We start from the raw sequence: 57,362 nt of genomic DNA, 5'->3' as shown, positions 1-57,362 counted from the left end.
GATCTTTTCCAATTTTGTTTTTGTCCACGTCGAAAGCGGCGACAAACTTTATGTCTCGTACATGATACCCGCCAAAGTTAACATGCATAAGTCCAGGAACTGTTTCATCCTCTTTGGAATTCTTGTAGTATTCTACTCCTTGAACTAGGGCAGATGCTGAGTTGCCGACACCAACTATTGCCACGCGAATTTCGGTCACACCGTTTCCCTCGCCGAGGATTAGTTAAAAGGGTTTGGCTCTTGTGCTCTATAACCTTTTCTGGTTTATGGCAAGGTTAAAAAGGAAAACTTAGCAAATTATAGGCGGGAACGTTCATGGACGAGAGCGCAGTGAATGTAAAATTCGAGCCCTTCAAGGAAATAGTCGTAATGGAACGCAATTTCTTTGCCACTCCCGAAGACATTGCGAGATTCGCGTCAATAATTGCTGGCGGCAAAACAGCTGGCTTGTATTGGGCTGAGGGCGTGGTCTTCCTTTACTTTCCCCTTCCAGCTACAACAGAGACAGCAGCTAAAGCGCTTGTGGAAAACGGTCGAGTGTACTGGACTTTTGTAGGGTACTCACTTATGCCAAAGTACCAACCGCTAATTGAAACGAGGGAGAAAATAATAGTGCCGGTGATAGACATGTCTTCGAACCCTATGTTTCGGAAAGTGGCAGACTGGCTGAAAGAAAATAAACCCTAAACCAACAAATAGGGCTGGGCGTTTTAACAAAATGAGGAAAACGCGGAAAATAGTATGTGTAAAAGGCAAAGTTGTTTCTGGAATAGGGAAAGGAGCAAAATTTATCGAGCTTCCATGGGTGAGACGCCAGATCAACGAAAAACTTGGATTCACTCCTTATGCCGGAACCCTAAACATTATGCTTAATGAAGAATACATAAATGCCAGAAAAATAATCGAAAAGGCAACGCCCATAATAATTGTGCCCGAGCCAGAGTATTGCCGTGGAAAATGTTTCAGAGCCTTCATCATGAATTCAGCAGAGGGTGCAGTTATCATTCCAGAAGTTAAGGATTATCCTGAAAACATTTTGGAGGTGATCGCATCAGTAAATCTAAGGAACAAATTTAAACTTGAGGATGGAGACCTCGTAAAGGTCAGCGTGATTCTTGAATAGATTGTTTTCGCCTATCCTTTAAGAAATTATACAAATACTCTTCGAAAAAGCCTTTCTTCTTTAAGTACATTCCATATCGGATGAGAGCGCTCATAGCTCTGGCAGCGTCTTCAGGAGAGCCGTATGCTGGAATCCCAAGCTTGTCAAAGCGTGTCCGAGTGTGTAGCGCCATTTCAGTCTCACCGATGTCACATGCAACTATAGGTTTATTGTACTCGCCAGCAACCGCCGCCACTTTGTCAATGTAGTCCTCCTGTAGTGCTGGTGTGTGATGTAGTCCGAGTACAATGATTCCATGAATCTCCGGATCTTGAAAAACAAGTTCAGCTGCAAGTTTATACATTTCTGATGTAACAGAGCCTGTTAGGTCCACCGGGTTAAGTGTTGCCGCAAATTTTGGAATTTTGCCTTCCTCTTTCAGTCTCTCAAATTTTTGAAGAGTCTCCTCAGAGAGTTTTTTAACAATAATTCCCCGCAACTCACATTCATCCGCTGCCATTATCCCAGGGCCTCCAGCGTCAGTAATTATTGCCACGTTTCTACCAGCAGCTGGAGGTTGCATTACCAACGCTTTTGCAGCGTCGAAAAATTCCTCCATGTCATGTACTCTTAAAATTCCGGTTTGTGCAAAAGCTGCATCATACACTTGATCAGAACCGGCAATGGCGCCGGTATGCGATGCTGCTGCCCTCGCTCCCGCTTCTGTTTTACCAGCTTTTAGAGCTATTATTGGCTTTCTCCGCGTTACTCTTGAGGCTACTTCCATGAATAATTTGCCATTTTTCACATCCTCAACATACAACAGTATAGCTTTTGTCTCGGCGTCGTACAGTAGATAATCAAGCATTTCCGCTTCATCTACGTCGCTTTTGTTGCCGAAACTCACGAATTTGCTTACACCCATCTGTCTGCCAGTTAAATAATCTAAGGCGGCAGCACCAAATGCTCCGCTTTGGGTAACTATAGCTATGTTCCCCTTCATCGGCCTCGGTGTAGCAACAACTTCTTCACCGGTCGTCAAGATTTTAGTTTCTGGCAAGAATAACATATCCACGCCAGTTCTTGAGTCGTAAACTCCGAGACAGTTAGGTCCAAGAACCCTTATCCCAGCTTTTTTGGCTATGCTTACAACTTCTCTTTCAAGCTCGTGGTTTCCAATTTCTCCAAAACCTGAACTGATGATAACGATGGCTTTAACTTTTTTAGCTGCAGCATCCTTCATTATTTCTGGAACAATATTCGCTGGAACGACGATAACCACTAGATCGAGTTTTCCAGCAATTTTCGTCAACTTCGGGTAACATCTAAAACCTAAAATATAATCTTCGCGGGGATTCACGGGGTAAACTTCGCCTTTGAATACACCCCTCTTTTTGTTTTCCGCAAAATTCTTGAATATAACATGCCCAGCCTTATTCACGTTTTTAGTTGCACCGACAACAGCAACAGACTCCGGATTGAAAAAAGCGCCAAGTTGCCTTATGGATGCATCCAAATGCGTTTCACCTATGCATTGTTATCTCTTTTGCTGGTTTGTAGCTTACTCTTTATTTCCTTTTCCGTCGAAAAAGTAAAATTAATGGCTATTTTTCAAACGTTCACTGAGAGATGACTGGGATACGGTAAATGGTAAGTATTAAATTTGATTTAACTACAAATTTTACGTTGGGTGTGTCAAATGGCAGGAGGATTTATGGGAAAAGTTTTAAAGGTAAACTTGTCCAGCAAAAGCTTAAAGGTTGAGTCAACCTCAGAAGAAGTCTCTAAAAAATACCTTGGTGGGAAAGGATATGCCACATACATGCTCTATAAGTATCTGAAGGAGTATGAAAAGGCGGGGTTTTCTCCAAAAGACATAAACGCTTTAGGTCCGGAAAATGTTCTAGTATTTGCAACGGGCCCAGGCACGGGTGTGCCTGGCTTTCCATCTTCGGGCAGATATCATGTAATGGCGTTGAAATCACCGTTAACTGGTTCTGTTGGAAGCGCAAACTCAGGAGGCGAGTTCGGTCCTTTCCTTAAGTTTTCTGGATTTGATATTGTTGTGATTGAGGGAGCTTCCGATGTTCCGATTTACTTGGCGATTGTTGACGGAGAAGCTGAGTTAAGGGATGCAAGCAATCTATGGGGCAAAAATGTATTTGATACTTGTAGAATATTGAGGGATAAAATTGGCGGTAAAAACACAAGTGTTGCTTGCATCGGGCCAGCTGGTGAAAACCTGGCTTATATGGCGTGCATAGTCAATGATGAGCATAGAGCCGCGGGGAGAACGGGTTTGGGCGCTGTTATGGGCTCGAAGGAGCTTAAGGCTATTGTTGTTTCCGGAGAAGAAAAAGTTCCGGTTGCTGAACCTAAAAGATTCGCTGAAGTTTCAAGAAGATGTTTAGATGCAATGAAAAATAACCCGGTTACAGGCGTTGGGCTGCCAACGTACGGCACAGCCATACTCATAAATATAGTTAACACTGCCGGCGGGTTGCCTTACAAAAACTGGCAGACAGGCGTTAATCCAGATGCAGAGAAAATAAGCGGGGAGACCCTTGCAGAAATCTATTTAACAAGCCGAAGGGCATGTTGGGGTTGTTCAATTGGATGCGGAAGAGTTACAAGCGTCAAGTCCGGACCTTTCCAAGTTTTGGCCTCAGAAGGTCCTGAGTATGAGTCTGTTTGGGCATTAGGAAGCAGTACCGCAGTCAAGGATTTGGATGCTGTTGTTAAAGCCAATCACTACTGCGATGAGTTTGGAATGGATCCAATAAGTCTAGGCTCTACAATAGCAGCAGCTATGGAGCTTAACGAGAGAGGATACATTCCACAAGAGGATTTACAGGGCTTAGACCTACGCTTTGGAAATTCAGCAGCTCTTGTAGAGGCAGTTTGGCGAACAGCTTACAAGGCGGGGTTTGGGAAATATTTGGCGCTAGGTTCAAAGAAGCTCTGTGAGATTTATGGGCATCCTGAGTTCTCCATGAGTGTTAAGGGCCTTGAAATGCCAGCCTATGACCCAAGAGCCGTCAAGGGCATAGGCCTAAACTATGCTACGGCAAATAGAGGAGGCTGCCACGTAACTGGATACACAATCTCACCAGAAGTCTTAGGAATACCGGAAAAAATTGACCCCTTGAAAGTTGAAGGTAAGGCGAAATGGGTTAAAATATTCCAAGACTTCACATGCGTGGTCAACTCGACTGTGAACTGCCTGTTTACAACATTCGCTCTAGGAACCAAGGACTATGCAGAGCTTTTATCGGCTGTAACTGGCTGGGAACTAACAGAAGATGGAATCCTAAAAATTGGTGAACGCATTTACAACCTAGAAAGAGTTATAATCAACAAGTACGGATTCGAAGGGAAGGACGACACGCTGCCAAAACGCTTACTTGAAGAACCGATGCCGGAAGGCCCAGCGAAAGGCCAAGTAGCAGAACTTGAAAAAATGAAAGAGGAATACTATCAGCTGCGCGGCTGGATTAACGGAGTTCCAACGAAAGAAAAGCTAACTGAGCTTGACATAGAGCTTTAGAAAAACAAAAATTTCTCAACCTCTCTTTTATTTGCTGGAAGCCAGACTGTGGTGACCGTAAAAATACTGCTTTTTGCAACTTTGCGCAATAAATACAAAACCAGAGAGTTGACCATCAACTGTAACGGATCAATTTTAGACATGATTAAGAATGCATCTAAAATATTGGGGCCGGAATTTGTTGAAGACATTTACAACAAGAAAAGGGGAAAACTTCGAGATGACATGATTATTATGGTCAATGGAAGAAATATCAAAGACTTAGAAGGAAAAGTAACCTTGAAAGATAATGACGTGATAGCTATATTTCCGCCTTTAGCTGGCGGCTAAACCTATATGGAAAACAACAATCATGAATGATGAGTTTCCAGAAGCATTACAGATAGAAATCACGAACAAGTGTAACTTCAACTGTCAAATGTGCATCAGACGTGTCTGGAACGCGAAACCTATAGAAATTAACATGACCTTGTACAGAAAATCGCCAGAACATGTTTTTCAAGGATAAAAAGACTCATACTCTACGGTTTCGGGGAGCCCTTCATACACCCGAAAATTTTGGAAATGCTCCGCATAGCCAGAAAAACCCTACCCGACTATGGAGAAATTATCATCAGCGCAAATGGTTCACTAATAAACTCAGAAACTGCAAGAAAAATTGTGAAGGAAATAGACTCAATATCGTTTTCCGTTGACGCTGTCAGTCGAACCAATCTGAGCTATATAAGGGAAGGATCTGACCTCAATTTAACAACCAAAAACATTGAAATGCTAGTAAAAACCAAGAATGAGGCTGGAAGAGATTTTAAGCTAGGATTAGAGGTGGTCATTCTAACCGATAACTTTTTAGACATTCCAAGGATGGTCAAGTTTGCAATTGATTATGACTTTGATTTCATGATGTTATCTCATGTTGTACCATATGCGAAGGAAGTTTTCGCCAAAAGCGTGTACGTAACTTTAAGCGAGCCCACCATCGAAATATTAAAGCCCTCACTAAAGTATGGGTGGGATCTCGTACATAAATCCACTTTAGAACTTTTCGGCAAAACCTACGGCGTGGAGATGGATGCCATCTCAACCCAACTCGTCAGAAGCTTTTGGACAGAAGGGAAAAAGAAAGATTACTGGATTAATCTCCCTCTATTTTTAAGCTCCACGGAAAAACTTGACGCATTAAGCCTTCTCAAAGAAGTTTTTCACAAAAGCCAGAAAATTGCACACCAATATCAGTTGGATCTGAAGTTGCCCAATCTATATCCCGACGCCAAAGTACGAAAGTGCCCATATACTGAAAAGAAGACCACAGTGATAAGAGTAGATGGATCCCTTTCCCCATGTCAAGAATTTATGTATACTCCTCCATTATACGTCAACACCCGCAAAAAGGATATTCATGAAATAATTTTTAGGAACATAACACAAAGAAGCATTGAAGAGATTTGGAGCATGGAAGCTTACGTAAATTTCAGAGAGATTAGACGGGACATAGCTAAAAACATACCCTGGTGTGGAGACTGCCCTTACTCTACTTTGGGATGCTTCTTCACTAAAAGCAACGATGTTGACTGCTATGCAAACAAGCCGACGTGTAATGAATGTTTATACAGCGTGAACTTAGCTCAGTGCAATATTTGAGGCAGTCCAACTCAAAAATAGATGAAATCCAAACTACTTGTTATGCCAAAAAGAAATGGGATATTGCAATTTATTGTAGGTGAAAACGCTATGGCACTTCTATCTTTGAAAGTTTCTCCGATTCCGAGTGCAGTTCTCCACCCGACGCCCAGTTCGTTTTAGGCGCTTCGTATATGATTATCTCTACACCTTCTTTAGGGATCCCTATTTCTTCGAAGACTCTCGTAATTCCTTTAACAATCTTCCGTTTACTTTCGATGCTCATTCCAGCCCAGACAGAAATCTGAACAACAGGCAAGTCTCACCACCCAGACTATAAAAAAAGGAAAGTTCATAAAAGCTTAATCCTTAACAAGTCTCTTAAGGTCGGTTTCCGATAAAGGAGTGCTCCGGGCGGGATTTGAACCCGCGTCTCCGGCTCGAAAGGCCGGAATACTTGACCGGGCTATACTACCGGAGCACTAGATTTAGTGTGTCTTTGCATCATGCAAATACTTGCGGGTTTCGTTTAAACCTTATTCTTTTAGAGCTGTTTTTAAGCATTCTTCAAGGGTTGCCAGTTTAACTTCTGCCATGTTTAAGGTTGGTGCGTAATGTGCTGTCTTTGCCGAGTTTGTCATTATCGTTTTTATTCCAAGTTTGTCTGTCCATGTGACCACGGCGCATGTATCGGTTATGATTTTTGCTCCGCTTGCCTTTATCCTCTGAACGTGGTTTTTTGCTTTTTCCTTTATGTGTCGAGAAGTGCACACCCAAAATTCTATGTCGTTTTTAACTTTTCTGCTGCCTATTTTTTCTGCAATTTCACGTATTTCACGTACTGAGCAGTGTGGGCAGCCGACGAAAACTAGATCTGGTTTCGACGTTGATGTTGTGGTTAACTCTTCGATTGTTTCTTGAATGTTTCTGGGTTCCACTATTATTTTTTCCAGTGGCTCCGGTTCGGTTTTGGCTTTTGCATTGTTGTAGTGGAACATGTTGGCCATTCCGGCGGAGGCCAACGCGGCGCCGAGTTGTTTAAGGCTTTCAGGAGTTGGCTTCCCTAAGCCGGTTAGCAGCGGGATTTCGTCCTCTAAAATATTGCCTAGGAATATTCCTAATGCGCCATAGTCCACCTCTTTTTTCAGCGGTGCCTTGATTTCGACTATGGTTTTGGGTTTACGGTTCTCAACTCTATGGATGCCGCAGTTTGGTGTTTTGCCAATTACCGCCGCTGCCAAAGCACTTGGTCCACCTTCGCGGTTTGTCCAAGCTCCTAAAACCGAGTTGGCGTAAACAACAGCTGATGACTCAGCCCAGGCTAGATGGGCGCCCTTAGTTGGCGCTTTAATGTAGTATGGCGTGCATGTATAGGAAGGTTTAAAGCCCATTTTCTCGAATATTTGGCAGAGCTTCAACTGGGGTTTAACAAAGCTTTCTGGAAACCTATTGGCCAAATATTCGGGGTCAAGGCTCTGAGGATTCAATGTGGCTTCAACTGCTGTTTTTTCGCCAGCGCTTGCCAAAGCCTCTAAAAAGTCTGTGGGTGCATCGCCCAAAGTTTTGTAGGAAACTCCAGAAATATGAGCTGACTCTACTGGAATAAGCCTTGAAGCACCGAAAAGTTCGCCAAGCTTGACAAGGATTTTCATGCATACCTGTTTTGCCCAACCATATTCGCCGTCGTAGATACGTTCTTCTTCCCGCGTCAAATACACTTCGCTTGGCCCTCCGCCTTTGCGGATTTTGAAACTTTAACTATGCCATTGCAAGCGTCTACTTCAGCGAGGTCGCCAGTTCTTATTTGGCTTAAGTCCACCTGGTCTATCATAGGGATGTTGGCTATAACCGCGCCGACAACTATCACAGGGTCTGCTTTGCGGTTTATTATGGCTTTTGGCGCTAGCCCATTTTTCGCCAAAGAATACAGCACGTAGCTGCCCACCGTTGAACCGTGTCCATGTGGAAAACATAAAACCTTGTCTTTTATACATTTACCATAAAGGTCGTGATGCCTTTTAATCACTTTTCCGGTGGCGGGATCCACGTCGCCGAGAAAGCTTATTGGTTCGTTAGAAACTAAGGCTTCTGCTTTGCATTTTCCCTCAACTATTACTCGTCCATGCAGAACAATATACTCTGCCATCTGGTATTTCACCTTTTAATAAGATATTTTTGCCGATGAGGGAATATCTCCGAGAACTTTTGAGGCTGCCTCTGCTACTTTTTCACGGTTTTTCTCGTCTGTGTAAACTCTTAAAATGTTTATGAAACATTTTAGAACCTCGAATATTCCGGAGATCTCGCTGAGCTTTTTAACCTCTTTTTTACCGTCTCTTGTTTTGTTGAAAACGGGGATTTCCATGGGTTCCATAAACATGGAATGATGGTAGGGCACGCTTGGCACCGTCGGCACGTCGATGATTATGGCTTCCGGCTCCACTTTCGCGTCTTTCGCGATTTTGTTTCTTATTTGATTGCGGAACTCTTCTGTGCTGAAAATGTTTGAAACGGTTTTATCCTTTACATAGAAGGTTTGCTCGTAAGCGCATTTAAGCATTCTACGTCTTTCAAGGTTTTTAATTATCTGGCTTGATTTCTTGCAATTTTTAAGCATGGTCCAAACTGTGTAGTCATCCATAGCCAAATACTCCTCTGGCGTCTTGAAGGTGGACAAGCCTAGCTCTTCGTCTGCCTTTTCAAGGGCCATTGCCAACATTATCTGGGCTGCTCTTCCAACTCTGTGAAAGTATATGCTTTTGAAAGATTCAATTCTGGCTATTATGAAGGATTCTAGAGTTGAAAGCGCCCCTATATCCACGGCTAAGTTGCCATACAAAACGTCGAAGCTATGGATTAAGCGGAAAATATCTACAAACCCATACTCGGCGCCTGTGTGATATGTGTCTCTGACAACGAAGTCCAGTTTGTCAACGTCTATTGAGCTTCTTATTATCTGGTTTAGGAAAGCTTTGGGATCCTCTAGGAGGGAACCAGCAGCTAACTCAGCGATGTATTCTGGCTTATACCCAAGTTTGCTGATTACGTCTTTTAACTCGCTGTTTTTGATAATCCACATGGTTATATCTTCATGGGTTTTGTTAAGCTTTCCTGTCAGCAAATGTTCGAACACATGTGAAAATGGACCGTGTCCAACATCGTGAAGCAAACCGGCGATCCGTACGGCCTCAATGTCTTCTTCGTGCACTATTTGGTGAATATTTGGGTTTTCAACAACTTTGCCAGCTAGGTACATGACACCTACAGAATGTTCAAATCGTGTGTGGTTTGCTCCGGGATAAACGTATTCAGCACCAGCCAACTGTCTTAGTCTGCGAAGCCTCTGCACGGGGTAAGAGTCTATTATCTCCTTTTCTTGTTCCGTTATGTAGACGTATCCATGTACTGGATCCTTTATTTCACCCCAATAGGTTTTTGGCATGGCTTTTCTCCACAGGCTTGAATTTAGACAATTATTAATGTGAGTTCCCTTTTATAATGTGTAATGTTCCAGAAGGGAGGGCTTAGACATGGATAAGCAGGGGTTCTTCATATGTATTGAGGGTTTAGACGGTTGTGGAAAAACAACTCAGACAAAAATCTTAGTTAAGCGTTTGAGGAGAATTGGATACGACGCAGTTTATACGGCTGAACCAAGCCGCGGAAAAATTGGAAATTTTATAAAAAGGTATTGTTTGCATGGAGAAAAGCGTATGTCCAGCATTGTTGAGGCGCTGCTTTTTGCAGCTGATCGGTATGAGCATGTGGAAAACGAGATAGTTCCAGCTCTAAAAAACGGGAAAATTGTGGTTTCAGACCGTTACGTTTATTCAAGCCTAGCTTACCAAGGGGCCGCTGGCTTAAGCCTTGACTGGATTAGGAAAATAAATCAGCATGTAGTGGTGCCTAACTTAGCGATTTACATAGATGTTGAGCCTGAAACTGTTGTCCGGAGGCTTAAGCCCAAAAAGTCTGTCATGGAAAACCTTGAAACTCAACGTAAAGTGCGGGAAGTTTACATGCGTTTTGTAAATAACGGAGAACTTGTTAGGGTTGATGGAAACAAATCCAAAAGTGAAGTTGCAAAGTCAATTTTGTCCTTGGTTATGGACCATCTAGAAGGAATTCCCGTGCATAGAACTTAAAGGATTTTTAACACTTTCCTTGGAAAGAGCGCATTTATTCTTGAAATAATTAGATTAACAATTTCTTCTGGAGAAATATGTCGAGGTCCTCTTTCGTGAAAAACCAGCATCTCTACAATTTTTTCATTAAATATTAGACGGAGCATATAGTAATCAAATTTTAAAGGCTTATCCTCGTCTCCTCGCGACTTATAATATCTTATAGCACAAAAGAAGTCCATCACTTGCAGAGGGGTTTTGCTAATTGTTTCCAGCGCTTTCCTTGTTTCTTCATGGTCTAGATAATTGAAAATTTCGCTTTCAGCTATGCCAAATTCGAAGATTACCTTACCGTTTGGAAGTGATAACCCAGTGGCCGTTTCTAAACTTAAGTTTTCGCAGTTAAGTCCATGCAAGGCTTGAATTATCGCTTCTTGTAGCCTCTTCCTCGAAACCGAGGTGGTTAACCGGGTAATATTATGCACAACCACTGGAAAATTTTCGTAAAAGCCCAGCATACTCATTTCGCCTTTTAAGTTTTTCTGGCCTTTCTAACCCTCTCTAAGTTTTCAAGCAACCCCGAGAGGGCTGAACCAAGTTTCTGGAGCTCTTCAACGTTTGTTTCATGTAGCATTTTTTCTTGGATTTCTTGAATTTTGGCAAGTAATGTTGCTTCTAGAGTTTCGAGGCTCAGTGTGCTTGTTATTTTTGCTAGTTCAGCGTCTTCTCTAACAACAATAACCCTTTTTTCACATTTGGCGCACCATAACCTGCCGTTCTTGAGCTTGAAGATTGGTGAGGCACATGCCGGACAAGCAAGCTCCGTAAGAGTTGCACCTTGGCGGAGTAAGTCAGCCATGCGTTTGATATGCTGTTCATCGTTGAGCCTACTATTCTGTGGCATGCTTCAAACCTCGGAAATAGATATGTATAAAAGCCTATATAACTTGATTATTGAATATCTCGGATTCGGTGTGTGGTTGCCATGGTGCGAAAGAAGAAGATTGAAGAGTATGAAGAACGAATTAAGCAGGCTTTGGCGGTGTTGGCTGAAGTTTCCGAGGATACTACAACGCCGCGAAACATTAGGAGAGCAGCTAAAGACTCAATGGATGCATTGCAGACCACGGAGTTCACACCAGCTGTTAGAGCTTCGAATGCCATATCCATATTGGATGAAATTCTTCAGGACCCGAATATGCCGCCATACACGCGTGTGAAACTCTGGAATGTCATGAGCATCCTTGAAGCCATAAAAGACTAGAACTTTAAAGCTAAAGGTGTTAGGCCTAAAAATGTTCCCATGAGGCTTTTTCATTACAGTGAAGTTAAAGCGAGGAAGCATGGGAAGAAGGCACTTAAAACTGAAAGTCAGATGGTTAATAACAAAAGAAACTAGAGCTCCAAACTTCGCCATCAGACTTTTTGAAATGGAGTCTGGCGAATATATGGGAGCATGAAGTTTTCATACTAGAAGAGAAGGCACTACGGTAGGTGCCGAAATGGAAAAGTTCAGACCGGGCGACGTGATATTTGTTCCTCCAAACGAAAAGCATCAATTGAAAAGGTGGAAAACAAACCGTAAGGTTTCTTTGCATAGTAGCACTTCACTAAACTTCTGAAAATCCAGATTTCTTTGCATTTTTGGATTCGCTAAAAATATATGCTTGTTATCACATCTACTTTTGGGCTTCAAAGAGGTTAAACGCCTTGAAGTATGACGTAGTGATCGTCGGAGCTGGTCCTGCTGGAATATTTTCAGCCCTTGAACTGGTCGGCAAGTCAGACCTCAACATTCTGATGCTTGACAAAGGTCCGGATCTTGAACAGCGGAGGTGTCCGGCAAGCAGAGGCTTCGGGTGCGTAAACTGTGACCCATGTGGGCTCCTTTGCGGCTGGGGTGGAGCTGGTGCCTTCAGCGACGGTAAACTAACTATATCCACAGAGGTAGGAGGCTGGTTAAACCAGTACCTCTCAGAAAAAGAACTCTCAGAGCTAATTAACTATGTGGACGACATATACATTCGTTTCGGGGCGCCGGGGCACGTTTATGGTGATGATGTTGAAAAAGTTGAGGAAATTGAAAGAAAGGCCTCTCTTGCAGGATTAAAACTTGTACACCAGAAAATTAGGCATATGGGAACAGAACGCTGTGCCCAAACATTGCGAAAAATGCGGCAAGAGCTTGAGGGAAAAATCGACATAAAAATGAAGAAGGACGTTAAAGGACTTATTGTTAAAAAAGGAGTCATCGAAGGCGTTGAAACAGTTGACGGAGAAAAATTCTTTGGAAGATATGTTATTGTGGCGCCTGGGAGAGTGGGCGCCGAGTGGCTTCAAACAGAAGCTCAAACATTAGGATTGAAAACTCTTAACAACCCTGTGGATGTCGGCGTAAGGGTTGAAGTTCTAGCCGCAGTTATGGAAGAGTTAACAAATGTTCTTTACGAGCCGAAATTCATTTACTACTCGAAGTTTTTCGACGACCAAGTTAGAACATTCTGTGTTGCACCATATGGCGAGGTCATAACAGAATCTTATAACGGTGTCTTAACCGTTAACGGGCAAAGTTACGCCGAACGGAAAACGGAAAACACAAACTTCGCTATCCTCGTTAGTACATCATTCACGGAGCCTTTCAAAGAGCCCATAGCCTATGGTAAATATTTGGCTAGGCTCTCAAACCTTCTGAGCGGGGGGATCCTGGTACAACGCTTGGGCGATTTAGAGGCTGGCAGGCGTTCAACATCGGACAGAATAGCCAGAAGTGTTGTAAACCCAACCCTGAAAAATGCAACACCTGGAGACTTGAGCTTCGTCTTGCCCTACCGTTATTTAGCTGACATAAGAGAAATGCTTGAGGCCTTGGACAAAATAGCACCCGGGGTTCATTCAAGGGATACGCTGCTTTATGGTGTTGAAGTTAAATTTTACTCTTCAAAGCTTGAGTTAAACAATTCGCTGGAAACAAAGATACGGAACCTTTTCACAATAGGTGACGGTGCCGGAGTCACTAGAGGGCTTATTCAAGCTTCCGCCTCTGGAGTGATTGTGGCAAGAGAAATTCTAAGGCGTGAAAAGCAGAAGGTACATGGAAATGTCAATAGTTAAGGAGCTTAGTTGCTCCTATTGTGGTGCACCTATCCAGTTTAAGCCTGGCGAAATAGTTGCCACTTGTAGGTACTGCGGTTATACCGTGGTTATTGAAACTGGAAAAGCGTTTGTCTTCGAGCATTCTATGCTCCTTAACAAGTATGATCCGACAAGCGTTGAGGAACCGATAAAAAGCTGGATGCGCTCCGGTTTTCTTAAGCCTTCGGATCTAGCGAAAAATGCAAAATTCATCGAGAAAACATTGACATATCTGCCGTTCTGGGTTGTGTCGGTTGAGGCGGAAAGCACCTATAAAGGCATCTTTGAGCGTCTAAACCCGCCAATAGTGAAGGAAGGCAGAATAACCAAAAAATACAATTGGCTTGTTCTTGCGAGGAAAGCCTCAGAATTTCCAACAAGAGAATATGATGTGCCCTTGGAAGGCAAAGTTCCATATGACTACCGGAGAATTGAAGAATTTGCAAAGGTTCTAAACAGCGAAATTGACCGAGATGAAGCTGTAGAGATTGCAAAACAACAGATAACCGAGCATCACCGCTATTTGGCTCAGCAGGATGTGGACAGAATCATAGAAATGAAAAACGAAATAAAAGCAGACCAGACTGTTTACCTTCACGCCCCAGTTTGGTTTGTGAAATACGAATATAAAGGTAAAACCTATGCGCTATGGTTGGACGGGGTTACTGGCACAGTTATAAAGGGCGAAATCCCACAGACAAGGATTGGTCTTTTCTAAGCGTGGATTGTGATGGTGTATGAGTGAGAAAATAATCGGCCGTGGGACATGGTATGACAAAATGGCGGCAAAAATCATCGAAAGAGAACGTAGGCTAGGCAGAAGCTTAGACTTAATCCGAACTGAAATGGGACTTGGCGCCTCCGGGTTTCCTCATATTGGAAGCTTAGGCGACGCTGCGCGTTCTTATGCTGTGACTTTGGCTTTGAGGGAGCAGGGCTATCGTTCCGAACTTATAGCCTTCTGTGATGACAAGGATGGACTTCGCAAAGTACCCGTTGGATTGCCAAAAACTCTAGAAAAATATATCGGTTTCCCAGTTACGGATATCCCGGATCCCTTCAAATGCCACGACAGTTATGGTCGGCACATGAGTTCACTTTTACTTGAAGCCCTGGACAAATGTGGTGTAGAATACCGATACATTTCCGCCAAAGATGCATATGAAAAAGGCTTACTTAACAACGAGATTCACACAATCCTTTTAAACGCTAAGAGGGTTGGCGAAATCGTCAAACAAGAGGTTGGGCAAGAACGATACACTGAAGTACTGCCATATTTTCCGGTATGTGAAAACTGCGGGCGAATATACACAACCAAATCCATAGAATACTTGCCTAAAGAAAACAAGGTGCTATACATCTGCGAGGGAATGGAGATTAAAGGCCGATGGATCGAAGGATGCGGGTACAAAGGCGAGGTTGACGTAACAAAGGGCATGGGAAAGCTAAGCTGGAAAGGCGAATTCGCAGCCCGATGGAAAGCCCTAGATATAAGATTTGAAGCTTACGGCAAAGATATAGCCGACTCTGTCCGCGTCAACGATAGAATAAGCCGTGAGGTATTAGGTTACGAACCTCCAGCTCACGCCAGATACGAAATGTTTCTAGACAAAAGTGGAAGAAAAATCTCAAAATCCACCGGTAATGTTTTCACACCGCAAGTCTGGTTTAAATATGGTTCGCCCCAGTCGCTTATGCTTTTAATGCTGAAAAGGTTTGTGGGAACACGCACCCTGGACGTGACGGACATACCGGCCTACATGAATGAACTAGACTACCTAGAAGACGTATACTTTGGAAAGAAAACAATTCCAGACAAGAAGGAACTGGCGAAACTAAAAGGATTATACGAGTACTGCTGGCTCCTAAAACCGCCAAAACAGCAAAGCATACATGTCCCATACAATATGCTAATTTACCTAGCTAAAATCGCTCCAAAAGACAAAAAAATAGAGTTCATAACAGAAAAACTCCGAACCTATGGCTATCTACAGAAAGGGCAACAGCCAGACGAAAACCTCAAAAAACGAATGGAATACGCCCTAAACTGGGCAAGAGACTTCGAAGAAATCCGAGAAACAACAATAACACTAAAACCGGAAGAAAAAAACGCCATAAAAGAACTCATAGAAACCCTGAAAACCGAAACAGAACCTGAAAAAATCCAAAACGCCATATTCAACACCGCCAAAAAACACGACATCCCGCCACCAGAATTCTTCAAAACCTTATACACTATACTGCTGGGAACACCCCAAGGTCCAAGACTAGGTCCTTACATAGCCGCTATGGGCAAACAAAACGTAATAAACGCCCTACAACGAACCATAAACCAAACCTAAAAACCTTTTATGCGATTATAATTTCTATCATAAATGGGCCCGTAGTCTAGCACGGATTAGGACGCTGGCCTGCGGAGCCGGAGATCCTGGGTTCAAATCCCAGCGGGCCCGCTTCTTTTTGTTTCTGAACTTTTGGGTTAGATTTCAGCATCCCATAGTTATAGACAATTTGAGGCTAGGTTTTTAGAATTAGTTTTCAGTTTTTCGGCTATGTCCTTTGATGTTGGAGGTAGGGCATTTGGCGGGAGAGTAGGCCTTCTCCCTTCTCCCTTTCTGGCTGAAATCTGTATTTTGGTGTCTTGTTATAAATGGCTTGCTGTTTGTGTTAGCATATTTCTGTGACCAAAATATGTTTGTTGAGTGCTTATTCCGTGTGTGGAAATTTTGTTTTTAATCTTTTGATGTGGTGTCTAGCTTTGGGTGTCAGGAGAGGTTTCGGGTGTTTGAAGAAATTGTTTTGGATGCTGTTAGAATGGTGGTATTTTTCTTTTGGTTCACCTTGGGTTTTACTTTTGTGATGGGTGCTTTGTGGCTTAGAGCTGCCAAAAAAGTCAGTTAAGGGCTTTAAACCGTTAGAACGGCTGATGGCTTTTGTTTTCGCGGCTTTTGCCATGCTTATTAGTGTGGCGTAAATTATAAATACTGATGGTTCTAGTTTAGAATCTGATCTTGAATAGTGGTGGTCTGTTTAAGGGTTGGGAATGCTTGAGGGTAAGAGCGCGATTGACGGATTTTCTGTGGTGTCTGCTGGTGGAGCCTCCCTTAAATCAGGTAGGCTTGTGAAGGTGGCTAAGCTTCTAAGGTCTGCTAAGACTTTGTGGAGACGCGGTTGTAGTGGCGGCTTTAGCCCTAGGAAGTCGGATCTTAACTTTGCCCCGTCTGCTGGGCCTGCATTTGATTCTGTTTTGGCGAAGATTAAGCGGGAGGCTATGAGACGGAAGGTTTGGTTTAGGCTTTCAAAGGTTGAGCGAGCCCTCGTGGACCTGACTTTGAAGTGTGTCAAGCAGCCGAGAAGCCCACGACTCATCGACGTGTTAGCTAGCATAATTGTAAAAGTTAAGGCTTTTTTGGCAGGTCAACTGCAATGGCTTATGGGTCAGGTTGGAAAGCCATTAGCTATGAAACTAAGCAAGATCGCGGAAAGCTGGGGAAACAAGGAAGCGCGGAAATGGGCGGAAGACGTGAGTTTCATAAGGTTTCTCACAGTCATGGATAAGACATTTCAGAGCCTAGCATGGAGGCATTAGCGAACCGCTAATTAACTATAAGCCTCTTAAAAAGAAGGTTTCATGCCTATAAGGTGTGTAGGTTGAATCCCGTTTATATCGTAGTCGTGGTTGTTCTAATAATCGTCTACGTTTGGGTTTTTTACCAGATACCAGTCATAGCTGTTGGTGTAAAGCATCTGCGCCTTTCAAGCAAGAGAAAGCAGGAGAAGACGTTGCTCGCTGAGGAGCAATTGCCAAAGGTTTCGATAGTTGTTCCTGTGAAGGATGAGGAGAAGGTCGTGGGCAGGCTTCTTAAGGCCTTATTGAAGCTAGATTATCCGACTGATAAAATAGAAATCTTAGTTGTTGAGGATGGCTCTACCGACAAAACCGTTGAAATATGTGAAGAATACGCGAGGCGACATCCTGAACGGGTGAAACTCCTCCATAAGCCTATGTCGAACGGAAAGCCGTCCGCTTTAAATTTTGCCTTTAAGTATGTAAAAGGGGAAATTGTGGCAGTTTTTGATGCGGATAATGTCCCTGAACGTGATGTGCTGAAAAAGGCTGTTGCGTATTTTAATGATCCTTCAGTGGCAGCTGTGCAAGGTAAGCTTTGCAGTTTAAATGCTGATGAGAACATGTTGACAAAGCTTGTTTCCATTGAGGAGGTTGTATGGTGTGAAGCTTATTTAAGGGGAAAGGACGTTTTAGGCTTGTTTGTCCACCTGAAGGGAACCTGCCAGTTTATAAGACGGGAGGTTTTAGCGAAGCTGGGCGGTTTTAACGAGGAAACTTTGTCCGAGGATATGGAGTTATCGGCAAGGCTTGTTGAAAATAGTTACCAGATCAGGTATGCCTCTGACGTGTGTTCTTGGCAGGAAACACCATCCCAAGTGGGGCAACTTTTCAAACAGAGAACAAGATGGTTCAGGGGGACAATGCAAGTAGCCTTCAAATATGGAAGGCTGATAGCCAAGCCTACTAAAAAAAGCCTCGATGCCGAACTCACCCTTCTCGGTCCATTTGTACTTATAGCTTCTTTGATTTGTTACCTTTTAGCATTCTATATATCTTTTGCCGCCATCAACCTTGATGCCTTACTTCAGTTGCTGATGTATATTTCCGCCGTTGGAACAAGTCTTACGCTTATGATTTGCGGTTTGGCGTTAGCCTACATTTCAAAGCCTAGAAAATTGACTAATCTTCTTTGGCTACCATTCATATACTTTTACTGGAGTCTACAATCATTCATCGCATTATATGCGCTTATACTTATGCTTTTGCGTAAACCTCAGGTTTGGGTCAAGACGGAGAAAAAAGGGATAGTTACAGGTGCGTTTGCCGGTTAAATTTCAATTCACAGAAGTCAGCGGCATGTTAACGTGCTTTTCGGTTGGGTTTGCTGTTAGAATGGTTCCTGAGCTTTTAGCCTTTCCTTATCCCATAGGTTTTGACACAGTTTATTATGCGGCTTTTATGAAAAGCGGCGTGATTTGGCCCCATTGGACAGCTTTCTTCACGACTTCATGGCTTTTTCCAGCTATTTCAGTTTCACTTTACAAGGTCGTAGGCGGAGATCCCTTTATGCTTTTGAAGGTTTTGGCCCCATTGCTTTTTGGATTAAATGTTGCTGGAATATTTTGGCTTGCAAGAAAGATGCTAGACTGGGATGTCAGAACCAGTTTACTAACTGGACTATTTTTCACTGTTCAACTTGCATCATTGAGAATTAGCTGGGATTTGCTTAGAAACCTGCTTGGCTTGGGCTTTTTATTATTCACTCTATCTTTTATTAAAAGCCTTGATAAGAGAAGGAGCTTTCTATGTTTTGTGCTGTTTTCTCTGTTTTCAGTTTTTGCCCATGAGTATGCAGCTGTAACTTTGACTTTTTTAGTTTCAGGATCGATTTTATGGTCCCTATTTAAAGGTGAGGATTTGGCCAAAAGTAGAAGGTTGTTTTTTGCTTTTCTACCCACACTTGTAGTTTTTCTCGCCGGCCTTTATTTGAGGTTTTTCCCAATACGTTACAGGATTGAAACTAACGTGATTGACGCCGGAGATGCTGTTTATGCAAGTGTTGGGAAATTTTTCTTCTTAACCAATTATTTGAGTGTGAGAACCTCAGTTGACATGTATGCTTCTTACTTTGATATTACTTTAAGTGTGGCTATGCTGTTTTGCTTGCTGTATTTGTCTTACATTTTTCTTGTTTGGAAGGGTTTCTTTAAAAATAGGATTTTAAGCCTTTGGACTTTTCTGCTTTCGGTCGGGGCGTTCGGCTGCTTAGTTTTTCCTTTTTGTGCTTTGCAGTATTGGCATCGATGGATGTTTATGCTGGTTTATCCTTTCATGTTTTATGCAGTTAACGGAATGAAAAAATGTCGGCAATGGTGCACTGGTTTGCGCTTTGCAACTAGGAAGGTTTTAGGCATGAGTTGTATAACGGTTTTGCTTGGATGCGTTTATTTGGCTACCCCGGTTTTGATGAGCACCGTCAATGTGGGACTTTTCTCGTTTAATCCTGTTAACAAGTATTTTTCCTTTGCTCCGACGGTTCCATATCAGGATGTAGATAGTGTTGCAGATGCTATGGTTTGGCTAGACAAGAATTTAGGCGCTAACGATTGTTTATTGATACATCATGCCTTCCTTTTTTGGGGACAGCTTTACCTTAGCAGGTCGCATACGCTGATTCATTTTGAAAACGATTTGAATATGGCTGTGAATAAAGCTTATGAACTTGGCTTCAGCCGCGTATATTTTGTCTGGTGGAACGAGCCTATTGGATGGTATGGCATAACCGTTCCAGATGATTTTATACGCTTAAAGGATTTTTGCAGAATATCCGTGTATATACATGTCTTCTAATAGAGCTTTTACAATTCGTGTTATTCAAAATTTTCGGAAAAACAACGATACAAATTCTTTAACAAAATTACATTAAAAACGTTGGTCTGGTGGTTCTCTGTTGGTTGAGGCTTCAGATATGAATATTGATGTTGGGGTTGTGAAGGCATACATAGACCGGCCTTTTGTTGTTGTTGGTATTCCAGCGTTTAATGAGGAGAAGACTATTGCTAAGGTTGTTTTGAAGGCTTTAAGGTTTGCTGATAAAGTTGTTGTTTGCGATGATGGTTCTACTGATATGACTGGTGAAATTGCGGAGAAGCTAGGGGCGGAAGTGATTAGGCATGATCGCAATTTGGGTTATGGAGCTGCAATTCAAAGCCTTTTCAGAAGAGCCAGAGAGCTTAACGCTGATGTTTTGGTAACTTTAGATGGTGATGGACAGCATGATCCATGCGAGATTCCAAACGTTGTGAAGCCAATTGTTGAGGGTTCTGCTGATGTGGTTATTGGTTCAAGGCTTGTCGATGAGTGTCGAGCATATACCATGCCGTGGTATAGGCGTGCTGGCATTAAGTTTATCACAAAAATGGTTAATAATGGCACGAGGCGTCCTTTAAAAGATGCCCAAAGCGGGTTCAGAGCCTATAGTCACGAAGCCATTAAAAAACTATCTTTAACGGAGAACGGTATGGGCGTGAGTGTTGAAATTCTAGTTGATGCTGATAAAAAGGGTTTAAAGATTGTTGAAGTTCCTGTGTCATGCAGTTATAGTAAGGATTTAGATAAAAGTACACGTAACCCTGTTAGTCACGGCGTTGACGTGGTTATGTCGCTTATTCGCTTGGTAGTTGAGGAGAGACCACTACTCTTCTTGGGTGTTCCTGGAATTATTTCACTATTTTTAGGCACATTTTTCGGAGTGTGGATGCTTCAGATTTACGCTTTAGAGCGGCATATAGTAACAAATCTTGCCCTGGCTTCAATTGCCTTCACATTTATCGGTTTATTCGCCCTGTTCACGGCTGTAACGCTGTATGCGATATCCAGATTAACGCAGAAAATCAACAGGAAGTAGGACAGAAGCGAGGCGAGAAATGTGTTGGAGATTGAGGTTTGCGAGATTAAAGGCGAATGTCCAGTTCACAAGGTTGGAGACCGGATCATTATAGACGGTCCAAAAATTGTTTTGGAAGAAACCGGATGCTGTTTGTGTTCATGCGTTATCAACGTTACTACATTATGTTGTTGCATTAGAAGAGGGCGCCGACCCTGTTAAGCTCGGTCTGACCACGCCAAAGGAAAAAATGGTTGCGTATATGCAATGTGTTGATCCTGGAAAGCCCTATACTGACGGCGGAACAGTGATTTTCAAGTGTAGAAGGGTAGAGAAGAAAGGGGTTGGCGAATGAAGATTTCCATCGTGCTTGGAACTCGCCCAGAAATTATTAAGATGTCTCCGATAATCCGCGAATGTGAACGTTTAGGCTTAGAATACTTTATCTTGCATACTGGACAGCATTACTCCTACAATATGGATCGAATTTTCTTCGAACAGCTGGAGCTTCCAGAGGCAAAATACAATTTGGATGTTGGCTCAGGAAGCCACGCCGAGCAGACTGGCAAAATGCTTATAGGAATAGAAAAAGTTTTGCGGCAAGAATGGCCTGACGTGGTTTTGGTTGAGGGGGACACCAACACGGTTTTGGCTGGCGCTTTAGCGGCTGTTAAGCTGGGAATTAAGGTTGGACATGTGGAGGCTGGCTTACGCAGTTATGACCGGAGAATGCCCGAAGAGATAAACCGGGTTTTGACTGATCACTGCTCCGATTACTTGTTCGCTCCAACTGAAAAGTCGAGGCGGATACTAATTGGAGAAGGCGTAGCGGAAGAGAAAATATTTGTCACGGGCAACACGATCGTCGATGCGGTTTTCCAGAATTTGGAGATAGCCAGAAAAACGGTGAACATTTTAAATGATTTGGGCCTTGACGAGGATGAATATTTTGTGGTTACCGTTCATAGGCAGGAAAACGTTGACGATGAAAAGAGGTTTCGCAACATTTTGAAAGGGCTGGAAATGGTTCATAGAGAGTTTGGCGCTGAGCTGATTTATCCCATCCATCCGAGATCTAGAAAACGGTTAGAAGCTTTTGGACTGAAGCCTCACAGCATTAGGCTCATTGAGCCTTTAGATTACTTAAGTTTCCTACAGCTTGAAAGCAACGCTAGGCTTGTGCTCACCGATTCAGGCGGAGTACAAGAAGAAGCCTGTATCTTAGGCGTACCATGCGTCACCATGAGAGACAATACAGAAAGACCAGAAACCCTTGAAGTCGGCTCAAACATTTTAGCCGGAACAAACCCACACGAAATCATTAAAAAAGTAGATTTTATGCTCAATAAAGAGAGAAACTGGCCAAATCCTTTCGGCGATGGGAAGGCTGGAGCAAGGATAATTGAAGCATTGAGAGTGTGTTTGAGTTAGTTCAACTTGCTAAAAAACAAAAGGGAGTATACCCGAAGAAAGCTTCTTGGCGTTTACATGATCTTCATTCTTGCGACGTGATGTGGATCAAGTTGGAAATGCCGGTTGAGGTGAGCATTGTCATTCCGATAAGAGATGAAAAAGATTCGTATATCAGTGAATGTCTGGCGAGTTTGAAGGAGACAACTTTTTCGGGTAAATTTGAAGTGATAGTTATTAAGGGAGGAAATCGCTCTCAAGCCAGAAATTTTGGCATTAAGTTAGCGCGAGGTGAAATTATAGTATTTATAGATTCTGACTGTAAAGCATCCCGAGATTGGCTCTCTCTGCTCGTTAGCAATCTTAAGCAATCTTCGACTTTAGGAGGAGTAGGGGGTATAAATGTTTCTCCCTCCGATGATTCTATTCTTGGTAAGGCAGTTGATTTGGTTTTTTCGAGTTATTTGGGAAGTTTGGGTTCTGCTAGTCTCCATAAACCCTCAAAGCCCAAGTTTGTAAATGCTTTGGCTTGTATAAATAGCGCTTTTTGGCGGAAGGTTCTTTTAGAGACTGGGGGTTTTGATGAAGAGTTCGAACTTTGTGAAGATACAAATCTCAGTTATAAGGTGAGAGCATTGGGTTACAAGCTTCTACTTGTTCCATCGATTTGTGTAGAGCACCACCGCAGGAGCACAATTAAGCAATTTGCTAAACAGTTTTTCTTGTATGGAGTGGGGCGAATGAGGTCTATACTTACGAACAGGAGTTATGCGAATAAAGGGGCAATTGTTCCCTTTGTAGGAGTTCTTCTTTTTCCTTTTGTTGCGTGGTTTTTCCCTTTCATTGCGCTGGTGCTTTTAGCTATTTACTTAATCACTATATTGCTTAAAGGGTTGCAAGCCGTTATAAAAATGAAGGAAGTTCGTTTTTTATTTTTGGTTCCGCTTCTATTTGTCATAGAGCATTCGAGTTATTTTATCGGAATGATTTATGGTATTAAAAAGGGAAAATGGAAGAGAAAAGATGCACCGTGTGAAATATTCTACCATTGGGTCTCAAAGTGAAAATGTACTTCATACAAAGGTGAGTAAGGGATAAACGCATGAAATGGGGAGAGCAATGGCACATCCAGGCTATGAATCATTTGCTTGAGCTTGGCCCTCACTCACACTTTGAGCATCTCCTAACGAAACTTTCCACGGGCGTTTGCCATATTAGGTGCAGGCGGCGAAGTGTTTTGGGTGTATAAATCCAGCAAAAACATCAAAGAGATTGTAGGGATTAACATTTCGCGCAAGGAGTTGCAGAAAATTGACAAAAGAATTGCTTGCATAGTACTTGGTGATGCGCAAAGGCTTCCATTTAAAGGTTCTAGTTTTAATGTTATTGTCTGTAAATCAACTCTGCATCATCTAGCTGATCCTAGCAAAGGAATTTTAGAAATGCAACGAGTTCTTTGTGAAGGTGGAAGCGTGATCTTTTATGAGTCTGGAGCCCTTAACCCTATTGCAGCGATCGGTCGTAAGTTTTTTCCAACAGATATTCATGTTCGTTCCGAAAGACCCTTTGTCCCGATCGTTTTAAAAGAAATGTTGGGCAAAGCGCGGTTCAATATCGTTAACGAGGGTTATTTCTTTTTATTTATTCACATATTCCCTATTTTGGGAAAGTGGGTATCCTTCTTTAGAGGTACCAGATTTTTAAAGCTGTTGCATCGTTTGATGTTTTGCTTTGTAAATCGGGCTTAAAGCATTTGTGCTGGATTGCCACTTATGCTGCAAGAAAAACTATCTGAGTTTTTAGGTTTAGCTTTGAATAGCAACCTTACGAGGCGAAGTGTGCGATGCTGGAAAATTATTTTGAAGTTGTGTTAATTAGGTCTAATCCCGTTTTATACGAAATGAGGGTTTTGAAGATCATTCGTTCTCTATCTAGAAAGTATAGGCTACTCGTTTTAGGATGGGATCGTGAAGGAACACATAGTTCTTTTGAGATTCTGGAGAAACTTGCGCCTGTAAAACGGTTTAAAATGAAAGCTCCTTATTCAAAGTTCCATATCTTATTATATTATCCGCTGTTTTGGTTGTGGACTTTTAAGAATTTGCTCACTTATAAACCAAAAATTATTCATGCATGCGATCTTGACGCATTAGTGCCAGGTTATTTTTTCAAAACATTATTTTCAGTCAAACTTGTTTTTGATAATTTTGATAGATTTGCTATGGCTTTCATTCCACCCAAGTATCGTCTTATCTACCTTGCTGTGAATAAAATTGAAGATATTTTGGCTAAAAATTCAGATGCGTTGATAGTGGTTTCAGATGAGCGTAAGTCTTCCTTTGGTGGATACCTGCCTAAATATACAGAGGTTATAATGAACTGTCCTGACTTTGAGGGATTGGAAAAAACTGAAGATAAACCGATTTTAGAAGTTGATGAACCTGGAGTTTTGACTCTGGTCTATGCTGGGGCTATAGCGCATGATAGAGGGCTAATTTTAATCGGTGAAGCTATTAAGGATTTAAGGGATGTGCGTCTAATCTTAGCCGGACGGGTTTTTGATTATACATTAATTCATTTGCTTAAAAACTCAAATGTTCGCTATGTCGGTTTGTTAGAAGCAACGGAGGTCATAAATTTAGAGAGAATAGCTGATGTAATCCCCGTTTTGTATGATCCTTCCATTCCAATAAATCGTGTTGCAAGTCCAAACAAGTTATTTGAGGCTATGATGCTAGGGGTTCCAGTAATAACTAATGTATGTAGGGATGTTGTGGCCGAGGCTCATTGCGGTTTAATCGTGGATTATGATGTGGAAGAAGTGCGAAATGCAATTATCCGTTTAAAAAATGATCCATCCCTTAGAAGGAAACTTGGCGAAAATGGAAGGCGAGCATTCGAACAAAAATACAACTGGAACCTAATGGAAAAGAGGTTACTGCGATTGTATGATCATATTTTAAAAGCTAACATTAGTTAAAAATGAGAAGCGATGCGATCTTGTCCCAATGGTAACCTTGTCGATTGTGCTGCCAACTTACAATAGAAGTTTCATGTTAGAGACGTTTATAAAGTCATTAATTAAACAATCCTATACAAACTGGGAATTGATAATAATAGACGATGCCTCTAAAGACAATACTTTTCAAATAGCAGCCAAGTATACGGATGATGAAAGAGTTCGTTTGTATCGTTCTGCAAACCATAAGGGATTGCCCGCAACCCGCAACCTCGGCGTATCTTTGTCAAGAGGTGATTTGATTTTTTTCGGGGAGGATGACATAATTTTCCAAAACAAAGACGCGCTCAAAATCCTTATTGACACATACTTTAAGCTCAAAAAAGAACATGAAGTTGGAGCAGTCGGACCTCGTCTTATAGATGCAGGATATAAGTGGTTAAATGATGTGGTTAGAATAGGTCACGTTACTGGCTGGACATACCACAACTTTGGATACGATCCTGGAAAAATTATTGAAGTACCATTTCTCCATGCTTGTTCGTTGATTCCAAAAACAATTTTTAAAATCGTTGGGGGGTTTGATGAAAAACTTTATTTAGGGACACATGCAAGAGAAGAAGTCGACTTTTATTATAGAATAAGAAGCAAAGGGTACAAATTGTTCTTCCAACCTAAATCTGTACTTTGGCACCGGCATATAGCTTGTGGCGGATGTGAAAAAAATTCCATGCTGAAGACACTTTACTATGAATATAGAAATAGTATGCTATTTTACGCGAGATTTTATGGAATCCTACAATCATATAGATTACTGTTACATCCTCTCTTAAGAGCAATGTTTCATGAAACTCCATTATAGATGCAAGTGAAAAGAAAACTTCAGCTACGAGAAAACAATACAAACATGGCAAAAATCCTCCAACAATTAGAACAAGCATAAATTAAATGGCAATGAAAATCCTTATACTTACAGATAATTTTCTTCCATCGCTGGGCGGTGTGGAGCGGCATACATATACCTTAGCATGTTACCTTAGTAAGCTATCCCATGACGTTGTCGTGGTTACACGTTCATCTAAATATATTTGTCAAACTTCTCAATTAGATAAATATCTAGAAGGAGTACACAAGATTAAAGTTTTAAGAATTCTTCCGATGGCAACTAGCCTTCCTCTTTATAACACAACAAAATATCTTCTGTTCTCGCGCAGTATTGTAAAATATTTTAACGAAGTCGCCGACAAATATGACATTGTACACTACCATGGAACACATCAACTTTTTTTGAGGTTTACTAAATGTAAAAGCCCAATTATTACATCCGTCCATGGCATATTCCCGGCCTGCGTCTTGCAACTGTCAAGACCATGCAAAAAACAGTCTGTGGTAAACTGTGCGATCTGTGACGTAAGCGGAAAACCTGAACATGTGTGCGTTCTACCAGTTATGATACCTTACTATTACTGCTACTACAGGTTAATGGAAGAAAGTTTGAATAGCGTTAAGTATGTAATATGTGTGAGTGATTATGTAAAAAGTTACATTAAAAATGTCCTAAATGTGGGCAATTTAGTTACAATATACAATTTCATAGATCTTGAGGAAATAACGTCCGCGCTTAAGCACTCAACAAAATTTGATTTAAGGGATTATTTGAACATTCCCTCTAGTGCTAGGATTATAACGTACTTTGGCAACCTATCGTTCAATAAGGGTGTTGACTTTTTGATAAAAGCCTTTAAAAAACTTCGCAAAAGTGCTAGGGATGATATTTACCTTGTGGTTGGTGGGGAAGGCCCGCAAAGAAGACAGCTAGAAGACCTTGCGGAACCGATTGGAAATATTATCTTCACTGGTTTTGTTCCAAGAAAAATTCAACTTGCAATAATGGCGCAAAGTGATGTTTTCGTCCATCCAGCAAGGTATCCTGATGCTTGTCCAACGGCTATACTTGAAGCAATGGCGCTTGGGCTTCCTGTGGTAGCCACAAGGTTGGGCGGAATTCCTGAGCTTATTGTCGATAAGAGGGGGGGTTATTTGGCTGACCCAAACTCCCCTGACGACCTTGCAACCAAAATATCTATTATATTAAACAATGAAAAATTTAAGTCTCAAGTTAAAGTTTTTAATCTAGAATGGGTGCGTAGATTCGACATAACTCTTTTAGGTCCTAAAATAATCCAGCTGTATGAGAAAGCGCTAGCTTGATGTGAGGATATGTTCAAAGGAAAGATTGAGGTATTCGCACAGATACTTGCATTTATCACAACGTTTTCTGTGCTGGTGTATGTTTCAAGGACTGCATTTGGCTTAGCGTTCGCTTTCATACTTAGTGTTCTATCGGTAGCTATCACACGTTTCACGCTTCGAGGCGAACCTCCATCAGTGTGTGTGGAAATGTCTCTTTTATATAAAATCAGTACATACAATCTGCTTGCTATATTGTATGCTGTTCTATTAATTCTTCTTTTATCTGCCCATATGTTAGGCTTAGTGCCTCGTTCTTTAATATTTTTCCAAGAGTGGGGTGCCATTCCAATTCAAAACTACATACTTTTACTTGCGTCAATAGGAGTCATTTTCTTTCTTCCAGGGTACTTTATTCTTCGACTTATCGACGTAGGTTATTCGATACGTAGTTTAGATGCGTTTGTCTTTTCGTTTCTTCTAAGCTATTTCTACACGCCGTTTGTGAGTTTGATTTCATTATTGTTTCTCGGAAAGATTTCTACAGTATTCTACTTGTCAATTTCCTTCCTTCTTCTAATATGCATCTTTGTCTCCGACATTCTTTTGAAGAAAAATGTAGAAATAAAGCGGAGGGACGGAAAAGTTCGCATAGACCTCCTATTACTAATTACTTTAATTGCTTTTTTTGTAGCAGCTCTAGCATTTTTAAAAGATTATGGATACCTCGGCGGTGACGTATGGCGACATCAAGGAACAGCAATTTCCATAATACGATATGGATTAGAAGTAGTAAGAATTCCGCTAAACTGGTTTCATGTAAGTCTTGCTTACGTCTTTTCCCTCTCGGGCTTTCCATTAGTCAATTCTGCTTCGGTATTCAATCTACTGAACGTTATGCCCATTTTAGCGTTTTACTGTATGGCAAGAAAAATTTTTGGAGAAAAAATTCATGCAATGCCCGCCATCGCTACCGTGTTTTTTTCCCTCTTTTCTGGCTTTGGTTGGATCTATGCATTATACCGAATGCAATTTGAAAGCTGGACTGATGCCTTGGTCCGAACAGCATCTATTACAGCCAATGACACACTTTTTTCAAATTTATGGATATGTGGAAATAATCCAGCTTGGGTTAGTTTTACCGCGTTTTTTATGTTGTTATGCCTTTTATTCAGTACGATTAAACAAAGATGCGTTGTCTTTGCGTTAACTTTATTGACCTTTCTTACAGCGTGGGCATTGCATGTTTCTGAGGCCTTAATTTTCGTATTTATGTTTGGTGTTATTCTTCTTTTTTGTCGATCTATTAATCAATCTAGGAAATTTTTGGTTTACTTAGCCCTGATCCTCAGCTTATTTACCACACTAATCGTGATACGTTTGTCGCCAAAAGCCGGCTTATTTACTGTCGGACTTTGGGAATCCTTGTTGCCTTTGACCTATCTAATCGCGACTACGTTGTTAATGCTTGGGTCACAAAAAATATTCACTTTTTTCAAAAAACTCATTGCATATATCAAACATGATCGAACAGTTCACATTAGTATTTCCATGTTGATTCTTTTCCTATATATGCTATCTTTTTATCTTTGGGTTCAAGAAGAACAAACTCTATGGAACTTGCAAAGCATTTTCACAGACATTGGTTTTGTTCCTTGGTATACTTACCCTATGAGGTTGGGTGTATTGGGAATTTTCGTGGTTCTTGCACTATTGCTTAAAAATAACATGTGTGGCTTTCTTGTAGACATGTCGAAACACTTTATGACCTTCATAATCTTAGCGGGTGCACTTTTTGTTTTCGGAAAAAGCATAACTATTACCAAAGTATACCTTGTTTCTGTAGATTACTGGGAGATACGCATATTGAGATATTTTTTGCACGGAGTTGTTGCCATAATTGCGACAATGTTCGCTTTATACTTGCTTAGTTCTATTAGAGACCGGCTTCGTCAAGCCGAGATGGAAAAACGTGGGCTGTCTCTAAAGTTCTTAACGGCTATTCTCTTAGCTTTAGTTATCGTTGCTGGAACAATGTCAACAGCCTTCACTGTCGATTATTGGGCTAACCAACCCAGACGCGCGGTTACAAAAGATTTGGGCATTGCAACACTTTCACTTGGAGAAAATACTCCCTTCATGAATCAATCTGCGACGTTTGTAAGCATAACCGCCCCATCAGCCGACGTTCTTGACCGCTTAGGGATTAAGCGAGTTTATGACCCTATGCGAAGTACAATTGCCTTAACATCTAATCCTGCAACTTATTATTTTGGTACATGGTTTACAAAAGCAAATTATCTCTTGTACGTTCCAGAATTTGATGACTACATTTTGAAGTCGAATAGGGATTCTTTTCTATGCACTAATGTACTTCAGGCTGTTGATCCAGTGTACAAAATTAATGAAACATTAATCTACGAGCTTCCCTACGGTGTTCCTCCAACACCAGAATCGGAAGTTTTACTTCTCACCCCAACAGGCTCACCTTACACTTCCATATTAAACGCATTTGCCCAGACGAACAGCAGTTACGATGTCGCCCTGCCTAGTGCCTTCACGAACCTCTATTATCCTATAATAGTGTTACCCTACGATCCGCTTGACAATGAGTTAAGCCAGAAACTAACAAAAAGACTGGATGAAGGGGCAACGCTAATCGTCTTTAATGTAGATAAACTTGGGAACTTTGCTGAAAAGCTGAATTTAATTAGAAAAGACAAAATTGCACCTGTTGAACCAATTGATTCATGGAAAATTAGTATAGGCGAAGGCCAAATCAAAACCACGATGCAAAACGAGCAAACAACTATGAATGTAACTGGACAGACCAATATCAACGGTTGGCTAAGAATCGATTACATTTTCCAAGAGCCTTGGAATTCAAAAAATGCAGAAGCGTTAGCCTTCAAGTTTAAAAGTAACAAACCCGTTCAATCTGTACGTTTTGTACTGTTCGACATCAACAATAACTATCAAGCCTATACCCTTCCATATACATATGCTGGAGAATGGAAAGAGTTCAAATTGAACTTTTATAATTTCACCGAAGCCTCAACCTCCATGAATCTTTCAGCGATAAGCAAGATCCGCATAGGAATAAACGGAGAACCAAATTCAGTTTACGACTTCTATTTTTCTGATATCGAAATTATTCTCAAACCCAACAGTGTACCTTCAAATTCAATAGCCTACAAACAACAAACACTAACGCTACCAGCCGCAATTAATGTTCCCATCCTAAATACTAATAACGCCACCGCTTTCTACATGCTTAACGAAACAAAAGTGTCCCCACTTATTATACAAGAAAACTACGGCGCTGGAAAATTAATCTACGTTAACGCGTTTCCTTTAATAGATAATAAAGAAACTAGTCTCAAGATTTTACCAGAGGTTTTGAAATGGATAAAAGATACAACTGAACTCCCCTCATTCAATTGGACACGAGACAACATAAACCAACGCTTCGAAATGTACACTAAACGAGTTACCGCACAAGGTTCCATAAACATAGACTCGAACTCAATTATGTTCATTAATGGTTTTGAACTCAAACTACAAGCCCAAGACTATTCCAATATTCACTTCTCAATAAAGGCAACCAATATAGAAATAACCCCATACACAATGGGGACCTACGCTAAAATCTCTTTTTATGAACCATTTGAGTTAAATATTTTTGAAAACGAAAAACTTCTCTCAAAATACTATGTCACAAACAATAGCACCCTTTTAGTTAAGGACCCCCGAATAACGGTTCACGGCGAAACACAGTTGGAGGAAAGCTTTTGGAGAAAAAAAGCGGAACATTGGGGACGTACATTAATTTTTAACGGAGAGACTGCTTTTACAATTCATTATCCAAATGTGTATCTTTTCATCTTTGATTTCAAGTATAATGGTTCTTTCCGATCCTTCACGGTTTACTCGGATCTTGTCAAATTGTATCCTCAACTTGAACAGGTCCACACCTCATTATACCTCTCAATTATCGTCCTCGTGCTTATTGCCACCATTGAAAAAGTTAGAAAAACTCAAGAACCAAAAGAAAATTTTTCTAATCAGTAAAATGAAAATAGTAATAGCTTGCTGTTGGTCCTACTATAACAAAGGCGACGCCGCTATTGCCCTCGCCACCATAAAGCTAATTCAGAAGATTGTGCCAAACGTAGAAATAACGATGTTGGCTTTTGACCACCATAGCTTTATAAAACACAAAAAGGAATTGGGAGATTCCATCAAAGTTTTGCCAATGCCATCTATCACAGATTCATTGCAGCCCCTACGAGTATTGTTTGGTACAGCATCACGCGTTGCTTTAAAAGGATTATTCGGGCCCCTCTTTTTGATACTGAGTTTAGCGTTGATGCCTCTTTTAAAATTGTTTGACAGTCAACTCAAATGTACTCTTCGCAGTATAGATGATTCTCACCTAGTTATAATAGTTGGTGGAAATTACCTTTACTCTCATTTCGGCTTTTACATACATGCGATTCCGATAGTTTACGCAAAATTTTTAAGGAAAAAGAAAACAGTGATGCTTGGTCATAGCATCGGACCATTTGAAGATGCTCTTAGCCGCACTGTTGCACGCATAATTCTGTATCGTATGAATCTCGTAACTTATCGTGAAGAGCTCTCATCTTTATATGTCCGAAAAAACCTTAATGTAAATGCTCCAAACATGTTTGTCTCATGTGATATGTCCTTTTTTCTACAGTCGCCAAAAACCACCTGTGAAGTTCTTGAAAGCCAACCTAGAGTTGGAATAACTGTTCGCAAATGGCTCTTTAATCAGCCTAACTTATATAAAAGATATATAGACAGCATTACACAAACCGCCTTCAACTTAATGAAGGATGGATTTGAGGTTTATCTAATACCATTCAGTTATATCGGGGGAGGGGAAGACGATTTAGGTCCATGCAAGATCATATACAGCAAACTTTCTACTATATATCCCAAAAAAGTATATTTATTGAATGTAAAAGAAGAATCACCAACTTCATTAGTCAAAATAATGGGAAAACTCGGGTTACATATTTTCATAGGAACACGAATGCACTCTGTGATCATGGCCTCTTTAGCAAGAATACCATCAATTATAATCTCCTACCAACATTTCAAGGCGCATGGCATATCTCAACAATTAGGACTACATAACTATGTTATCAGCATTGAAAATATAACTCCTCATAGATTAATGACTTGCGTAGAAAAATTGCTTAAACATTATGAGCGAGAAAGAACAAACCTCATAATGACAATTCAACAACTCAAAAAGATTAATGAACGCAAAATATGTTCTGCATTATTATCATTGATACACGTTGATTAAAATGCTGAATCGAAAGAATGAATAGATTCCTCCTCATCAATTTCTGTGAGAGTTTCTTGCGAAGCGCTCGAATCTTAGTTTCGGTCTAATTCTAAAGTTAAGAAAGGCTACAAGTTGTTTAACCGTTGGAAAAGACTTTTATTTAGCCCACGTTCCAGAAAGAATAGCGCCCGGAAACGCCATAAAAGAGTTTGTTGAAAGCCCAAGACTGATAGGAGGCGTAGGGTCAAACAGCACAAAATAGCCGCAGAACTATTCAAAACAGACGCCCCAACAGCCGAAATTGCCAAACTCGCAGAAAACACATTCCGCGACATAAACATAGCCTTCGCAAACCAACTTGCCCTAATATGCGAACAACACGGAGTAGACGTCACAGAAGTAATAAAACTTGCCGACACCCACCCAAGACTCAGCCCAGCCGAGCCAATCATCCACAAACTCATAAGCCTAAACGCCACTATCATCGTTTACGACCCCCACTGCGGCCAAAGCTTCGGAGCCAAAAAGGCAAACTCTCTACATGAGGCAGTTAAAGGCGCAGACTGCCTAACCATAATAACCGACCACATAGAATTCAAAAACCTAAACCTTCAGGAAATCAAGACACTAATGGCTGAAAAACCAGCCATAATCGACGGAAGAAGGATAATAAACCCTATCCAAGCAGAAAGGCTAGGCTTCCTATATTACGGCATAGGCTTCGGCAAACAAAGAAACAATTAAAACAAAATCTACAGAAAAATCGTTTCTCCACATAACTCCTTAACGCTGCGTGAGTTTATTATGCCTCGCCAAGAACCGCCACAATAAACGCAAATCTTATTGAAAAAGGGAAAAGTCGAAAAGTCTTCGCAGCTGGATTAATTGGCATAGTTTCGCTGGTAACGGGATTAATAATTCTGGGAATGTTAATGGGCGTTATTGGTTTAGCCATCGCCCTAATTGCAGTCCAAACAATACGGGCGGCGTACCTAAGCACAAATACAAAAACTGAGTGAAAGGAAAATTCGAAAATGTGCAGACTATTTTAGAAATAATTGGGGGTATTGCTTGGAATTATCTGCACGCGCTGTTAATAGCGATTTTGTTGAAAATCTTTGAAATGTTCGGCATCCTTTCTTATTATTAGTTTTGGGCTGGTTCGCCCAGTCTCGCCTTTGTGGTTATATTACTAATTAATATTTTTCTATGCGACTGTCGATATATTCTGGGCTAGAGGGGCTGTAGCATGAAGATACTTGTAACTGGTGGTGCAGGCTTTATAGGTCATAACGTGGCCATAGTCTTGAAAAACCATGGCTTTGAGGTAGTTGTCCTTGACAGTTTGGAAAGGGCTTCGGAGCAAGCCATAAATAGGCTGAAGGCCGCTGGTGTGCCTATAATAAAAGGCAATATCCTCAACGATACGGCTGTCAGAAATGCCTTGGTTGGGGTTAAGGTTGTTGTGCATGCGGCCGCGTACATAAGTGTTGAAGAATCCCTTCAAAAACCGGCACAATACTTTAGGAATAATGTTGCAGCCACCGCGAACATTGCTAAAAACTGTTTAGACAAAAATGTTGAGCTCATAATTTACGTGAGCAGCGCAGCCGTTTATGGCGAGCCTAAACACCTTCCCATAAATGAAATGCATCCAACAAATCCCACATCGCCATATGGCTTATCAAAACTAATGGGTGAGGAAGTCGTAAAATTCTATGGGGGACAAGGCCTAAACTATGTTATATTGCGGTTGTTTAACGTTTATGGACTGGGGCAGACAGGTGCCTATGCTGGGGTAATAACAAACTTCATAGAAAATGCCAAAAACGGAAAGCCTCCTATAATCTATGGTGACGGGCAGCAGACAAGGGATTTTATTCATGTGGCCGACGTGGCTGAATCTATAAAAAAAGCCATAGAAAAACCTCCAACGGGTCAAACAATTAACATAGCCACGGGAAAGCCAACAACCATAAAGGAGCTTGCCGAACTCATTATCAAGCTTTCAAGGCTGAACTTGAAACCAATCTTCGCCGAGCCGCGTCCAAGAGATATAAAACACAGCTGTGCAGACATAGCTTTGGCTAAAAGGCTTTTGGGCTTTGAACCGAAAATAACACTGGAGGAAGGCCTAAAAAGTCTCATGGAGTGAGTGCAAAGTTTTCTGTTGTTGATGGTTATGGTTTCTCTTCTGTTTCTCCCCAGCTTAGAACGAAGTTGCAGTAGGGACAAACGTTTATGAGCCGGCTTTTTCCTGTGCTGAAGTCTAGCATAACTAATGGTTTGCTGAAGACTCGCTTGCACTTTGGACAACTGATTAGCATGTGATCTTGTTGAGTGGTTGTTTTGGCTTTTTGTTGAGGCTTGGCTAGTTTTGCAAGCCTCGCAATTTCATCTATGCTTGCATGGTCGTGCTTTCCCTTAAAGAGGCGCCAAATTTCCAATCCAAAGTATGTTGCGCTTAGAATAATTGGTACAGCTAAAAAGACGTAGATCATTTTTACCATCGTCCAGTAAGCTGAAGCCCATTCATGGTTGAATTGTAAGCCGAAATTGTAGAGATCGTGGTGAATGATCCAGTCTATGCGTTCAATTAAAACTAAAATAAATATTGCGCTGACCAGCCATAAGATAATGGTGATCTTAGCTATCCATCCGTTCTCAAGCAGATTTTTCCAGGTCAAACTTTAGACCTGAGCTAAACAAGAATTTTGGACAACAAAAATGTTGTGAATCGAGAATTAAAATCCAAGGTATAATTTCAGCCAGGTTTTCTAGCTAGGCTTGTTGTCTCGTATTTCGGGTTTTGAAATATTTGGGTGAAGGTAATAATATATTAAATAGCAATACACTCTACATTTTTCCTGTGAAAAAATGATAAAAAAGGAAAGTCGCATGTTTCCTATCAAAGAAAAATTGGCTGCCCTAGAATGGAGTTTAAAATTGTTAAATACATCAGTAATGGTTACGCGCACTCCCATCCGCACCATTAAAAGCATGATTAAAGGTAACGTGGTTCTTCCAGCGATTCAAAAATTAGGAAAGATAACTAACCTAGGCACGTGAAGGTAAACGCGCGTTTCGTTCAAGATTCTTCAAGATGATTAAGCAATTTACTAACTTGAATTAAGGTTTAACAGATGCTTTTCTAATTTAATGATACTCACCTTCGCTAAATGAAATGCCTTTGTTAACCATATTTGAGGCGGAACGAAACGGTTAAATCAGCTTGCTCGATTTTAAGAGTTAGCTGAAAGGGCGGGCGGTAGCTCAGCTTGGTAGAGCTTCCGGCTGTAGACACCTGCCCATGGTGGGTGTCCCGTTTCAGCCTACCAAGCGCACAGGTGATTTGCGGAAACCGGAGCGTCGCAGGTTCAAATCCTGCCCGCCCGACCAATCTCTATTTAATGCTCTTTTCATTTCTAAAGCTTCTGGATTCTCTGAATTCTCTTTTGAGGGTTCATTTTGGGTAATTTTCCTGTTAGAGCCTTCAATAGCTTCTATATAAAGCCTTAAGGAGTTTTCACAGCATTGTGAAACATTTAAGCCCAATTTCTTGGCTTTCTCGAGGATTTCCCTCTCTATAAAGACGCTAGTCCTAACCTTCACACAGACCACCTTATATAATCTTATGCATATGATTGAGGCTCTTTCTATTTCCAAAGCGAATTTTCTCTGTTACGCTATGAATGATTAAACCTGCAAAGACTATAATTGGATAGACAATCAAGCCATAAGCAAAGACTATGTCTCCAAAAAGTAAGAGTGAAAATGGAGCAAATGATAGAATAATAAGTAAAGGCCATCGTAATTTGTTATAGAGCCTTTCCAATTTTAATGTGTTAAAATCATGGCACATGAGTAAAAATTAAGGCATTAAAAAAATTATATTTTTCAATGGGTATCAGCATAATTAGGTCAGGAGATTTTAGTTTGCCGATAAGTTTGAGGCGATCCAAAAGCTGTGGTTGGGTTGTAGTAAGTTTAAGCTTCGCGATGTTTTTTATGGCTTCAGGGGCACAGATGTCCTTCCCAGTCTCGCTTATGTCTATATCTAGGGAGCTAGGTTGGGATATATCTTTGCTAGGCCAGGCCATGAGCCTCTGCATGTTAAGTACAGGTTTTTCGATGCCTATTGTTGGTAAGATAACGGATAAATATGGTTCTAGGGTTGTCATCTTATTTGGATATGCTGTAGCTGGTGTAAGCACACTCCTTTTGTCTTTTGTTTCGGAAATTTGGCAAGTTTATCTGTTTTATGGGGTCATGTTGGGCTTTACTTGGCAGAGCATTGGTATGGTTGCTTCAACAACTTTGATATCAAAGTGGTTTGCTGAAAAGAAGAGCTTACCTTTAAGTGTTTTTCAATCTGCTTATCCGATCGGCTGGTTTTGCACAGCACCTTTAGCTGAGAGTCTTATTCAGAGTTACGGGTGGAGAAATACATGGTTTTTGCTTGGCACGGTCTTCATAATAATAATTGCTTTTTCAAGCTTTTTCATCAAAGAACCCAGGGCATCCTCTACAAAGGTTTTAGGTAATACATCGAATGAAGCAATTTCTATAAAGATGGTTGTGAAAACGGGCTTTTTTATAATTGTTGGAATTATTATCATGTTTATGTGCGGGTTTACAGACATGCCTTTTGCCCAACTTTGGGTTCCAATAAGTGTTGAGTGGGGAATAGATGAGGTTGCTGCATCATACGGGCTTGGATATATAGCTGCAATGGCGTTTATTGGAACCATATCTATAGGACTATTGCCGAAAAAGTTTGGTTATAAAATACCATTTTCAATTCTTTATTTTATTAGAGCTGTATCTTTAATGTTGCCTATATTTTTTGTTAGGTCTATGGTGGTCTATTATGTGTTTATTGTCTTGTTAGGCTTAAGCTTCTTTGGAATGGCGCCCATTTTTTCAGCTTGGATTGGAGAAACATTTAGTGAGAAGATTTTGGGTGAACTTTTGGGGCTTTCAACGTTTATGCATTTCTTGGGAGCTGCGCTTGGCATATATGTTTTTAATTTAATGAATAATGTTTATGGGAGCTACTATCCAGCTTTCCTATTAAGTTTAGTTCTTGCGTTAGCATTGATTGTTCTTTGCTATTTAATCAAACCACCTAAAACTCAAAATTAGATAAAAGTTTACGTTTAAGCCCCCAATTTCAAATGCGCACGCGGGAAACAAGTATATGTGTATATGTTGGTTTGGTTGGATAAAACTTTTATATTTAACGTTTGTGTGGATTATGGTTAGTGTTCAAAGCCTTTAAGGTGCTGTTATGGAGCCGAGTAAGAAGCCTTTGAATGTTCTTGTTAAGCAGTTAAATGCAAATATTGCTGTTGTTTTGAAGAATGGCTGTGAATATAGGGGTAAAATGGTTAAGTGTGATGGCCATATGAACATTCTCTTGGAAGGTGCAACTGAGTGCCGTGAAGATCAGCCTGTCGCCAACTATGGGAATGTTTTGCTGCGTGGCAATAACATTCTATACATTGTTTTGGATGCTCTTAAAAGGTAGCGGTTTTCTTCCTTTGCCTGTCACGTACTCGAAGGCTTGTTGCGCGTCTGTTTCAAACAGGTGTTTACGCTTGAAATAGGTGATTATGTTTTCTATGTCGCGTTTCAAGAGTTGCTGGGCGTTAGGCTGGTCTTTGGTTACATACTGTGGCCAGTCGATTATGAGGATGTGCATGTCGGGTTTTAGTATGATGTTGTATTCGCTTAGGTCTGCGTGGATTATTCCGGCTTTCTGGTAGGCTTTTCTGATGTTGTGTAGAATTTCCATTAGCACTTTCTGTGGGTTTGGGATTTCGCGTAGTTGGGCGAGTTCTGCACCTTCTATGGCGCTCATGGCTATGGCGTGGCGGTTTTGGCTTATGGGTTTTGGAACAGCCACGCCTTTCGGGTATACAAGTGTTAAGGCTTCATATTCTTTTTCTGCAGCTTTTCTTGAGCGTAGTAGCCAGTGCATGTCTTCTGTTGTCCAGCCGCGTTTGCGTCTTGTTTGGCGGAAGCTTATTCTTCCTAGGCGGTGGAATTTTATGGCTATGCGCTCGCCAATCGGCGTTAAAGCGTCGTAGACGTCGGCTTCTTTGCCCACGCCGAGTGGTTTGCCGAAGGCTTCTAGGATTCCGGCTTTCACAAAGGCGTTTATCGCCAGACAGTCGTAGCCCGCGTAGTTCAGCGTATACCCCAAGTAGGGCTGTTTTGTCTGGCGTATTAGGCGGAGCTTGTGTAGTTTTTCGAGGCGGAAGGTGACTTCTTCCTCGTTGAATTTGGAGTATTTGGCGATGACCTCTTTTGGCACGTACTCGTGTTTTGTCATGGCGGCTTCGATGACCTGCAATATGCGGAAGTCTTCGCTTTCGAGGTTTTTGAAGGCTTGGATGGCTTCGGCTGACATCACTAATGCCTAAAATAGACGCGTTTGCTAATTAAACTATGCATATGTGGAGCTGTTCAAACATGCTATATAGACGGAAGCCACAAGGCGGTTTTAGATATGGCTGGGTTTCTGCTGGCTTACTGCCACCAAAAAGGCATCGAGAAAATCTATGGGTTTACATGCAGCCACAAGCCAGTAACAGACACTTTGGAAAAGTTTGGCTTCAAAAAACCAGAAAAAACAGCCATAATCTTCGAAAAACACCTATAAAAGCGTCAATTTTGTTGACTGTGGCAAACCACAAAATTGATACCCCTCTCTAGAGTTTTTGGTAAACGCTGGAAAATGGAGCCTTTTTCAGCCATATTTTCCCTAGCCCCTCCCCTCTAGGGTTTCCAACATCCTTTTGGATTGCAAAAGCCAATAAACGCTTACCCTCTCTAGAATTTGTTTTTATGCTTTGATTCGCTAATACCTTTTTTCGTTGGTTGCTAAACTGAAAGCCCCATGAACTTAAACATGAAGCTGTCATAGCTATAATTTGTATTAGCTTAGTCGAGACAAGATTCTTGGAAGGTTGATTATGAAAGTGACAGCCACAACAGCTATGATGAGCCAAGCAAATAGTGTTTTTGCTGTATTTAGCAGTTCTTGGGAATTGTTATATATACTTAATAAAAATGCTATAAGGACAACCACGGCGAGAATCGAGAGCGTCGATTTTGCGAAAACATTTATGTTTAATGGCATTTTTACTTCTCACCTCTTTCTTTTTGATTTTCAAATTTTGTAAAGGGAAATATTGGTCTAAATTTTGAAAGATTACTTAAAAATTTAGAAGACAATCTTCTCTTTAATTAGCTTCCAAAGATTTACAATTATTAAGACGCCACAACTCAAACTGATCCCGCTTAATAATGCAGAATATACCCAGACCCATTTGGGTATGTAGAGGAGGATTGGTAATAAACCCAAGCTGAATATTATTAAGATTAAGCATAAGGATCTAATGTATGCGTAACGCTCCGTAAGTTTTTTGCCCTTGTCTGTTATCTTGACATTATCTTGTGTCGGGTTGTACTCAATATATCCCCTTTGAGATAGATCCATCAGATCTTGGTATAGATGGCTTGGACTATTATAGCCAAGTTCTCTCTGCAAATCTGTTAACTTAATTTTCGTATCGAAGATATACCCGCTGAATAATTCAATCAAGTCTTTGTCTCTTATGTAAAGGAGAAGACGTGTCTTTTTTGGAAGAAGTTCCTTTTCATACTTCTTTGTATTCATTGCGAGTCTAAACAATTATGCTACGTATACTATAATCTTTTCTATATTTCTTGTGGTCTTTTCAAGAGTTAACTTTAGGTAAAACTTACTTCTATATGTTGGACAAATATCTTACCTTACTTTTATTCGTAGTTGTTCTATTTGTTGGGTGTTTGGTCTTTCCACTGTTATGGTTTTTTCTGGTTTTGTTCTGCCACAGCGCACTTGCACTTTGCCAGTCTTCTGGTCTGAGTAGTAGGCTGTTAGCTGTGCCGCCTTTTCTATGGCTTGCCTTGTTTTTGGTCCCTGCAGAAGCGTGATGGGGCTTCCTGTGCCAACCGCCTCAAAGAAATAGTCGTTTCTGCCCTTAAGTTTTAGAAGCGCCTCGTTTTCTTCCTTGTTTCTTCCGACGATAATCTTGTTTTTGCCGAGGCGGAAGTGGCGCCCTATTTTCAGAAGCTCTAAATCAGTTATGGAGACACGTTTTTTGTGTTCGAGCAAGTCGCGGAGTTTCGCCGCAAACTCCTTGTAGGTTAGGAGGCAGCCGCCGGCTGGGGACTGGTATTCTGTTATGCCATAAGCCTTTGCAAGGGCTAACTGTCTTTTGCGGGATTTACCCCTAATGTCTAGCAGCTTGCTTCTATCCACAATTCCAGCCTTTTCGGGTTCTGTAGGCGGCAAAAGCTTTGCGGACAACGGTCTCAGCAATCGTCCTTTTAGGCCTGATTCTTCTTCGACGATTTTTAGGGCTTTCCAGTGCTGGGACATGGGACGCTCGTCTAAAACTTCACCAGTTATTATAAAGGAGGCGCCAATCTGCCGTGCATACTGTTTAGCCTTTTTAAGCATGTATATGTGGCAGTCTATGCATGGGTTCATGTGCTTGCCATAGCCATATTTGGGTTTGCGGATAACCTGCCGCACATAGTCCAAGCTTAGACGCATAACGGTTAATGGCACGCCTAACTGCTGGGCAGCCCTTTCAAGGCTGAAGCCGCCAGCCCTAGCCGAGTAGAAGGGCGTAAGAAAAGTTATGGCTTCGACGGCTATGCCCTGCTCCTGAATCATTTTTATAGCGAGGCTGCTGTCCAAACCGCCGGAAAAAAGCGCCAAAGCCTTTGCTTTCGCTTTTTCCATAATCCCCGCCTCTACTGGTTTGAAACTGTTATTTAAGTCCTCTTTAAGCTCTGTAGCCGCCGAAGCTTACTACGAGGAATATTCCGTACATGAAAAGCAGCATTAGGGCTTCTCTCCAGCCAACTCTTCCGCTGGACAGAAAATACCAGAGCAGAAGGTTTGTTATGAGCGAGAACAATATTGGGCTTGTGAATGGAGTGATCTCTCTTATCTCCGTCGAGCTCATGAGGGCTAAGCCGAGAATTAGAGTTATGTTTGTGAAGCAGCTTCCAACAATGTTGCCTAACGCCAGTTCCAAATGGCCTTTGAAGGCTGATTTCACGGTGTTTGCAAATTCAGGCAGACTTGTTCCGAAAGCGACAATGGTGGCGCCTAGGATAACTTGGGGCACGCCAAAATACTCGGCAAGGTATACGGCGGAATCAACTATGAAATTGGCACTTGCCACCACTATAGCGGCGCCAAAAACAGCTAAAAAAGTATAAAGCTTCAATTTTGCCCTCTCCTCGCCGAGAGCACACTCGTTTTTTATGCGTCTCATGCTTGCAAGTCTGTAAATGTAGAATGCAAATATTCCTATGAGGAGAATCCCTATCAATCTGCTTGCGTATCCCACGTAGAGAAGTGTTAATGGAACCACGGAGGCTATGAAAAGGCCGAAATAAAGGGTTCCGACCTCCTCTTCTGTTATAAGCGGCAACATCTTTAATCGGTCAGAACTTTTCAAGGAGGCGATCAGAATCCCCGTTCCCAATATTAGACAGATATTCACAACGTTGGAGCCTAAAACGTTTCCAATGGCTATGTCCACACCTTCGCCCAAAATTGCGGCGAAAACAGAAACGCTTAGTTCCGGCAAAGTCGTGACCAAGGCTATTAGGATAAAACCCACTGTTGTTTTCCCCAAACCGCTTATTTCTGAAACCTTAACTGCATTGTCGATGGTTAACTCGCTTGCCCTGTCAAGTATGATCAATGAAGCTATGAGAACAAGCACGTTGCCAAGTAGTCCAAACTCCTCGAACATCGCTGGCAACCTCACTCGCTTTAAACAAGCTTTGTATTAAAATATTTCCTTGCTGAATTCTAAACATAGACGCGTAAACAAGATTTCAATTAACTAGAGGCTCGAGACATGGCGTCCTACGAAATAGTGTTTCTCGGAACAGGCGGCGGAAGGTTCACAACCATTACCCAGAAACGGCGCACTGCTGGAATACGAATATTGGGCGAAAACCTAAACCTACACTTGGATCCCGGACCTGGAGCGCTTGTCTACTCCATAAGCGAGGGCTTGGATCCCCAGAAGCTTAACGCCATATTTGTTTCGCACAGCCACCCCGACCATTATACGGACGCTGAAGTGCTTATAGAGGCTATGACCAGTGGCATGACCAAAAAGCGTGGAGTGCTCGCCGCCTCCAAAAGTGTTCTGAGGGGTAATGATCTCTGCGAACAGTCCATTTCGAAATATCACCAACAAATGGTTGAGCGGGTGATCGAAGCTCTTCCGAACATTCGTTTTCAAGTGGCGGAAGTGTCGGTTTCTGTCACGGAGGCAAGGCACACGGATCCAGACGCTGTTGGCTTCCGTTTCGAGACTAGGGAGTACGGCGACTTCGCCTATACCAGCGACACCCAATACTTTGAGGGAATAGGCAAACCCTATGAAGGCGTGAGGCTGCTGATGCTCTGCGTGATGAGGCCTGCTGGCAAGCCATGGGAGGGCCACATGACCACGGAGGACGCCATAAAAATAGTGGAGGAAGCCCGCCCGGAGCAAGCTGTTCTGACGCATCTGGGCATGCAAATGATATTCCACGGGCCAGCCCGCGAAGCCAAACTCGTCGAGGAGAAAACTGGCACGCCCACGGTGGCGGCTACCGATGGCATGCGTATAATTTTCGGCGAAAAAATAGAGGCAAAAACAGCTAAACCCAAACATGGGCTGGACAAATTCTTTTAAGTGTTAAACGTCCTTTTCCTAAACCAAAAGGAAGCATGGGGACATGCGGGTAGTCATCCGTTTGGGCGGATCCGTCATCGCCACACCTGTAAACACCCAGCTGATAAGCAAGTATGCCAAAATCTTGAAGAAGCTGAAGGCTGAAGGGCACATGTTGGCGGTTGTTGTCGGCGGAGGTGCCCTCGCAAGAGAATTCATAAAGATAGCCAGAGAGCTGGGCTTGCCAGAGAAGGATCAAGATGACTTGGCGATAAGTGTTTCGAGACTTTATGCTCAAACGTTCGCTAAAACTTTGGGGGAGCTGGCATGCGAGAAAATTCCCACAAGCGTCGAGGAGGCTATTCAATGTTTGGAAAAGGGTAAAATTGCCGTTTTAGGCGGCTTAAAACCCGGTATGACAACGGACACTGTTGCCGCCATGGTGGCTGAACAAATAAACGCCGATATTCTCATAAAAGCCACAGACCAAGAGGGCATATATACAAAAGATCCCCGCAAGCACCCAGACGCCGTGAAACTGGAACGACTCAGCTTCGAAGACCTCCCAAAGGTTTTAGCCGAAAACAAGCATAAGGCGGGAATCCACCAAATCCTTGACCCAGAAGCCATAAAAATCCTAAGGGCTAAACGCATAAAAGTGCACGTTTTAGACGGTTTTAAACCAGAAAACCTTCTGCTGGCAGTGGAAGGAAAACCTGTCGGGACGATAATAGAGTAGCAATAATTGCTTGTCGCCATGTTGTTAGTAAAGTTTATAAGAAAGTTATCAAATTTGTTATCGAATTTGATATCAATGGTGATATAAATGTTTGATGGAGACTTTCCGCCTCTTCCACGACCATTTAGGCACTGGTTAAGGCATATGGCTGCTGTGCCAAAGGGGTTTCTGCGCCACCAAGTGCTTGAGCTTTTGAGTGAGAAGCCCATGTCTGGTTCGGAGATCATTAATGAGATTGAACGGCGCACCGGTGGATGCTGGAAGCCTAGTCCAGGTTCTGTTTATCCGCTATTGGCTTGGCTTCAGGACAACGGCTATATTCGTGAAGTTCCCGCAAAAGAAACAGGCGTAAAGTGTTATACGCTTACGGATAAGGGTAAACAGCTTCTCGAAGAACAGCGGAAGATGCGCGGTCACTTCTGCATGGGCAGAAAGTTTTTCGCTCTGCCAATGATGGGTGGACTTTGGCTCCGTATACCGCCAGAGAAAGCCGAAGAAATCCGTGAATCCTTTAGGCGGTTATTTAAGACATTGTTTGGTTTAGGTTTAACTCTTGAGGAACGTTTTAGCGAGCAAGCCTTGAAAGAGGCGTTAGATGTTTTGAACGAAACCGCCAAACGGCTTGAGGAAATCGAAAAGCGACTCAAGGGTGAAAAGGCTTGAGGGAAGACGTGATTAAGGCTGAAAACTTGACGAAGGTTTTCAACCGAAGCCTAGTGGCTGTAGACCATATAACCTTCAGCGTCCACGAAGGCGAAGTCTTCGGTTTTCTTGGACCAAACGGCGCGGGCAAAACCACAACCATAAACATGCTGATAACGGTGCTTAAGCCAACAGAAGGCACCGCATCAGTGCTGGGCTTCGACGTTGTTAAACAAGCCAACGATGTCCGAAAGGTTATCGGCGTTGTGCCCCAAGAGTATACAGCGGACGAGGATTTAACGGGCTACGAGAACATAATGCTCTGTGCAGACTTGTATGGGATTCCCCACGAAGTCGCCAAAAAACGCGCCTTGGAACTGCTGGAGCTCGTGGAGCTAATAGACTTCAAAGATAAACGCGTTGAAACATATTCAGGCGGGATGAGGCGGAGGCTTGAGCTTGCATGCGGCCTGATAAACCGTCCCAAAGTGCTGTTTTTGGATGAGCCAACTTTGGGTTTAGACGTGCAAACGCGGGCTGCCACATGGGAGTACATCCGCCGTTTAAAGAAAGAGTATGGCATGACTATTTTCATGACCACGCATTATTTGGAGGAGGCTGACGCCCTCTGCGACCGCATAGCCATCATAGACCACGGAAAAATAATCGTAACGGGCTCGCCAAGCGAACTTAAGGACAACCTAGGCGGAGACATAATCACCATAGCCATCAAAGAAAACGCCGACGTGGCAAGCATAATCCAAAGCGTGGAAAACGTGAAAGAAGTTCGGAAAGAAGATGGCGCCTATCGTGTTAAAGCCGTGAAAGGCGAGGTAACCGCACCTCTAATTATCGAGGTTTTAAGGAGGAAGGGCTATACGGTGACAAGGCTTTCGCTTACAGAGCCAACGCTAAACGAGGTTTACCTGGAATACACGGGCAAAGCGTTGCGGGACACGGAAGAGTCTTCCCGTGCAGAGTTTATGGCGCAGAGGGTTCACTTATGGAGGGCTAGAAGGAAATGAGCGACACAAAAGCCGTAAATGAGTGTCAGCCAAGCTTCGCTAGAGGCTTGTGGGCTCTAACCCGCCGCGAACTTAAAAAATGGCTTAACGATCCAGTCATGTTGGTCATGTTTGTGCTCCAACCCCTAATATGGATGGGCTTGCTGGGCAAGTCCATGAATATAGGCGGCTTGTTTTCAGCCAACAACATAAACCTGCCACCCCAAGTGCCAATTCCAGGCAGCGCCATCCTCTCTCCGTCCGGTCTCCCAGGGGTGGTGCTTGATGGCACGGCGCTTTCGCAGATGTTCGCCGAAATGGGGTCAAAGATAATGGAGGACACGTTTGGCGTCGCAGACTACTTCAGTTTCATGGCTGTGGGCATGGTCTCCATGATTGTTATAACTACAACCATGTTCAGCGGCATGTCCATTGTATGGGACCGCCGTTTAGGCTTCTTGGACAAGGTGATAAGCACGCCGGTTTCACGGGCAGCCATAATATTCTCGAAAATCCTAAACGCCACTTTCCGGGCTATGTTTCAAGCCTCAGTGATTTTGGCGCTTGCATATTTGCTGGGACTAAAATTGAGCTCAACATTTACGCCGCTAAATCTCTTGGGGGTTTACGCCGCCATATTCCTGCTGGGCGTGGGGCTCTCATCCGTCTTCATAGCCTTCTCTATAAGGTCCACCCGGATGGAGCGTCCCATGCAGTTTGTAAGCCTCATCACTATGCCATTAATGTTTGCAAGCAACAACTTCTTTCCAACAAAGCTCATGCCCGAATGGATGCAAGCCGTAGCCAGCGTGAACCCGCTCACGTACTTAACGGACGCTCTTAGACGGTTGACCATACTGCCCGCAGATCCCTCTGCCTTGCTAAGAGACTTCATGTATCTCAGCTTGTTTGCAGTTGTTCTTGCCACTATTGGCATAGTTTTGTCATGGAAATATTTGTCAAAGTAAAGCGTTGGTGGCTCCCTATGGCTGTTGTTGAAACCGTTAACCTCCGAAAGGTGTATATGCTCGGCAAGGTTCCAGTGGAAGCCCTTAGAGGCGTAAACCTAAAAGTTGAGGAGAGCGAATTCCTATCCATCTTGGGGCCTTCTGGAAGCGGAAAATCAACGCTTCTAAACCTTATAGGCGCTTTAGATAAACCGACCGAAGGGAAAGTTTTCATAGACAGTGTTGACGTTTCAACTCTAGACGAGGATAAGCTTGCAGATTTAAGGCGCCGAATAGGCTTCGTTTTCCAGTTTTTCAATTTGATTCCAAGGTTTACAGCTCTGGAAAACGTTGAGCTTCCCATGGCTATTGCTGGCTTAGGCAAAGAAGAGAGGCGTAGACACGCCGTTGAGCTTCTTGAAACCGTCGGCTTAGCCGACCGAATGAACCATAAGCCAACGGAACTAAGCGGAGGCGAACAGCAACGTGTAGCCATAGCCAGAGCCCTAGCGAATAATCCACGCTTTCTACTTATGGATGAGCCGACTGGAAATGTTGACTCAAAAAACGCGGACGAAATAATGAGGCTTGTAAAGCGCCTAAACGAGGAGAAAGGCGTGACGATAATAATGGTGACCCATGACCAGCGCCTAGCCAGAGAAACCAAGCGGACAGTGCACATGCTTGACGGCCTCATAGTGGGCGAAGTGGTGAACAAGCCATGAAGCCAAAAGACATTTGGACATATGCCTTCAGCGCCATAAAACTGCGGAAACTACGCGCCGGCTTAACCACACTGGGCGTCGTTATTGGCATAGCTGCTATTGTGGCGTTGTTGTCGATAACTCAGGGACTGCAGGCAGCCATAGCCACTCAACTCCAGAGGGGATTTGCAACAGACACGCTTATCGTTTCGGCGGGCGGAGGACTGGGACTAGGCGGAGCAGATTCAGGTTTCAGCCTACTAGTTAATGACACGGGGACAATAAGCCAAATAGAAAATGTCACCGCAGCCATCGCCGTAATCCAGAGAATTGGCTACATAAAAACGGCTGATGGAAAAGCCCGTCGCGTCACAATTGTAGGCTTAGACTTCAAAGCATACAAGGCAATATACGAGAGCACATTCGTAGCTGAAAATGGAACCGAAATACCCTATAATCCGGAAAACACCGCTATAGTTGTTGGCAAGCGGGTGAGCGACCCTTGGGGCAATGGGACACGCTTCTGCACCACAGGCGATACTGTTGAAATACTCTGGACCAACACTACAGCGAGGCCTCTCAGAAACGAGTCTTACGTGGGCAACGTGGTGGCAGTTCTCCAAGAAATCGGAGGCTTCAGCATAAGTGGGCCGTCAGACGCGAGCATCTATATCCCAATAACTCAAGCTCAGAGCTTTTTTGGAACAGACAAATGCGAAATGATAATCGTTAAGCTGAAAAACGATGATAAGGCAACCATTGAAAGCGCCACTAAAGCCATAAGAAACGCTTTCGGCGGCCAAGTTGCAGTCACGTCTGCCACGGCTGTTCTTAACGTTATTTCAAGCGTCTTCTCCACCATAGAGCTTTTCTTGGCGGGGATAGCTGCCATATCACTTCTGGTGGCCGGCATAGGCATAATGAACATCATGATTGTCTCCCTAATGGAGCGCACGAGGGAAATAGGCATCCTAAAAGCTTTAGGGATGAAAAACCGCACAGTGCTGCTTGTTTTCCTAACAGAAGCAGCCATAATCGGATTAATGGGTGCTTTCATAGGCATTGGGACAGGCTGGGGCTTAGCCGAGCTTGTCGTAAGAATATTTAGCGCTAACGGAGGTTTCGGATTCGGCCTACGACAAGGCGGTCAAGCAGCGGCTGCAAGCGCAGTAAGAATAACCCCGGTCTTAACCCCAACAGTTTTGCTGGGAGCAATAGCCTTCGGCCTCATGGTCAGCTTGGTTTTCGCATTTTATCCCGCTTGGAGAGCTTCAAGGCTTAAGCCTGTGGAAGCCCTTAGATATGAATAACAATTAATCAAGCCCAGCAAATTATTTAACATAGCGTTTTATCCTTTAAAAGCGGAGAGTTGTCGTTTAGTGTTTAAATTTAAAAGAAGCTTTGGCATACCCATGGGTGGATATACTCGAACCAAGACATGGCCCGTAGCAACCCTAGCCCTAATAATTGTAAACATTGCAGTTTACGCCATAACTTCTTATGAGAATTTTTTCCTTGAGATAGGTGATTACTGGGTCGGCGTTGGCGGTTTCGTTCCATCCTTAATCGTTATGCCAGCTCAGCTTTACCGGATTTTCTCATCTATGTTTTTGCACGCCGACTTCTTCCACATACTTTTCAACATGTACTTCCTATACCTTTTCGGCAGAGCTGTTGAAGAAGCCTTGGGCAAGTGGCGTTTCCTAGCCCTTTACATCCTTTCAGGCGTGGCTGCCTCCATATTTCACACAGCTTTCAGCTTTCTAGGCGGAGCCACAGCTTACGCTATTCCAGCCATCGGAGCGTCAGGCGCCATAAGTGGTGTTCTAGGCGCCTATCTGATCCTATTTCCAGGCACATCGCTTGTAATGGGCTGGGCCTTCTTATTCTTTCCAGTGTTTTTCCGGATGAAAGCCGCTTACTACTTAATTTTCTGGTTTGCAACCCAAGTGATATATGGCTATACAAGGCTTGGAGGAAGCACCGCCGTATTTGCTCACGCGGGAGGCTTCATAGCGGGAATAGCCTTGCTTCCTCTAGTCGCCAGCAAGGAAAGGCTTTTCCAGTTTAGGCTTGCAAGACAGGCTTTATTTCCAGTTTATGTAACGTTCGCACCGTCACCTGCACCGGTAAAAAGTGTTGGGTTAGGACGCACCACCAAAACGGTTGTTGCGGTGCTTTTGGCTTCGCTGCTTTTCGGCGCAGCTTACGCCTCCAGCGGTTTGTCCATCCATGGCGAAATAAAATCAGCAACTATTCGATACTCTTTTGAGGGAACACCCTACATGGATTATGTTGGATTCCAGCTTGCAGACATCGAAAGCCAGCTTGCCAAGGTGTCTTCAAGTGAAACAAAAATTTTGCTGTATCGCTTGTATGGAGCTGGACTATTATACAATAAGACCATGGCCAACGAAGATGTGAAAATAAGCAATTGGAATGTTAGCTTATCTGTGAGAGTTGGAGGGCGTCCGTTTCTAGTGGACTTGGCGATAATTCGTTTCGATGGAGAATATGATGCTGATGGTTTCTTAAGCTATGGTGCGGGGGCGTTTGACACTCAAGTAATTTTTGTAGATTATTATGATCGTCCGTATGTTAGTGATTTTATGGTGCACTATGATTTTGAGTGGACTTCGCAAACGGTTAATCTCACTTATATAACACAGTTAACGGGGATTTTGTCGCTTGTTGCCACGGCTGCTGCTCTCGTTGTTACTTTGAAGAAGGATAGAAATCTAACGTTGATCGGTGAGGAGCCTGAAAGGCTTTGGAGCCCCTTCACGCCATATATTTGAGGAAAAGTTTAAGATTTAACTTGTTAAAATGCATGAAAGGGTTTAGGTGTGGTTAAGCGTTTTTACCCAAACCAACCCGTGGTAGGCGTAGGCGCCATAATAATTTGCGATGGCAAGATTCTGCTTATAAAGCGGAAGGGCGAACCTGCAAAAGGCAAGTGGAGTGTTCCCGGAGGCATAGTGGAGCTTGGCGAAAAAGCTGAGGAAGCTGTTATCCGCGAGGTTAAAGAAGAGACGGGTTTGGATGTGGCTGAACCAGAGCTTGTGGATGTGGTGGACAATATTGTACGCGACATGAACGGCGAAATAAAATGGCACTTCGTAATAGTCGACTACTTTGTTAAGGTTAAGGGCGGGGAACTGCGGGCAGCGGATGACGCAGAAGAAATCCGCTGGGTGCCGTTAGGCGATGTGGAAAAATACGATTTAACAAAAACTTTCAGGAATTTTCTTCAACGGAATAGAGAGAAACTGGAGAAGTTTGATTCATGCTCTCGGCTTGAACGCCGGTAAAGAATAGGCGCGTTTCTCCCATTGTTTTTACGTCAATGGCTCGAACTTTCACAACTATCGGGAAGTCTCTGACAACTTTGCCCAGAACAAGGCAGTGGTGTGGCGGAAGGTCGCGGGCTATGGATTTGACGGTTTCAGCGTCCACGCGGGCTGCCCTGGAAACTACTTCTAAGTCATGTTCGTTGGTGAAGTTGAATAGGAATATGTTGTCTGCTTGTCGGTAGATGCTCTCGCGGATTGTGTCAGGCTGGTTTGTTATGAAGGTGGTGAATATGCCGAAGTGGCGCATCCGCGTTACAATGTCATCCCAGTAGGTTTCCCGTAGATAGAGATGGGCTTCCTCAGCGAAGAGGAAAACAGCCTTAAGCCTCCAGCTTGTCAAAAGCTCCACAAGCTTGCCCAGCAAGTATTCGACTACTATTTGACGGTCTATGGGCGAAGTGTTACGCAAATTAATAATTACTGCGCCCCCCTCCTCCCTAGCCTTGAATAGGCATTCCTCCAGCAGGTTGGCTTCCGCCACATTATCCGTAAAGAAGCCGGAGTTCACCAGCGCATAATAGCGGCTGAAGAGGGCGTCCCTAACGTTTTGGTTGCAGTTCCAGTTGCGGATAGCCTCGCCCAACTCGTGCAGTGTTAGGCATCCCTTGTCTTTAAGGAACTGCCATATTCGACGGAACTCGCGGGTAGATGTGCCTGGCAAATGCAAGGCATGGATGAGAATGTTTAGGATGACGTTTAGGTGGAGCTGTTTTAGGGCTACTTTGAAGTTTTGTGAAGGTGTTAGAACGTGGATCCTGTTAAAGTAGGCGTTGCGTTTGCCATCTGACGTGAAGCCTAAACCAGTGTATTCACCGTTCAAGTCTAGGACGATAACCACCGCCTTGTATTGGAGGAGGCTTGTTATCAGAAGCTTTGAAAGGTGCGACTTGCCTGTCTCCTTCTTGCCAGTAATAATGTTTAGCCTTCCATCCAGCGATGTGGCGTCTATAGTTAAAAGCGAGTTCTCCTTTGTCACGCCTAAAGTTATGGGAAGGTTGCCATTAACCCTCGCCAGCTTGAGAAGCATTGGGATAGGCAGTTTTTTGACCGAGGACTGCGAACGTGAAGGCAGCCATGAGGTGCTTGGGCTTAGGTGTTCCCCCTCTAGGGTGGCGCGGATCTTACATATCAAAAGTCTGGAATCCTGAATATACGTTATGTGGGGTGCAATCTCAAGCGGGTCCACGTCTTCACCTTGTATTATACCTCCACCGTCTGGTAAGCTTCGCAGCAGTTCTTCTAAGACACCTGGTATGTTGGCGAACTGCACGTCTATAACTTGAGCTATTAACGCTTTTTGTGCTTCCCCATCCTCTATGAGAAGATAGTCGCCTTTTTCCACGCTTTCGTTTGGAAAGCTTAGAATTTCTATTATGTTGCCTTCTTTCCTATATAGCCTCATGGTGGCTTTCGCCCTTCCCAAAGGGTCCAAACAGTAGCCGGTGCATGTCTGGGCGGTCGATTATTTTTAGGCGGTAGCGTTGTTGTATGAAGTGTTGCATAGCAATCACCTCGTTAGCAGTAAAAGTGCACAAGATGTGCGCAAGCCGCAGCGTTTCTGGGTAGCCCTGCATTATCAAGTCGTTTCCTAAAAGGCGTTCAACGGCTTCTATGCGTTTCTGCGCTGGTAGTTCGCGATCTACGTCCAGGCGGAAGGCGTAGTTGCCCCGGGCTAATTTCGCCACGTAAACCTCGCCTAAAAGTGTTAGTGGCGGTTTCGGTTTGATGTTTGCCACTTCTATTAGGCATGGGGGCTTGTAGGCTGGAAAGGCTTCTGTTATTAGGCATCCGTTGAACCTTAATGTCGTCACTTTTGTGAAGGCTAACACCGTGTTGCCCATACTTCTCGCGGCAGCTAAAATCTCCTTCAACTGCTGTGTCGGTGTGTCAGCAGTTCCAGCTGTTAAGGAGCCGTCGAAGAGAATTATGCCATTGCTTATAGTTTTAACTAGTGAGGCTTGCAGCCATTTTTCCAGCAGGTTTGCCATTCGTGTTGGGATTTGTATGAAGCCCGGTGATAGCTGGTGGCTTTGTTCCGGGAAATATGCCTTCAAAAGGGTGTTGTAGACTTCTTGTAGATTATCCTCAGTTATGTGAAATATGAAGGGTCCAACGCGTAGGTAAGCATAGTTTTTGGCCTGTTTCCATACTGTGGTTCCGCGGATGGCGATTATGATGCCTTTGTTTGTTTCGCCTAGTTTTATGCTGGATGTGTCCACTGCAGCTATGGTGGTTGGTGGTTCCGGTTTTGGGTTTAACGGTATGGCTTGTGTGGGTGGTGTAAACTGCGATGCAACTAGGGTTTCTTGGTTGTTGAATGGGTTTTGTTGAATTTGTTGTTTTATTTGAATGGCTTGGTTTTGCACATGCTTCAGCGAATATAGGCTTAGTTCTATGAATCGTTGGGGTAGCGATGTGTCTATGGTGTTTTGTGGAAAATTATATTTTGGTGTTGTTGTTATAGTGTATTGTTCAATCACCAAGATTCACCAACATGCACTTGTGTGGGCGGAAGGAGTATATAAATGTTGTGCATGAACAAGATGCGCAATTCAATATTCAACAAGGTGGAAAATTGACGCAAAACAGCGCAAAACCACCCATCCGCCTAAAAATGCGCATTGGCGAAATAGAAATCGAAATAGAATGCCAAGAAGACCAATTGCAGTCAGCAGTAGACCGCATCCTATCAACCATAACAGAAAAACTCAAACAGACGCCCATCGCCACCACTGAACATGCACCCCCACCGCCAAGAGCGGAAACATGCAAAGGCATCATCCAAAAATTATGGGAAGAAGGATGGTTCGCCACGCCAAAAACCCTAAGCGAAGTCCACAGCGAAATGGCAAAAAGAGGATACCACTACGACAGAACAGCCGTAGCCCACGCCCTAATAGACCTAGTTAAAGACGGCATCCTAACCAGAGATGGAAAACCACGCCGATACCAATACGCCCAAAAAAGACCACCACCATGACCCTAGCTGGTTGGGATACTGCCACTAATTGTCTTTTTCACACGGACACCTTTTGCGTTATAATAGTAAATATCCAAAAATGTTTTTTCAGGGATTATTTCAGATCGATAGACGCTGCCTTGAAAATACGGGTCTACCACTACCACAAAACTGTAATATCCTTCAGGTCTCAATTCTTCGATTTCAAGAACTACTTGAAGCGGTTTAATCTCGATTGGCTCGATCAAGTGCATAAAAGGAAGTTGGATCAAGGAGTCGACAATGTTAACTTTCCCCCTCTTCGTGCGCAGCCAGCACAGAGGAATTGAAATCGAAAACTATATGGATATCTTCGATTGGCGTAAATTTAGCTTTCTCCATGTTTTGTTGCACCATCACAACATATTCCACGTATCGGTCTTCCCATGTGATGTTGTATACTCTATCCCCAGCTTGATAGGGGGGCATGCGATCGGAAAAATTGGATAGACAACTCTGGATTCTCTGGAATCTTTGGAAGAATTATTGGATCTAAATAAATTCTCAGAAAATAGCCTAAAAGAAAGAAAACAGCGCCCAAAAAGTCTGCTTTCCCAGATTTTCTTCGCGATACCTTTATTGTGCTTTCTCCTCTTAACTCTATAAAAGCCAATATAATCTATCATTCTAGTAAAATTGTGGTGACTAGAAGTGTTATTGCTTTCTAACGTCATAAGATTAATCCACTTCATGAACTGTTATGTTACTGTGATTTCTTTTTGGCTCTGAGATCTCCATAAACAATGGCTTTCCTTCCTCGCTGAAATGTACCACTATGTCGCCTAGCTCTTCAGCATAGATAACCTAACCTTCCCCTCTATGACTATGGTTAGGATGTCAGCTTCCTTATCATACTTGAGTTTATACGCCATAGCGTTTACGTCTAATTGGATAAAAGTGACCTACACACAATGGATATAAGCGTGATGGCGAATTATTGTTCTTGAGGCTTTAAATCATGAGCGTTGAAGTGTTAGAGGAAATCAGGAAAGAGCTGCGGGAACTTAGGCTTCTCTACAAGGAACTTGTGGAAAAGCTCATACACGTCGAGAAGCCAACACCCGAGGAGCAGAAAGCCATAGAGGAAAAAGACGAGATAGCTGGCGAGGACGAATTGATGAAAGTGTTGGACAAGGCAAATGTTCGCCGTAAAGATTAAAAGAAAAGCCCTTAGAAAACTCGAAAAGCTAGGTGCAAAAAGGAAACAATCTTAATACACTACATCGGGCCAAGAGAGAAAGCCTACATATAACAAAGGGCTTGGTGGCTACATAGTATGGCAAAACTGGTTTTTGTGATTGAGCATTTGGAGCCTGAGATTGGCAAGTGGCTTCTTTTCGAGTATGAGCATGCCTCGGAGATTGTAGGCAAAAACCACTTAATGTTCACAAATGTTAAGGAAGCGGATGAACGGCGGCTGCTTTCGGAGTTTGGCATGGTTGAGGAGAAGGGTGCGGCGGAGATTTTCAGCCACGGAAAAGTCATAGTTTTGGATCCTAAGGCTGAGCTTCCATTAAAGCCTGAAGATTTTGTTGGTAAGGAAGCTGTCGTTGTGGGTGGGATTTTGGGCGACCACCCGCCGCGGGGCAGAACAAGAAAGCTTTTGACGAGGCGTTTTTCAGGGACGGTTGTGCGCCATATTGGCATGTGGCAGTTCTCCATTGACGGAGCCGTTTACGTGGCTAAGCTTGTCGGCGAAGGAACACCGTTAGAGGCTATACCAGTTAAGAAAGGCTTGAGGTTGAAGCTTAACGAGTATGGTGAAGTGTATCTGCCGTATGCTTATCCGCTGCGGGATGGAAAACCCGTTATAAGCCCGAAACTGGTGGCGTACCTCTGCTCGGACGAAATAGTGAAAGATGAAGAGAAACTGTTTAAGGGCGAAAAATGGTCAAGCCTATAAGCCTAATTTCGCTTTGATTTTTGGAAGCCATTCCCTCTGCATTTGAGCAATGCCAAACCCTGTTATGCGATATCCGCCATCGCTTGTTTTTTCGGCGATTTCCGCCTTTACAAGCTCGCCGAGACGTGTACTCGTGATCTTCGGGTTTTTACCCAGCTTAGCTTGAAGCTCCTCCCGCGATAGAACATCAGTTTTTAGCATGCCAAGCCTAAACCCTAAATGGGCGGCTAAAAGGTGCAAAGCCAAGGTCTCATTGTCCGTAAGCTTCTCCTTCGAAACAAGCAGATGGGGCGCATTATCTGCAAAACCAATCAAGCCTCTACAGTCTTCCACAAGTTTCCGCAAATCAACATTTAAAACCAGAGCCTTGGCGATTTGAAAGGCTGGAGCATGCTCGGCGAAAAACCTGTTTAGAGCTGTCCAAACCTCTTCAAGGCTGCCGGCAAACGTGTACTCAACGTCGCCGTATTTCACGTGAACCGTCAGTGGCGGCTGGCTGGTCACGTCATCATCCCTCGGAGTTTAGCTAAGACTTCCTCCTCAATCCATTTTTCTCCTTGAACCGTCAGCTTGAACTCCGGCCTTTTCGGATCCGGTTTAAACACTTGGCCGCGTTTGACCATCTCATTTAGGCGAGCCGGCACCATGCACTTTACACCGCTGGATTCAAGAAGCTTCTGAATTTGGGTGGCGGTGTTTTGTCTTCCCTCTGAAGCGTATAGAACAAGTCCAATAGCCTCGTAATGTGTAAGCTTCTCGCGGGGAGCAATCAGCACAGGCCCCTCGGTGGTGAACTCTATTATGCCTTTAAGCTGGGCAGCTGCGGAAGGCGCAAGCTTGCTTGCCACCAGGCTGGAAACGTTTTCCACAAAGTCTTTCGGAAAGGCTTCCAAGAGGCCTAAAACTTCTTGGGGCGTTTCGCCCTCCACAACTATTTCGCCGAAAGGTGCTTTTATGCGAACTTCAACTCTTTTCATCGCGTGCCCTCCATCCCCTCTTTACTGCTGTTGGGCTAATACCTCCTTTTCAGCTAGAATATAGACATAACCCTTATCCGTTTTCCAGCATCTAACCACACCCTTCCGCACAAGAGCCAACAGGTCCCCAGCCAGAGTTCGCCCTGGAAAATGCATGTCGTTGGCGGCTAAAGCTTCTTTCAGCTCCGTAACGGTTCGTGGACGCCATTTACCCCAGTCGCTTTCCAAGACTCGCAAGAGTGCCTCGCTGCAGTTTTCCACTTTTGGAATTTTCGGGTACCTTTCTATGGGAGATTCAGCCTTGACAACGGTCACCGGAGTTGGACTGGACGCCTTGGCCATCACGGCTATCTCTTTCGATTTTAGGCTTTCAAAGGCCTTGTTAAAGTTTAGCATTAGATTGGGCAACTCTCTTATGGTTTCTAGTACTTCGCTTTTTGAACCTTTAAGTTCAACCTCATATTCGCCAGCCTTTACGCGGATGGA

The 57,362-nt window shown here is 43.0% G+C and carries 60 protein-coding genes, 3 tRNA genes and 2 pseudogenes (2 of these 65 cut by a window edge); 43 read left to right on the top strand and 22 right to left on the bottom strand.

Annotated features, from left to right (window positions below; translation table 11 throughout):
• Window positions 1-199, bottom strand: the start of a protein-coding gene (locus tag KEJ24_03150; protein ID MBS7646816.1) for an inositol-3-phosphate synthase. It extends 881 nt beyond the left edge of the window; 199 of the gene's 1,080 nt are visible here — the first part of the coding sequence; the start codon lies at window positions 197-199; its stop codon lies off the left edge, out of view.
• Between the two features lie 116 nt (window positions 200-315).
• Between KEJ24_03150 and KEJ24_03145 the strand changes: the two genes are divergently transcribed.
• A complete protein-coding gene (locus tag KEJ24_03145) occupies window positions 316-687 on the top strand; it encodes a hypothetical protein (protein MBS7646815.1) in 372 nt (123 codons plus the stop codon).
• A gap of 31 nt (window positions 688-718) precedes the next feature.
• The gene (locus tag KEJ24_03140; protein MBS7646814.1) at window positions 719-1,123 is read left to right on the top strand and encodes a CTP-dependent riboflavin kinase; all 405 of its coding nucleotides are present in this window, start codon (window positions 719-721) and stop codon (window positions 1,121-1,123) included.
• Here the strand turns inward: KEJ24_03140 and KEJ24_03135 are convergent.
• The gene (locus KEJ24_03135) at window positions 1,104-2,618 is read right to left on the bottom strand and encodes a CoA-binding protein (protein ID MBS7646813.1); all 1,515 of its coding nucleotides are present in this window, start codon (window positions 2,616-2,618) and stop codon (window positions 1,104-1,106) included. The genes KEJ24_03140 and KEJ24_03135 overlap by 20 nt on opposite strands.
• Window positions 2,619-2,801: 183 nt before the next feature.
• Here KEJ24_03135 and KEJ24_03130 point away from each other — a divergent pair, with 183 nt between their 5' ends.
• From KEJ24_03130 to KEJ24_03120, 3 genes are all read left to right on the top strand, one after another.
• Window positions 2,802-4,649 (top strand): aldehyde ferredoxin oxidoreductase family protein, encoded by a 1,848-nt coding sequence (locus KEJ24_03130; GenBank protein ID MBS7646812.1) that lies wholly within the window; start codon window positions 2,802-2,804, stop codon window positions 4,647-4,649.
• Window positions 4,650-4,700: 51 nt separating this feature from the next.
• On the top strand, window positions 4,701-4,979 hold the full coding sequence (locus tag KEJ24_03125; GenBank protein MBS7646811.1) for a MoaD/ThiS family protein: 279 nt from the start codon (window positions 4,701-4,703) through the stop codon (window positions 4,977-4,979).
• Window positions 4,980-5,207: 228 nt separating this feature from the next.
• Entirely contained in the window at window positions 5,208-6,287 is a 1,080-nt protein-coding gene (locus KEJ24_03120) for an SPASM domain-containing protein (GenBank protein MBS7646810.1), read from the top strand.
• An 88-nt stretch (window positions 6,288-6,375) separates the two neighbouring features.
• Here KEJ24_03120 and KEJ24_03115 read toward each other — a convergent pair whose 3' ends face one another.
• The 5 genes from KEJ24_03115 to KEJ24_03095 all read right to left on the bottom strand — a co-directional run bounded on the left by KEJ24_03115 (window position 6,376) and on the right by KEJ24_03095 (window position 9,708).
• Complete coding sequence (locus tag KEJ24_03115; GenBank protein ID MBS7646809.1) at window positions 6,376-6,585, bottom strand: tautomerase family protein; 210 nt, start codon at window positions 6,583-6,585, stop codon at window positions 6,376-6,378.
• An 87-nt stretch (window positions 6,586-6,672) separates the two neighbouring features.
• Window positions 6,673-6,747 (bottom strand) — tRNA-Glu (locus tag KEJ24_03110).
• 55 nt (window positions 6,748-6,802) lie between these two features.
• The gene (locus KEJ24_03105) at window positions 6,803-7,978 is read right to left on the bottom strand and encodes an aconitase X catalytic domain-containing protein (protein MBS7646808.1); all 1,176 of its coding nucleotides are present in this window, start codon (window positions 7,976-7,978) and stop codon (window positions 6,803-6,805) included.
• Window positions 7,975-8,412, bottom strand: coding sequence for a DUF126 domain-containing protein (locus tag KEJ24_03100; protein MBS7646807.1), 438 nt, complete (start codon window positions 8,410-8,412; stop codon window positions 7,975-7,977). Before KEJ24_03100 ends, KEJ24_03105 begins: the two co-directional genes overlap by 4 nt.
• Window positions 8,413-8,427: 15 nt before the next feature.
• A complete protein-coding gene (locus tag KEJ24_03095) occupies window positions 8,428-9,708 on the bottom strand; it encodes an HD domain-containing protein (GenBank protein MBS7646806.1) in 1,281 nt (426 codons plus the stop codon).
• 88 nt (window positions 9,709-9,796) lie between these two features.
• On the opposite strand from KEJ24_03095, the gene tmk reads away from it, so the two are divergent.
• Complete coding sequence (tmk, locus tag KEJ24_03090) at window positions 9,797-10,411, top strand: dTMP kinase (protein MBS7646805.1); 615 nt, start codon at window positions 9,797-9,799, stop codon at window positions 10,409-10,411.
• Here tmk and KEJ24_03085 read toward each other — a convergent pair.
• Together KEJ24_03085 and KEJ24_03080 are read right to left on the bottom strand one after the other, a co-directional pair.
• Entirely contained in the window at window positions 10,408-10,908 is a 501-nt protein-coding gene (locus KEJ24_03085) for a hypothetical protein (protein ID MBS7646804.1), read from the bottom strand. The genes tmk and KEJ24_03085 overlap by 4 nt on opposite strands.
• A 14-nt stretch (window positions 10,909-10,922) precedes the next feature.
• Entirely contained in the window at window positions 10,923-11,294 is a 372-nt protein-coding gene (locus tag KEJ24_03080) for a hypothetical protein (GenBank protein ID MBS7646803.1), read from the bottom strand.
• 81 nt (window positions 11,295-11,375) lie between these two features.
• On the opposite strand from KEJ24_03080, the gene KEJ24_03075 reads away from it, so the two are divergent.
• From KEJ24_03075 to KEJ24_02975, 21 genes and pseudogenes are all read left to right on the top strand, one after another.
• Window positions 11,376-11,654 (top strand): UPF0147 family protein, encoded by a 279-nt coding sequence (locus tag KEJ24_03075; protein ID MBS7646802.1) that lies wholly within the window; start codon window positions 11,376-11,378, stop codon window positions 11,652-11,654.
• A gap of 446 nt (window positions 11,655-12,100) precedes the next feature.
• Window positions 12,101-13,501 carry an NAD(P)/FAD-dependent oxidoreductase gene (locus KEJ24_03070; GenBank protein MBS7646801.1) on the top strand — a complete coding sequence of 467 codons (1,401 nt, stop codon included), beginning with the start codon at window positions 12,101-12,103 and terminating at the stop codon, window positions 13,499-13,501.
• Complete coding sequence (locus KEJ24_03065) at window positions 13,488-14,240, top strand: hypothetical protein (protein ID MBS7646800.1); 753 nt, start codon at window positions 13,488-13,490, stop codon at window positions 14,238-14,240. The genes KEJ24_03070 and KEJ24_03065 overlap by 14 nt, the downstream gene beginning before the upstream one ends.
• A 19-nt stretch (window positions 14,241-14,259) precedes the next feature.
• The gene (lysS, locus tag KEJ24_03060; GenBank protein ID MBS7646799.1) at window positions 14,260-15,864 is read left to right on the top strand and encodes a lysine--tRNA ligase; all 1,605 of its coding nucleotides are present in this window, start codon (window positions 14,260-14,262) and stop codon (window positions 15,862-15,864) included.
• Window positions 15,865-15,899: 35 nt separating this feature from the next.
• Window positions 15,900-15,975 (top strand) — tRNA-Arg (locus tag KEJ24_03055).
• 590 nt (window positions 15,976-16,565) lie between these two features.
• Window positions 16,566-17,111, top strand: coding sequence for a hypothetical protein (locus KEJ24_03050; protein MBS7646798.1), 546 nt, complete (start codon window positions 16,566-16,568; stop codon window positions 17,109-17,111).
• A 62-nt stretch (window positions 17,112-17,173) separates the two neighbouring features.
• The gene (locus tag KEJ24_03045; GenBank protein ID MBS7646797.1) at window positions 17,174-18,424 is read left to right on the top strand and encodes a glycosyltransferase family 2 protein; all 1,251 of its coding nucleotides are present in this window, start codon (window positions 17,174-17,176) and stop codon (window positions 18,422-18,424) included.
• Entirely contained in the window at window positions 18,414-19,943 is a 1,530-nt protein-coding gene (locus tag KEJ24_03040) for a hypothetical protein (GenBank protein MBS7646796.1), read from the top strand. Before KEJ24_03045 ends, KEJ24_03040 begins: the two co-directional genes overlap by 11 nt.
• A gap of 100 nt (window positions 19,944-20,043) precedes the next feature.
• Window positions 20,044-21,000: a glycosyltransferase gene (locus tag KEJ24_03035; protein ID MBS7646795.1), complete on the top strand. Its 957-nt coding sequence runs from the start codon at window positions 20,044-20,046 to the stop codon at window positions 20,998-21,000.
• Window positions 21,001-21,021: 21 nt separating this feature from the next.
• Window positions 21,022-21,334 (top strand): annotated as a pseudogene (locus KEJ24_03030) (TIGR04076 family protein).
• On the top strand, window positions 21,331-22,410 hold the full coding sequence (gene wecB, locus KEJ24_03025) for a UDP-N-acetylglucosamine 2-epimerase (non-hydrolyzing) (GenBank protein MBS7646794.1): 1,080 nt from the start codon (window positions 21,331-21,333) through the stop codon (window positions 22,408-22,410). Before KEJ24_03030 ends, wecB begins: the two are co-directional and overlap by 4 nt.
• Complete coding sequence (locus KEJ24_03020; protein MBS7646793.1) at window positions 22,398-23,453, top strand: glycosyltransferase; 1,056 nt, start codon at window positions 22,398-22,400, stop codon at window positions 23,451-23,453. Before wecB ends, KEJ24_03020 begins: the two co-directional genes overlap by 13 nt.
• Before the next feature lie 168 nt (window positions 23,454-23,621).
• Window positions 23,622-24,137 carry a class I SAM-dependent methyltransferase gene (locus tag KEJ24_03015; protein ID MBS7646792.1) on the top strand — a complete coding sequence of 172 codons (516 nt, stop codon included), beginning with the start codon at window positions 23,622-23,624 and terminating at the stop codon, window positions 24,135-24,137.
• Between the two features lie 95 nt (window positions 24,138-24,232).
• Window positions 24,233-25,369 carry a glycosyltransferase gene (locus tag KEJ24_03010; GenBank protein MBS7646791.1) on the top strand — a complete coding sequence of 379 codons (1,137 nt, stop codon included), beginning with the start codon at window positions 24,233-24,235 and terminating at the stop codon, window positions 25,367-25,369.
• A 37-nt stretch (window positions 25,370-25,406) separates the two neighbouring features.
• Window positions 25,407-26,210 (top strand): glycosyltransferase, encoded by an 804-nt coding sequence (locus KEJ24_03005; protein ID MBS7646790.1) that lies wholly within the window; start codon window positions 25,407-25,409, stop codon window positions 26,208-26,210.
• A gap of 86 nt (window positions 26,211-26,296) precedes the next feature.
• Window positions 26,297-27,559 carry a glycosyltransferase family 4 protein gene (locus tag KEJ24_03000; GenBank protein ID MBS7646789.1) on the top strand — a complete coding sequence of 421 codons (1,263 nt, stop codon included), beginning with the start codon at window positions 26,297-26,299 and terminating at the stop codon, window positions 27,557-27,559.
• 1,665 nt (window positions 27,560-29,224) lie between these two features.
• Complete coding sequence (locus KEJ24_02995) at window positions 29,225-31,609, top strand: hypothetical protein (protein MBS7646788.1); 2,385 nt, start codon at window positions 29,225-29,227, stop codon at window positions 31,607-31,609.
• Entirely contained in the window at window positions 31,557-32,879 is a 1,323-nt protein-coding gene (locus KEJ24_02990) for a polysaccharide pyruvyl transferase family protein (protein MBS7646787.1), read from the top strand. The genes KEJ24_02995 and KEJ24_02990 overlap by 53 nt, the downstream gene beginning before the upstream one ends.
• 88 nt (window positions 32,880-32,967) lie before the next feature.
• Window positions 32,968-33,123 (top strand): hypothetical protein, encoded by a 156-nt coding sequence (locus KEJ24_02985; protein MBS7646786.1) that lies wholly within the window; start codon window positions 32,968-32,970, stop codon window positions 33,121-33,123.
• A complete protein-coding gene (locus tag KEJ24_02980; GenBank protein MBS7646785.1) occupies window positions 33,120-33,605 on the top strand; it encodes a hypothetical protein in 486 nt (161 codons plus the stop codon). The genes KEJ24_02985 and KEJ24_02980 overlap by 4 nt, the downstream gene beginning before the upstream one ends.
• A gap of 505 nt (window positions 33,606-34,110) precedes the next feature.
• Window positions 34,111-35,016, top strand: a complete 906-nt coding sequence (locus KEJ24_02975; protein MBS7646784.1) for an NAD-dependent epimerase/dehydratase family protein — start codon at window positions 34,111-34,113, stop codon at window positions 35,014-35,016.
• Window positions 35,017-35,041: 25 nt separating this feature from the next.
• On the opposite strand, the gene KEJ24_02970 is transcribed toward KEJ24_02975, so the two are convergent.
• Window positions 35,042-35,548, bottom strand: coding sequence for a hypothetical protein (locus KEJ24_02970; protein ID MBS7646783.1), 507 nt, complete (start codon window positions 35,546-35,548; stop codon window positions 35,042-35,044).
• Between the two features lie 575 nt (window positions 35,549-36,123).
• Here KEJ24_02970 and KEJ24_02965 point away from each other — a divergent pair.
• Window positions 36,124-36,260 (top strand) — tRNA-Tyr (locus KEJ24_02965).
• A gap of 69 nt (window positions 36,261-36,329) precedes the next feature.
• Here KEJ24_02965 and KEJ24_02960 read toward each other — a convergent pair.
• Window positions 36,330-36,527, bottom strand: a pseudogene (locus KEJ24_02960) (type II toxin-antitoxin system CcdA family antitoxin).
• 342 nt (window positions 36,528-36,869) lie between these two features.
• Here KEJ24_02960 and KEJ24_02955 point away from each other — a divergent pair.
• Window positions 36,870-38,006, top strand: coding sequence for an MFS transporter (locus KEJ24_02955; protein ID MBS7646782.1), 1,137 nt, complete (start codon window positions 36,870-36,872; stop codon window positions 38,004-38,006).
• Window positions 38,007-38,151: 145 nt separating this feature from the next.
• Window positions 38,152-38,391, top strand: a complete 240-nt coding sequence (locus KEJ24_02950) for a ribonucleoprotein (protein MBS7646781.1) — start codon at window positions 38,152-38,154, stop codon at window positions 38,389-38,391.
• Here the strand turns inward: KEJ24_02950 and KEJ24_02945 are convergent.
• Window positions 38,359-39,276, bottom strand: coding sequence for a serine/threonine protein kinase (locus KEJ24_02945; protein ID MBS7646780.1), 918 nt, complete (start codon window positions 39,274-39,276; stop codon window positions 38,359-38,361). The two genes, KEJ24_02950 and KEJ24_02945, sit on opposite strands and share 33 nt — an antisense overlap.
• A gap of 24 nt (window positions 39,277-39,300) precedes the next feature.
• On the opposite strand from KEJ24_02945, the gene KEJ24_02940 reads away from it, so the two are divergent.
• Window positions 39,301-39,528: a hypothetical protein gene (locus tag KEJ24_02940; protein MBS7646779.1), complete on the top strand. Its 228-nt coding sequence runs from the start codon at window positions 39,301-39,303 to the stop codon at window positions 39,526-39,528.
• 276 nt (window positions 39,529-39,804) lie between these two features.
• On the opposite strand, the gene KEJ24_02935 is transcribed toward KEJ24_02940, so the two are convergent.
• From KEJ24_02935 to KEJ24_02920, 4 genes are all read right to left on the bottom strand, one after another.
• Window positions 39,805-40,008, bottom strand: coding sequence for a hypothetical protein (locus tag KEJ24_02935; GenBank protein MBS7646778.1), 204 nt, complete (start codon window positions 40,006-40,008; stop codon window positions 39,805-39,807).
• An 84-nt stretch (window positions 40,009-40,092) separates the two neighbouring features.
• Entirely contained in the window at window positions 40,093-40,548 is a 456-nt protein-coding gene (locus KEJ24_02930) for a hypothetical protein (protein ID MBS7646777.1), read from the bottom strand.
• Window positions 40,549-40,659: 111 nt separating this feature from the next.
• A complete protein-coding gene (locus tag KEJ24_02925; GenBank protein MBS7646776.1) occupies window positions 40,660-41,664 on the bottom strand; it encodes a tRNA 4-thiouridine(8) synthase ThiI in 1,005 nt (334 codons plus the stop codon).
• A gap of 43 nt (window positions 41,665-41,707) precedes the next feature.
• The gene (locus tag KEJ24_02920) at window positions 41,708-42,691 is read right to left on the bottom strand and encodes a sodium:calcium antiporter (protein ID MBS7646775.1); all 984 of its coding nucleotides are present in this window, start codon (window positions 42,689-42,691) and stop codon (window positions 41,708-41,710) included.
• Between the two features lie 108 nt (window positions 42,692-42,799).
• On the opposite strand from KEJ24_02920, the gene KEJ24_02915 reads away from it, so the two are divergent.
• The 9 genes from KEJ24_02915 to KEJ24_02875 all read left to right on the top strand — a co-directional run bounded on the left by KEJ24_02915 (window position 42,800) and on the right by KEJ24_02875 (window position 50,956).
• On the top strand, window positions 42,800-43,630 hold the full coding sequence (locus tag KEJ24_02915) for an MBL fold metallo-hydrolase (protein ID MBS7646774.1): 831 nt from the start codon (window positions 42,800-42,802) through the stop codon (window positions 43,628-43,630).
• Between the two features lie 43 nt (window positions 43,631-43,673).
• Window positions 43,674-44,348 carry a UMP kinase gene (gene pyrH / locus KEJ24_02910; GenBank protein MBS7646773.1) on the top strand — a complete coding sequence of 225 codons (675 nt, stop codon included), beginning with the start codon at window positions 43,674-43,676 and terminating at the stop codon, window positions 44,346-44,348.
• 87 nt (window positions 44,349-44,435) lie between these two features.
• Window positions 44,436-45,011, top strand: coding sequence for a PadR family transcriptional regulator (locus KEJ24_02905; protein ID MBS7646772.1), 576 nt, complete (start codon window positions 44,436-44,438; stop codon window positions 45,009-45,011).
• On the top strand, window positions 45,008-46,015 hold the full coding sequence (locus KEJ24_02900) for an ATP-binding cassette domain-containing protein (GenBank protein MBS7646771.1): 1,008 nt from the start codon (window positions 45,008-45,010) through the stop codon (window positions 46,013-46,015). Before KEJ24_02905 ends, KEJ24_02900 begins: the two co-directional genes overlap by 4 nt.
• Window positions 46,012-46,962: an ABC transporter permease gene (locus tag KEJ24_02895; protein MBS7646770.1), complete on the top strand. Its 951-nt coding sequence runs from the start codon at window positions 46,012-46,014 to the stop codon at window positions 46,960-46,962. Before KEJ24_02900 ends, KEJ24_02895 begins: the two co-directional genes overlap by 4 nt.
• Window positions 46,963-46,979: 17 nt before the next feature.
• Window positions 46,980-47,666, top strand: a complete 687-nt coding sequence (locus tag KEJ24_02890; protein ID MBS7646769.1) for an ABC transporter ATP-binding protein — start codon at window positions 46,980-46,982, stop codon at window positions 47,664-47,666.
• Window positions 47,663-48,955, top strand: a complete 1,293-nt coding sequence (locus tag KEJ24_02885; protein ID MBS7646768.1) for an ABC transporter permease — start codon at window positions 47,663-47,665, stop codon at window positions 48,953-48,955. Before KEJ24_02890 ends, KEJ24_02885 begins: the two co-directional genes overlap by 4 nt.
• Before the next feature lie 69 nt (window positions 48,956-49,024).
• Entirely contained in the window at window positions 49,025-50,443 is a 1,419-nt protein-coding gene (locus tag KEJ24_02880) for a rhomboid family intramembrane serine protease (GenBank protein ID MBS7646767.1), read from the top strand.
• Window positions 50,444-50,491: 48 nt separating this feature from the next.
• Window positions 50,492-50,956, top strand: a complete 465-nt coding sequence (locus KEJ24_02875) for an NUDIX hydrolase (GenBank protein MBS7646766.1) — start codon at window positions 50,492-50,494, stop codon at window positions 50,954-50,956.
• Here KEJ24_02875 and KEJ24_02870 read toward each other — a convergent pair.
• Window positions 50,883-52,400 (bottom strand): ATP-binding protein, encoded by a 1,518-nt coding sequence (locus tag KEJ24_02870; protein MBS7646765.1) that lies wholly within the window; start codon window positions 52,398-52,400, stop codon window positions 50,883-50,885. The genes KEJ24_02875 and KEJ24_02870 overlap by 74 nt on opposite strands.
• Window positions 52,387-53,481, bottom strand: coding sequence for a DNA double-strand break repair nuclease NurA (locus KEJ24_02865; protein MBS7646764.1), 1,095 nt, complete (start codon window positions 53,479-53,481; stop codon window positions 52,387-52,389). The genes KEJ24_02870 and KEJ24_02865 overlap by 14 nt, the downstream gene beginning before the upstream one ends.
• 92 nt (window positions 53,482-53,573) lie before the next feature.
• On the opposite strand from KEJ24_02865, the gene KEJ24_02860 reads away from it, so the two are divergent.
• Window positions 53,574-53,978, top strand: coding sequence for a hypothetical protein (locus KEJ24_02860; protein ID MBS7646763.1), 405 nt, complete (start codon window positions 53,574-53,576; stop codon window positions 53,976-53,978).
• A 2-nt stretch (window positions 53,979-53,980) separates the two neighbouring features.
• Here KEJ24_02860 and KEJ24_02855 read toward each other — a convergent pair whose 3' ends face one another.
• Window positions 53,981-54,211, bottom strand: a complete 231-nt coding sequence (locus tag KEJ24_02855) for a hypothetical protein (protein MBS7646762.1) — start codon at window positions 54,209-54,211, stop codon at window positions 53,981-53,983.
• A 743-nt stretch (window positions 54,212-54,954) separates the two neighbouring features.
• Here KEJ24_02855 and KEJ24_02850 point away from each other — a divergent pair.
• Complete coding sequence (locus tag KEJ24_02850; protein MBS7646761.1) at window positions 54,955-55,155, top strand: hypothetical protein; 201 nt, start codon at window positions 54,955-54,957, stop codon at window positions 55,153-55,155.
• Window positions 55,156-55,272: 117 nt separating this feature from the next.
• On the top strand, window positions 55,273-55,899 hold the full coding sequence (locus KEJ24_02845; GenBank protein MBS7646760.1) for a hypothetical protein: 627 nt from the start codon (window positions 55,273-55,275) through the stop codon (window positions 55,897-55,899).
• Here KEJ24_02845 and KEJ24_02840 read toward each other — a convergent pair.
• The 3 genes in view from KEJ24_02840 to KEJ24_02830 are tightly spaced (at most 21 nt apart) and all read right to left on the bottom strand, a layout consistent with a single transcriptional unit that may run on beyond the window.
• The gene (locus tag KEJ24_02840; GenBank protein MBS7646759.1) at window positions 55,894-56,403 is read right to left on the bottom strand and encodes a hypothetical protein; all 510 of its coding nucleotides are present in this window, start codon (window positions 56,401-56,403) and stop codon (window positions 55,894-55,896) included. The two genes, KEJ24_02845 and KEJ24_02840, sit on opposite strands and share 6 nt — an antisense overlap.
• Window positions 56,400-56,876, bottom strand: coding sequence for a hypothetical protein (locus KEJ24_02835; protein ID MBS7646758.1), 477 nt, complete (start codon window positions 56,874-56,876; stop codon window positions 56,400-56,402). The genes KEJ24_02840 and KEJ24_02835 overlap by 4 nt, the downstream gene beginning before the upstream one ends.
• Window positions 56,877-56,897: 21 nt before the next feature.
• Window positions 56,898-57,362, bottom strand: partial view of a hypothetical protein gene (locus KEJ24_02830; GenBank protein ID MBS7646757.1) — the 3' portion only. It continues 27 nt past the right edge of the window; the window shows 465 of its 492 coding nt (coding positions 28-492); the start codon falls outside the window, past its right edge; the stop codon is at window positions 56,898-56,900.

The sequence above is a fragment of the Candidatus Bathyarchaeota archaeon genome (assembly GCA_018396705.1).
Lineage (GTDB): Archaea > Thermoproteota > Bathyarchaeia > Bathyarchaeales > Bathycorpusculaceae > DRVP01.
The sequence above is the reverse complement of the archived record's forward strand: the minus strand, read 5'-3'. Positions and strand labels throughout refer to the sequence as shown.

What these genes read in the sequence shown, in the direction of transcription:
- KEJ24_03140 (MBS7646814.1), top strand. Translation starts at nt 719, where the DNA reads ATGAGGAAAACGCGGAAAATAGTATGTGTAAAAGGCAAAGTTGTTTCT.
- KEJ24_03050 (MBS7646798.1), top strand. Translation starts at nt 16,566, where the DNA reads ATGCTTGAGGGTAAGAGCGCGATTGACGGATTTTCTGTGGTGTCTGCT.
- KEJ24_02855 (MBS7646762.1), bottom strand. Translation starts at nt 54,211, where the DNA reads ATGCACTTGATCGAGCCAATCGAGATTAAACCGCTTCAAGTAGTTCTT.
- KEJ24_03075 (MBS7646802.1), top strand. Translation starts at nt 11,376, where the DNA reads ATGGTGCGAAAGAAGAAGATTGAAGAGTATGAAGAACGAATTAAGCAG.
- KEJ24_02950 (MBS7646781.1), top strand. Translation starts at nt 38,152, where the DNA reads ATGGAGCCGAGTAAGAAGCCTTTGAATGTTCTTGTTAAGCAGTTAAAT.
- KEJ24_03130 (MBS7646812.1), top strand. Translation starts at nt 2,802, where the DNA reads ATGGCAGGAGGATTTATGGGAAAAGTTTTAAAGGTAAACTTGTCCAGC.
- KEJ24_03095 (MBS7646806.1), bottom strand. Translation starts at nt 9,708, where the DNA reads ATGCCAAAAACCTATTGGGGTGAAATAAAGGATCCAGTACATGGATAC.
- KEJ24_02895 (MBS7646770.1), top strand. Translation starts at nt 46,012, where the DNA reads ATGAGCGACACAAAAGCCGTAAATGAGTGTCAGCCAAGCTTCGCTAGA.
- KEJ24_03145 (MBS7646815.1), top strand. Translation starts at nt 316, where the DNA reads ATGGACGAGAGCGCAGTGAATGTAAAATTCGAGCCCTTCAAGGAAATA.
- KEJ24_02975 (MBS7646784.1), top strand. Translation starts at nt 34,111, where the DNA reads ATGAAGATACTTGTAACTGGTGGTGCAGGCTTTATAGGTCATAACGTG.
- KEJ24_02920 (MBS7646775.1), bottom strand. Translation starts at nt 42,691, where the DNA reads ATGTTCGAGGAGTTTGGACTACTTGGCAACGTGCTTGTTCTCATAGCT.
- wecB (MBS7646794.1), top strand. Translation starts at nt 21,331, where the DNA reads ATGAAGATTTCCATCGTGCTTGGAACTCGCCCAGAAATTATTAAGATG.
- KEJ24_02935 (MBS7646778.1), bottom strand. Translation starts at nt 40,008, where the DNA reads ATGCCATTAAACATAAATGTTTTCGCAAAATCGACGCTCTCGATTCTC.
- KEJ24_02890 (MBS7646769.1), top strand. Translation starts at nt 46,980, where the DNA reads ATGGCTGTTGTTGAAACCGTTAACCTCCGAAAGGTGTATATGCTCGGC.
- KEJ24_02870 (MBS7646765.1), bottom strand. Translation starts at nt 52,400, where the DNA reads ATGAGGCTATATAGGAAAGAAGGCAACATAATAGAAATTCTAAGCTTT.
- pyrH (MBS7646773.1), top strand. Translation starts at nt 43,674, where the DNA reads ATGCGGGTAGTCATCCGTTTGGGCGGATCCGTCATCGCCACACCTGTA.
- KEJ24_02925 (MBS7646776.1), bottom strand. Translation starts at nt 41,664, where the DNA reads ATGGAAAAAGCGAAAGCAAAGGCTTTGGCGCTTTTTTCCGGCGGTTTG.
- KEJ24_03065 (MBS7646800.1), top strand. Translation starts at nt 13,488, where the DNA reads ATGTCAATAGTTAAGGAGCTTAGTTGCTCCTATTGTGGTGCACCTATC.
- KEJ24_02845 (MBS7646760.1), top strand. Translation starts at nt 55,273, where the DNA reads ATGGCAAAACTGGTTTTTGTGATTGAGCATTTGGAGCCTGAGATTGGC.
- KEJ24_03080 (MBS7646803.1), bottom strand. Translation starts at nt 11,294, where the DNA reads ATGCCACAGAATAGTAGGCTCAACGATGAACAGCATATCAAACGCATG.
- lysS (MBS7646799.1), top strand. Translation starts at nt 14,260, where the DNA reads ATGAGTGAGAAAATAATCGGCCGTGGGACATGGTATGACAAAATGGCG.
- KEJ24_02850 (MBS7646761.1), top strand. Translation starts at nt 54,955, where the DNA reads ATGAGCGTTGAAGTGTTAGAGGAAATCAGGAAAGAGCTGCGGGAACTT.
- KEJ24_03100 (MBS7646807.1), bottom strand. Translation starts at nt 8,412, where the DNA reads ATGGCAGAGTATATTGTTCTGCATGGACGAGTAATAGTTGAGGGAAAA.
- KEJ24_02955 (MBS7646782.1), top strand. Translation starts at nt 36,870, where the DNA reads ATGGCTTCAGGGGCACAGATGTCCTTCCCAGTCTCGCTTATGTCTATA.
- KEJ24_03010 (MBS7646791.1), top strand. Translation starts at nt 24,233, where the DNA reads ATGCTGGAAAATTATTTTGAAGTTGTGTTAATTAGGTCTAATCCCGTT.
- KEJ24_02915 (MBS7646774.1), top strand. Translation starts at nt 42,800, where the DNA reads ATGGCGTCCTACGAAATAGTGTTTCTCGGAACAGGCGGCGGAAGGTTC.
- KEJ24_02945 (MBS7646780.1), bottom strand. Translation starts at nt 39,276, where the DNA reads ATGTCAGCCGAAGCCATCCAAGCCTTCAAAAACCTCGAAAGCGAAGAC.
- KEJ24_03000 (MBS7646789.1), top strand. Translation starts at nt 26,297, where the DNA reads ATGGCAATGAAAATCCTTATACTTACAGATAATTTTCTTCCATCGCTG.
- KEJ24_02905 (MBS7646772.1), top strand. Translation starts at nt 44,436, where the DNA reads ATGTTTGATGGAGACTTTCCGCCTCTTCCACGACCATTTAGGCACTGG.
- KEJ24_02835 (MBS7646758.1), bottom strand. Translation starts at nt 56,876, where the DNA reads ATGAAAAGAGTTGAAGTTCGCATAAAAGCACCTTTCGGCGAAATAGTT.
- KEJ24_02930 (MBS7646777.1), bottom strand. Translation starts at nt 40,548, where the DNA reads ATGAATACAAAGAAGTATGAAAAGGAACTTCTTCCAAAAAAGACACGT.
- tmk (MBS7646805.1), top strand. Translation starts at nt 9,797, where the DNA reads ATGGATAAGCAGGGGTTCTTCATATGTATTGAGGGTTTAGACGGTTGT.
- KEJ24_03085 (MBS7646804.1), bottom strand. Translation starts at nt 10,908, where the DNA reads ATGCTGGGCTTTTACGAAAATTTTCCAGTGGTTGTGCATAATATTACC.
- KEJ24_02885 (MBS7646768.1), top strand. Translation starts at nt 47,663, where the DNA reads ATGAAGCCAAAAGACATTTGGACATATGCCTTCAGCGCCATAAAACTG.